Here is a 55,865-nt window from a genome sequence, read left to right as displayed (position 1 = left end):
CCAGGCCGTTCAGCGATTCTGCCAGCTCCAGCGCCAGACTTCCGAGCTTGACGGGCTCCTCGCCGCGCAGCTCGATCGCGGTCAGCTCGGTGGCGAACGGCAGCAGCTCCCCCACCGCCGGCGGCTGCCCCTTCTGCGGCACCAGCGCGGCCCGGATGTCGCCCGACGTGTACGTGAACTCGTCCTCCCCCTGCTCCAGCAGCGGCGCCAGGTCGTCGGCGGACGGGCGGACGGGCAGGATGACGGCGGCACCGCCCTCCTCGCCGTCGGCCGGATCGCTCACCTCGCCCCGGCACACCGCGAGCCCCTTGAGCCGGAAGGCCAGCCCCTCGGCCAGGTAGCGGTCGAAGAAGTCGAACGGCAGCGGCCCCTCGGCGGTGACCCGGCAGGCCCACGCCTTCTCCAGCACCCCGCCGGTCAGCTCGGCGTCAGCCTCGACCGGCGCGCACACCCGCACGTCGGCCCCCACGATGTCGTCGCCCTCGCGCCGCGCGCCGGGATCGGCCAGCCGGACGATCCGCAACAACTCGGCGGGGTCCGGTCTGGCGGGCAGGGCCGCCGTCGGGCCAGTACGCAGTTTCCGCTTCGCCAGCCAGCCCATGCCCGCCTCCGCCAATCAGCTTCGATAGGAGCTCGTCATCGTCGCGTAGACGATGATGTTGTCGTTGTAGTGACCGATGGTGCGATCGTAGGCGCCACCGCAGGTGATGAGGTGGAGCTGGGCGTTCTCCCGGCTCCCGTAGACGCGCTCGGTCGGGAACGTCTTCTTGCTCGCCTGCTCCACGCCGCCGACCGTGAACACGGCGGTCGTCCTGTCCTGGCGCTTGACCTCGATGGTGTCGCCGTGCTTGAGCTCGCCGAGGCGGCTGAACACGGCGCTGCGCGTCCGGGTGTCCTTGTGCCCGAGCAGCACCGCCGGGCCCTCCTGACCCGGCGTGGACATGTTCCGGTACCACCCGACCAGGTTGGGATTGTCCGACGGCGGCACCTCGATCGTCCCGTCCTTGGCCAGCCCCACCGACTTGATCGGCGCGTTGACGCCGAGCCGCTTGATCACGATCCGGATCGGCGTCGAGGGCAGCATCGGCGGCGCCGGCTTGATCTCCGGCAGCGGCGGCGGCTGGTCCGGCGGCGCCTGGAACAACGCCTGCTGCGGCTGCCCGGACGCCTGCGACTGCACGGCCACGGGCAGGGCGTCCCTGTCCATGCCGTACTCCTCGGGCGACTGCAGCACGATCAGCATGCCCGCCACGACCGTGACGACCCCGGCGATGGCCGCGCCGATCAGCACGGTCCTGAGCGCGGTGCTCCCCCGGTCCCGCGGTGGCGGGCCGCCGTACGGATACTGCCCGGCCACGCCGGTCAGCCCCTGCCCGCGGTACGCCGGCGCAGCACCAGCCCACCGGCCGCCGCGGCCGCGATCAGAACGGTGCCGGTGAGAACGAACAGCCGCCCGTCGGGCCCCGCCATACCCCCGGCCCCGGTGTCGGCCCCCGCCTTGGGCGTCTTGGACTTGTCGGGCGGGGTGACGGTCACGGTGGCGGTGCTGGTCTTGGTCGGCTTGGGGGTGGGGGTCGGCGTGGGGGTCGGCGTAGGCGTCGGCGTGGGGGTCGTTCCCGAGCCCGCGACCACCTGGAAGGTGTGGTTCTTGACGCCCGTCGTGGGAGCCACGCACTTGATCGCGCTGCCGGTGGTCGCCGTGGCCGAGGTGCCGAGGACCAGGTCGCCGGGGGTGAGCGTCACCGTGCCGGTCGTGGTGGGCTTCACCTTGAGGGTGACGCTGGGCAGCGTGGTGATGTCCTGCCCGACGACGACGTTGGTCAGCGCGCCCTCGGCCGCCGCCGGCTGGGTGACCCCCGCACCGGACGCCTTCACGTTGAGGAAGTACTTGCCGCCGCTCGTGGGGAAGCCGGTGGGGGCCTTCAGCGTGTCAAGGCTGCTGGTATCGATGGTGCTGGTCCACGAGATGCTGACTTCCTCGTTCGCCTTGGCGTTGGTGGGCAGGGTGCCGGGGGTGATCTTGATGTCCACGTCGGCCGGATAGGCCGGATCGTTGATCGTCGTGTCCACCAGGTCACACTTGTACTTGACCACCTCGGTCCCGGTGCCACCGCCGCCGGTCTGGACCGGGATCGAGATGCTGGCGGGAGCGGTCGACCCATAGGTGCAGGTCGTCGTGTCCTGGCCGATCTTGATGCTCAGCAGCGGCGTCGTCCCCGTCGCCGTGGCGACCGGCGTGAGAACGAGGTTTCCGCCCGTCGTCGCGGTCACGCTGACCGACGCCGACATCTTCGGCGGCGTGTACGACCCGCCCATCGCGACCGCCGTGGTCGTGCCCGTGCCGGTGCCCTTGAGCGCGGTGGGCGTCCCGCCGGTCACCGTGAGGTCGCCGCCGCCGGTGGTGACGGTCTCGTTGGCGGTCAGGGCCTTCGCCACCGGGATCGCCGGGAACGTCCAGTCGATCGTCGTCGACTTGGCCGGTTCAACCGACGCCGGAGGCGTGATCGTCACGATCACGGGACCGGTCTGGAGAGCGCCACCCGTGCAGTTGTAGGTGATCTTCAGGGGTTCAGCCACCGCGGCCTGGGCCGGCGAGGACAGACCGACCACCGAACCGGCGAGGACGGTGACTGTGCCCATCAATCCCAAGGCGGAGGTCTTGTGGGCGAGGCGGCGCCACGCCTGGGACGTAAGCACGGGTCCATCTCCGTTTCAGCGCAGTGTCAACAGTCGTGCCAGAATTCCAGCCGATGGTCACGGTTCGGTTGAGATCCTACGAACTGTCCCTGTCAACTTCCCGTAAAACCAAAAATTCGCCCCAAAAACCCCATCAGCCCTTCTTCTTCGACAACGTCGCGTACACCACGATGTTGTCCGTGTAGCTGTGCGCCTCCTTGTTGAAGACGCCGCCACACGTGATCAGCCGGAGCTGCGAGTCCTTGGTGTTCCCGTACACCCGGGACGTCGGGAACGCCGACTTGCTGACCTGCTCGATCCCGCTCACCGTGAACCGGGTGACCTTCCCGTCCGACCGGTACACGTAGATCTGATCGCCCTTGGCCAGTTCGCGCAGGCGATCGAAGACGGCGGGGCCCTTGCGGGTGCTGACGTGGCCGTTGATGATCGCGGGCCCGAGCTCGCCCGGCACCGGCGAGAAGCGGTACCAGCCGGTCTGGTTCGGCCGGGTCAGCGGCGGAGTGCCCAGGTTGCCCTTGATGTCCACGGTGACGCCGCCGATGGGGGCGTTCACCTTGATCTTGGGAATCTTGATCCGGCTGGGCTTCGCCTTGGCCTTGGCGGCCTTCGTCCTGGCCTTGGGGATCGGCGGCACGGTCGGAGCCGCGGCCAGCGGCGGCGGCGCGTCCGGTCGGGCCGGGGTCAGCGTCGCGCCCTTGCCGCCCGGTCCGACGGTCGCGGGCAGCACGAACGCGCCCGCGTTCTCGATCTGCACGGCGGTCGGCCGGTCGGCGGCGGCCAGCGTGCCGGAGCCGTCGTCCACCTTGGGCGCCACGGAGAGCAGGCCCACCATGATCGCGCCGACGCCGGCCAGCGAACCGGCGATCAGCAGCCCGGGCATCGCCCGCTGCATCGGAGTCTTCTGCTCGGCCATCACTTCGTTCCTCCCGCGTGCGCGGCCCGGCGGCGGCGCAGGACGAGCCCGCCGCCCGCGCTGCCCATGAGCAACATCGCCCCACTGGCCATCAGCCCGTACGGCCGGTCCGGCTCGTCGGGCGCCTCACCGGTGTCCACCCCGCCCTTGGGGATCTTGGCCACCTGCGCCCTGACGTACGCGGTCGCCGTCGGGCCGGTCGCGGTGGGCGTGGCCGTGCTCGTGCTCGTCCCCGTGACCGCCGGCACCACGACCACGTGCCCGAGCCCGTTGCTCGGCGTGGGCTGGGAGTGGTGACGCGTGGGGGTGCTGGTGGCGGTGGACGTGCCGGTCGGGGTCCGCGTCGGCGTGGGGCTCGTGGTGGGGGTCTTCGACGGGTCGGGGGTGGTGGGGGTCTGGCTGTTCGTCGGTCCCGACTTGTCCCGTACGGTCACCGTCACCGAGACCGGCCCGCCGACGAGCTTGCACTTCGCGCCGTGGTAGCCCGTCGGGATCTTGGCGGTGTTGGTGGACACCTTGAATGCGTCGAGCCAGGCAGGCTTGCTGGAGGCGTTCACGATCCGGATGGTGTGCTTGCCGTACTTCAGCTCCGGCGACTTCCAGATCGTGAAGCCGCCGTCGAGGTCGTCGTTGACGGGCAGGTCGTCGTCGGAGCGCGAGGGGTCCTCCGTGGCCACCTTGCTGCCGTCGATGTAGATGTCCACCGGGCCGGCGTCCTTGTCGTGCGGCCCGATGTACTCCACGCCGGTGCCCGTGAAGCTCAGCTCGGCCCAGGCGCCGAGGTCGTTGGTCTCGTGCAGGTCGTTGTGCACGTGGTTCTCGGAGCCCGGACGGTCGTCGATCGAGCTCCAGCCGGGGCCGTAGTTGACCTTCATGTCGGTCGGGTTGTCGCTCTCGTTGCCGTCGTTGGCGACGACCGTGCCGTCCGGCGGGGTGAAGTCGAGCTCGATGTCCTTCGGCGTGACCTTGATGGTCCCGACCTTGTCGATCAGTCCGGGGTCGTTCAGGGACTCGGGCAGCGACAGTTCGCCGTCGGGGCGAAGCTTGCCCTTCTGCTCGGCCGAGCCCTTCGGCTGCAGGATGCCCTGCCAGCTGCTGGTCAGCTCGACGTTGCCGGTGGCGTGCACGTTGGCGCCCGGGGCGAAGTAGCCGGGCGACTGGAGCCGTCCGTGGTCGGCGTAGTCGAGCTTCCAGGTGAAGTTGAGCGGGTCGCCGACCACCAGGTCGGTGGCGAAGGTGAGATGGGTGTTCAGACGTACCGGTGCGTGCCGCACGATGCTGTCGGCCCCGGAGGGAACGCATTCGTACTGCACGTCCAGGTCGGCCGGTGCGGCCGAGGCCGGGACGCCGGGCAACGCGACGACCCCGACGGCCGCCACCGATGCGATCGACGCGGCGAGCAACGACTTGCGCCACCGACTCACGGGACACTCCGATCATCACAAATAGACCGAGGGTAGATCTTAGAGTCGAAAACACCCGCAACGCAGGCGGTTTCCCCCAAGTTCCAGCACTTGTGATGAAGCCGTGTCCCCTGCCGTGTCCCCTGCCGTGTCCCCTGCCGTGTCCCCCGTCGCCTCACCCACCGCGAAAGCGGGTATACCTCCGGGTAACAGAATCGTATTCTGTCGTGCACGACACCTGCTTGGAGGCGAATCGATGCAGCGAGACCTCTTCGACGAGGAGCACCTGCTCTTCAGGGAAACCGTGCGCGAGTTCATGGCCCGCGAGGTCGTACCGCACCACGCCCAGTGGGAGAAGGACGGCATCGTGCCCCGCGAGGTCTGGAAGAAGGCCGGCGAGATCGGCATGTTCGGCTTCGGCGTCCCCGAGGAGTACGGCGGATCCGGCATCACCGACTTCCGCTACAACGCGGTGATCGTCGAGGAGATCATCAGGACCGGCGCCTCCGGCCTGGGCTTCTCGCTGCACAACGACGTCATGGCCCCGTACGTCGTCGAGCTCACCGACGACGAGCAGAAGCAGCGCTGGCTGCCCGGATTCGCCTCCGGCGAGCTCATCACCGCGATCGCGATGACCGAGCCGGGCGCCGGCAGCGACCTGCAGGGCATCAGGACCACCGCCGTCCGCGAGGGCGACCACTACGTGGTCAACGGCCAGAAGACGTTCATCACGAACGGCGTCAACGCCGACCTCGTGGTCGTGGTCGCCAAGACCGACCCCGAGGCGGGGGCCAGGGGCACGACGCTGATCGTGGTCGAGCGCGGCATGGAGGGCTTCAACCGCGGCCGGAACCTGGACAAGGTCGGCATGAAGGCCCAGGACACCGCCGAGCTGTTCTTCGAGAACGTGCGCGTGCCCGTCGCCAACCGCCTCGGCCCGAACGAGGGCGAGGGCTTCTTCCACCTGATGAACAACCTGCCCCAGGAACGCCTGTCGATCGCCGTGGCGGCGGTGGCCGCGGCCGAGACGGTGCTGGAGCAGACGATCGAGTACTGCAAGACCCGCCAGGCGTTCGGCCGCAACATCGGTTCGTTCCAGAACACCCGCTTCGTTCTGGCCGAGCTGGCCACCGAGACGGAGATCGCCCGCCACTACGTGGACAAGTGCATCCTGGCGCTCAACGCCCGGCAGCTCACCGTCGTGGACGCCGCCAAGGCCAAGTGGTGGACGACCGAGCTGCAGAACAAGGTCATCGACCGCTGCCTCCAGCTCCACGGCGGCTACGGCTACATGATGGAGTACCCGGTCGCCAAGGCGTGGCTGGACAGCCGCGTCCAGACCATCTACGGCGGCACCACCGAGATCATGAAGGAGATCATCGGCCGGTCCTTCGGATTCTGACGGCGGGCGCGCGCCCGGCCGGGCCGCGCCGCATACTGTCAGCATGGACGGCGGCCTGATCCTCCTCGTTTTCCTGGCATTACTGTTCGCCTGGGGGCTCAACCGCGTGCGCAGGGCGTTCCGGCTCGGCCCGGTCGGCTACGCGGGCGTGATGATCGTGTTCATCATCGCCATGCTGCTCGTCTGGGGCCAGACGATGCGCTGAGCGCCGGGAAGCTCACCCCGGCATCCCCTGCACGAACCTGGTCAGCAGCCGGGCGAACTCGGCCCGCTCGGCCGCCGACCAGTCGGCCGTGGCCGACGCGAAGGCCGCCTGCCGGGCCTGCCGGGCCTGCGTGAGCGCGGCGGCGCCCGCGTCCGTCAGCACGAGCCACGCCCGCCGCCCGTCGGCCTGGTCGGCCTCCCGCCGTACCAGCCCCGCCGTCACGGCGGCCGTCACGAGCCGGCTCGCCCGCGGCTGGTCGACGTTGAGCGCCTCGGCGACCGCCGACACGGTGAGCCGTCCGCCGGCGCCCTCGATCACGTCGAGCACTTCGTATTCGGGGCCCGCCGCGCCGTGCTGCCGGGCCAGCGCCCGCCTGCTCTGCCTGCGCCTGATCGCGACCATCGCGCGTTCGATCGCGGCAATTTCCTTGTCTTCGTACATATAGTTGCTATTGTACATGCATGGACAGACCTATCGGATATTGGGTGAAGCACCTCGACAACCTTCTGGAGAACGCGATGGGTCAGGCCCTGGCCACGTACGGCGCCTCACGCAGGGAGTGGCAGCTTCTTCACGCCACCGCCCAAGGGGAGAGCGCCACCGCGCTGGCGCCGTTCGAGGGGGTGGAGCAGGCCGTACAGAGCCTGACGTCGAGGGGATGGCTGGCGGACGGGCGGCTGACCGACGAGGGCCGGGCCGTGCACACGGCCGTCTCCGAGCGCGTCACCCGGTTCCGGCAGCAGGTCACGCAGGGTGTGAGCGCGCAGGAGTACCGGACCGCCGTCGACGTGCTGCGCCGCATGGCGGCCAACGCCGAGCGTTAGGAGGCCGCGCGGTCGGCCGCCAGCACGACCCGGGCGACCAGCTCCGGATCGTCGCTCATCGGCACGTGCCCGCAGCCCTTGAGCAGCCTGACCCGCTGCCCCGACCAGCGCGCCGCGCGTACGGCCTGGCGGCGCGGCAGCAACCGGTCGCGCTCACCCCAGGCGATCGTGATGGGCGACTTCGGCGGGGCGGGCGGCATCAGGCCGCCGAACGACTCCAGCGTCTCGTCGAAGCCCGCCGCCCCCGCCAGCGCCTGCGTGGCCGCGACCAGCCCGGCGGGGTCGAGCCGGCTCGGCCGGGCCACCAGCACCCCGCTGGACACCGCCCGCATGAACGGGTTGCCGGCCGCCCTGGCCGCCTGCTCCGGCGACATCGCGCGCGCCGAGCTCCGCAGGGCCTTCAGCGTCGTCTGGCAGTAGAGCAGTTCGGAGCGCGACCAGAAGCCGGCCGGCGACAACGCGGTCGCCGCGCGCACGACGCCGCGCGAGGCCAGTTCGAGCGCGATGTAGCCGCCGAGCGAGTTGCCCACCACGTGCGGCTCCCGGATGCCGAGCAGCGCGCAGAACGACTCGACCGCGTCCGCCAGCGACTCAGCGGTGTACGGGGTCCCCGTGGGCAGCCGCGGCGACACCCCGAAACCGGGCAGGTCGACGGCGATCACCGTGTGGTCGGCGGCCAGCCGGTCCATCACCGGCAACCACGCCTGCCAGTGGTGTCCGATGCCGTGGACGAGGATCAGCGGCTCGCCGCTGCCCCGGCGTTCGAAGGCCAGCTCCATGCGGCCCAGTGAACCACTCACCTGCTCCGGGTGGGAATCTCGAACCAGACCGCTTTGCCTTCCCTGGTGGGACGGGATCCCCAGCGCTTGGCCAGCTGGTCGACCAGGTAGAGGCCGCGGCCGCCTTCGTCGTTCTCCCCGGCGCTGCGGATGCGGGGCAGGCGGAGGTCCTGGTCGAACACCTCGACCCAGACCGACTCCTCGCCCCTGCGCAGCCGCAGCGTGAACTCCTTGTCGCCGACCGGCTCCTCCTCGAAGCCCGGCATGTCCCAGGACTCCTCGAACGGCAGCGGCGGCCCCTCGACGACCAGCTCCCGGCGCGGGGAGTTGGCGGTGGAGGCGTGCAGCACCACGTTGGTGACGACCTCGGAGACCAGCAGGCAGGCCAGCTCGGCGCGCTCCTCGGGCACGTTCCAGCCGGAGAAGGCCTCGGAAGCCATGCGGCGCGCCTCGCCGACCATGATCGGCTGGGCCGGGAAGGTGCGCTCCTCGACGTCGAGGTCGACGTCGCTGGAGCGGACGACCAGGATCGCCATGTCGTCGTCGATCTCGCCGGGCACCGCGATGGTGGCGGCGTCGGCGATGCGCTCGACGTCGGCGTCGGCCATCTTGGCGAGCTTCTCGCACAGCACGCCGAGCGTCTCCTCCTCGCTCGGCATCCTGCCGTCGCGGCCCGGACGCCGGTCGACCAGGCCGTCGGTGTACAGCAGCAGCGCCGCGCCCGGCGGGAGGGTGCGGGTCTCCTCCTTGTAGACCAGGTCGGCGTGCAGGCCCTTGGCGCGGACGCCGAGCGGCTGGCCGACCTCCTCGATGTCCATCTCCAGGCACTGGCCGTCGACCACCAGCAGCGGCGGCGCGTGCCCGGCGTTGGCGAAGGACAGCTGCCGGGACCAGGCGTCGTAGACGAGGTACTGGCAGGTGACGATGGGCGGGATGCTGACGTCGGCGCCGTTGTCGTCCTGCTCGGGGGTGGCGATGATGCGGGTCCACTCGTCGAGCCTGGCCAGGATGTCGGCGGGCGACTTGTCGTCTTGTGCGAAGGCCCGCAGCGCCGCCCTGAGCTGGCCCATGATGGCCGCGGCCTTGGCGCCCCTGCCCTCGACGTCGCCGATCACGATGCCGACCCGGCCGGCCGAGAGCGGGATCACGTCGTACCAGTCGCCGCCGACCTGGGTCTGGATGCCCTGACCGTGGGAGGCCAGCGGGGCCGCCGGGTAGTAGCGCACCGCGATGTCGAGGCCGTCGAGCTGGGGCAGCGCCCTGGGCAGCAGGTGCTTCTGGAACGACTCGGCGGTGTGGCGCTCCTCCTCGAACAGCAGCGCGTTGTCGATCGCGAGGGCCACGCGGGTGGCGATGGCGCCCACGAAGTCGCGGTCGAAGGCGTCGTAGTGGGGGCTGCGCCGGTCGGTCAGGTTGGACAGGCCGAGGTACATCAGGCCAAGCGTCTCGCCGCGCACCAGCAGGGGGGCGACGATGGCCGAGGTCATGCCGATCTCGCCGGCCAGGCGCGCGCTGCCCTCGTGCGGCGACGGGTAGCTGGTGGTGGAGAAGTCCTCGACGAGGATGGTCTCCTGGCGGCGCAGCGCGGTGTCGGCGTAGTGGCCGGAGGGGTAGCGGATCTCCGCGCCCACCGGCTTCCAGGTGCCCGCGGGCGGGGTCCAGCCCTGGACGTGCTCCGAGACCCGGCGGACCAGCCGGTCGCCCTCCATGAGCTCGATGAAGCAGTGGTCGGCGAACTGCGGCACGAGCATCTCGGCGACGCGCTTGAGCGTCTCCTCGACGTAGAGGGAGCCGGCCAGCCGCTCGCCGATGCGCTCCAGGAGCCCGAAACGGTCCTTCTCGCGTTCGTTGCTGCGCAGGGCCTCGCGGGCCAGGATGACGATGCCGGTGACCGACCCGGACGGGTGGCGCAGCGGCACGGCCTGGGCGCGGACGTAGACGATCGTGCCGTCGCCGCGCCTGACGTCGAACGTGCCCTCCCACACGCCGCCCTTGAGCACGTGCTTGGCCAGCTCGATCGCCAGCGGGTGGTCCTTCTCCATGATCCCGAGGGACAGGACGGACGCGTCACGCGCCGGCGCGTTGCCGGGACGGCCGAACAGCTGCTCGGCGAAGGGATTCCAGTAGAGGAGATTGCTGAAGCGGTCTGTCACGACCACTGCCATTTCGGCATGGTCCAAAACGGACCCGGCACCAAGGTGATCAGCCGTTTCTTGTGACAGATCCCCCCATCGCTTCATCCGGAGACCACTCCTTGGGGTGGCTTGTGCGCACAGCGGACCACGGGTGCTCCTGCAACTGTCTTGGCCAGGGGAGAGTGGAGGGCCTCCCGAGAGGGATTCAACCAAGTGGCTGCGCGCGCGTCAGCGCTTGGAGACAAAAACGTGCGCGGCAACGTCACGCGGAAGCTCCGCGGGAGTGTCGTTCGCGTCACCGTCACCTGTCACCCGCACACCGTCGTCGCTCGCCGCGAGCGTCACCTCGCGTCCGGGTTGTATCCCAACTTGCTTGAGTTTAAGCATCACAGCAGGATCGCTTTGCACTTGTTCGCTGATCCGGCGCACCACGACCGGAATGTCACGCGGCCCGGCGGCCTCGGACATCGAGGTCAGGACGTTGGCCGCGCCCTCGGTCACCTCCTGCGCCCCCAACTCGGCCAGCCCCGGGATGGGGTTTCCGTGCGGGCAGACCGTGGGGTTGTCGAGCAGCGTCACCAGCCGCGCCTCGACCGACTCGGACATGACGTGCTCCCACCGGCACGCCTCGATGTGCACCTCTTCCCAGGGAAGGCCGATGACCTGGGTGAGCAGGCATTCGGCCAGGCGGTGCTTGCGCATCACGCGGGTGGCCAGCGTGCGGCCCAGGTCGGTCATCGACAGGTGCCGGTCGCCCTCGACGCGGACGAGGCCGTCGCGCTCCATGCGGGCGACGGTCTGGCTCACGGTGGGGCCGCTCTGCTGGAGGCGCTCCGCGATGCGGGCGCGAAGGGGGACGATGCCCTCCTCTTCGAGCTCGTAAATCGTGCGGAGATACATCTCCGTCGTGTCGATCAGGCCGTGTGCGGTCAAGGCTCCTCCCAACTGAAATGCTACGCCGGTCGTGGCGGGGACTGAGCCCGTCCGCTACGGGCACAGAAGTCTTCAGGAACCCTATTGGGAGAACGACCGACGATGGTTAAGGACGGCAACAACGGAGCGGCCGAGTTCCTTCCCGCCCGGCGCGACCTCGGCTCCCTGCGGACGGCGGCCGCCCGCTGCGAGGGCTGCGACCTGTACGCGAAGGCCACCCAGACGGTGTTCGGCGAGGGCCCCGAGCAGGCCCGTTTCATGCTGGTGGGCGAGCAGCCGGGAGATCGCGAGGACCGCGAGGGGCATCCGTTCGTGGGGCCCTCTGGGCGCGTGCTGGACCGGGGCCTGGAGGAAGCCGGAATCGAACGGGACGCGGTTTATCTGACGAACGCCGTCAAACATTTCTCCTTCACTCCCAGGGGGAAGAGAAGGATTCATCAGAAACCGACGGTCGCCGAGATCGAGGCGTGCCGGCCGTGGCTCGGCGCGGAGCTGGAACTGGTGCGTCCCGACGTGGTCGTGGTGCTCGGCGCGACGGCGGCCAGGTCGCTGCTGGGGAAGACGTTCCGGCTGACCGAGCACAGAGGCGAGCCGGTGCCGCTCGGCGACGCGCTCGCGGTGGCCACGATCCACCCCTCGGCGGTGCTGCGCGCGCCCGACCGGGACGCGGCCTACGCGGGCTTCGTCTCCGACCTCAAGGCCGCGGCGCGGGTGTCGGAGCGGTAATTGCGGAACCCGGCCACCGACAGGCCGACGACGAGCACGGTGACCGCGCACGCCAGTCCCCCGCCCGCCCAGGCGCCGGTGAGCCCGAAGGCGGTCGCGGTCGCCCCGGCCCGCAGGTCGCCGAGGCGCGGGCCGCCCGCCACGACCACCATGAACACGCCCTGCATCCGCCCGCGCATCTCGTCGGGGGCGTAGAGCTGCAGGATCGACTGCCGCCACACCGACGAGATGACGTCGGCCACGCCGCCGACCGCCATGAACGCCACGACCAGCCACAACTCGCGCACCAGCCCCGCAGCGGCGACGGCGAGCCCCCACGTGGCGATGGCCAGCACGAGCGCGACGCCCTGCCGCGAGATCCGGCCCACCCAGCCGGAGAACAGCGCGCCGGCGACCGAGCCGATCGCCATGGCGGAGGTCACCCAGCCGAGCGCGGTCATCGAGCCGCCGAACCGATCGGCGGCGAGTTCGGGGTAGAGGGCGCGCGGCATGGCGAACACCATCGCGATGATGTCCACGACGAAGGACATCAGCAGCACCGGGCTCCTGGCGATGAAGCTGAGCCCCTCCCAGACCGCCCGGGCCCCCGGACGTGTCACCTCGCCCAGCGGGGGCAGGGCGGGCAGCCTGAGGGCCGCGTAGAGGCCGCCGCTGAACAGCAGGGCGTCCACCGCGTAGGCGGCGGCGTAGTTCGGGTGGTCGCCGCCGGTGGCCAGCAGCACGCCGCCGAGCATCGGGCCGACGACCGCGCCGAGGCTGTAGACCAGCGAGTTGAGCGCGTTGGCGGCCGGGACCAGCTCGGGGTCGAGGATGCGCGGGATCACCGAGCCCCTGGTCGGGCCGGTGATCGCGAACCCGGTCGCGTTGACCGCCGTCGCCGCGAAGATCAGGTAGACGTTGCCCAGCCCGAGCAGGGCCTGCGCCAGGATGACCAGGGTGGCCGCCCAGGTGATGAGCGAGCCGATGACGAGCAGCCTGCGCCGGTCGAAGGCGTCGGCCACGGCCCCGCCCCACAGCCCGAAGACCAGCAGCGGGACGAGGTTGGCCATGCCGAGCAGGCCCACCCACAGCGAGGAGTGGGTCAGGTCGTAGACCTGCTGGCCGACCGCCACGACGGTGACGGCGACGCCCACGTTCGAGACGGCCTGGCCGGACCAGATCCGCCGGTACGCGGGCACGGCCAGCGGCCTTGTGTCCACAAGATGACGTTTGACCAGTTCCCCGAATGCCACCTAAGGCAATTTATGGTGCAAGTCTCTCCAAAGCCCAACCGGGTCGGGTACGCCGGTAGCGCAGCCTGTCGTGCATCCGGTCGAGCTGTCCCTGCCAGAACTCCACCTCGGTCGGGGTCACCCGGAAGCCGCCCCAGAAGTCGGGCACCGGCGGATCCTCCGGCCAGCGGGCGGCCAGCTCCTCGTAGCGCTCGTCGAGCTCCTCGCGCGAGCGCACGACCGCCGACTGCCGCGAGGCCCAGGCCCCGATGCGGGAGCCGTACGGGCGGGAGTTGTAGTAGTCGGCCGACTCCTGGTGGGAGATGCGGGCGACGGTGCCCTCGATGCGGATCTGGCGGCGGATGGCGTGCCAGGGGAACAGCAGCGAGGCGCGTCCGTTCTCGGCCAGGTCGCGGCCTTTGCGGGACTCGTAGTTGGTGTAGAAGACGAAGCCGTTCTCGTCGTAGCCCTTGAGCAGGACCGTCCTGGCGCTCGGCCGGCCGCCCGCGGAGGCGGTGGCGAGGACCATGGCGTTGGGTTCGGGCAGGCCGGCGTCGAGCGCGTCCTGGAACCAGACGGTGAACTGCGCGACGGGGTCGGACGCGAGGTCGGTCTCGAGCAACGGCTCGCCCTCGTACGTTCGGCGTAGCGCCGCCAGCAGGGGCGGGCGCGGGGTGGCATCCACGAGACGGTATTCTTGCGCGCTCATGTGGCAGATCCCACGCTAGGGCGCGTTCGGCGGCCTGACGCAGGTCGCGGGACACGTGCCCACAGCAGGCTCCCTACCAGCGGGTTTGGCGTTTCGGCGGGTCCCGAGACCGACCATGACCTGGGAGGGGGTTAAATTGACCCGCCGGTATCTCGACATCAAGGCATTGCCGTTACATGGCAAGAAAGGGAGGCGGCCGAGCATGTCCGACTTCAAACCCGGCCTCGAAGGCGTCGTAGCTTTCGAGACCGAGATCGCGGAACCGGACAAAGAAGGGGGCGCCCTTCGATACCGGGGCGTCGACATCGAGGAGCTGGTCGGCCGTGTCCCGTTCGGGCACGTTTGGGGCCTGCTGGTCGACAACAAGTTCCAGCCGGGCCTGCCCCCGGCGGAGCCGTACCCCATCCCTGTCCACTCCGGTGACATCCGCGTAGACGTGCAGAGTGCGCTGGCCATGCTGGCTCCGGCCTATGGCTTCAAGCCCCTGCTCGACATCAGTGACGAGGAGGCCCGCGACCAGCTCGCGCGCGCCTCCGTGATGGCGCTCTCCTTCGTCGCGCAGTCCGCGCGCGGCCTCGGCCTGCCGATGGTGCCGCAGAGCCGGGTCGACGAGGCGAAGACCATCGTCGAACGCTTCATGATCCGCTGGCGCGGTGAGCCTGATCCCAAGCACGTCAAGGCCATCGACGCCTACTGGACCTCGGCCGCCGAGCACGGCATGAACGCGTCCACGTTCACCGCCCGCGTCATCGCCTCCACCGGCGCCGACGTGGCCGCGGCGCTCTCCGGCGCCGTGGGAGCGATGTCGGGCCCGCTGCACGGCGGCGCCCCCGCCCGCGTGCTCCACATGATCGAAGGCGTGGAGCAGCTGGGCGACGCCAAGAAGTACGTCCAGAGCGAGCTCGACAAGGGCAACCGGCTCATGGGCTTCGGCCACCGCGTCTACCGCGCGGAGGACCCGCGCGCCCGCGTGCTGCGCCGCACCGCCAAGGAGCTCGACGCGCCCCGCTACGAGGTCGCGGCGGCGCTGGAGCAGGCCGCCCTGGAGGAGCTGCACGCCCGCAAGCCCGACCGGGTGCTCGCCACGAACGTCGAGTACTGGGCGGCCGTGGTGCTGGACTTCGCCGAGGTGCCCTCGCACATGTTCACCTCGATGTTCACCTGCGCCCGCACGGCCGGCTGGGCCGCGCACATACTGGAGCAGAAGCTCACCGGCCGGCTGGTGCGCCCGAGCGCCAACTACATCGGCCCGGCTTCGCGCCCGCTGAGCGACGTGCCCGGCGCCTCCGAGGTCGTCGGCACGATCTGACACGTTTTTCACCCGTGTCATGAACGGCCCGCCCGCTCAAGGGGCGGGCCGTTCCGCGTCTCATTCGGCGGACCCGTGCGACGTCACCCGGACGGCCTCAGTAGGCTTGGCACGTGGCTGACATCGTGATTCCCGCTGACATCAAGCCCGCCGACGGCCGCTTCGGCTGCGGGCCCTCGAAGGTTCGCACCGAGCAACTGGCCGCGCTCGCCGCCTCCGGCGCGAGCCTCATGGGCACCTCCCACCGCCAGAAGCCGGTCAAGAACCTGGTCGGCCGCGTGCGCTCCGGGCTCGCCGACCTGTTCTCGCTGCCCGAGGGCTACCAGGTCGTGCTGGGCAACGGCGGCACCACCGCGTTCTGGGACATCGCGGCCTTCGGGCTGATCAGGGAGAGGTCCCAGCACCTGTCGTTCGGCGAGTTCTCCTCGAAGTTCGCCGCCGTCGCCAAGAAGGCGCCCTGGCTGGCCGACCCGAGCGTGATCAAGTCCGACGTCGGCACCCACCCCACCGCGGTGGCCGAGGACGGCGTCGACGTCTACGCGCTCACCCACAACGAGACCTCGACCGGCGTCGCCATGCCGATCTCCCGCGTGGGCGGCGACGACTCGCTGGTGCTGGTCGACGCCACCTCCGGCGCGGGCGGCCTGCCGGTCGACATCGCCGAGACCGACGTCTACTACTTCGCCCCGCAGAAGAGCTTCGCCTCCGACGGCGGCCTGTGGATCGCGATCATGTCGCCGCGCGCCCTGGCCAGGGTCGAGGAGATCGCCGCCTCCGGCCGGTACGTCCCCGAGTTCTTCAGCCTGCCGATCGCGATCGACAACTCCGGCAAGGACCAGACCTACAACACGCCCGCGGTGGCCACGCTGTTCCTGCTGGCCGACCAGCTCGACTGGATGAACGGCAACGGCGGCCTGGCCTGGACCACCGCCCGCACCGCCGAGTCCAGCCAGCGCCTGTACACCTGGGCCGAGAAGTCGTCCTACGCCACGCCGTTCGCCGCCCCGCAGTTCCGCTCGCAGGTGGTCGGCACGATCGACTTCAACGACGACGTCGACGCCGCCGAGGTGGCCAAGGTGCTGCGCGCCAACGGCATCGTCGACACCGAGCCCTACCGCAAGCTGGGCCGCAACCAGCTCCGCATCGCGATGTTCCCGGCCATCGAGCCGTCCGACGTCGAGGCTCTCACGGTCTGCGTCGACCACGTGGTCGAGCGCCTCTAGCCCAGCTCTAGCCCATCGCCCGCCGGCCCGTGCGGCGGGTCAGCTCGTCCAGGAGCGCCAGGGCGTCCGCCTCCTCGACGCTCTGCGCGAACCTCGTCAGCACCGGCAGCCTGTCGGTGCTGACGGCGAGGGCCTCCAGCATCAGGCGGCTGACGTGCTCGGCCCTCGAGCAGGCGGCGGCGTAGCGGAAGGCGTTGCGCGCGGGCGTGCGCACCAGCAGGCCCTTGCGCACCAGCCGCTCGGCGACGGTCTGCACGGTCGTGTACGCCAGGTCGCGGTCCTCGTTGAGGCTGCCCAGGAGCTCCCGCACGCGCATGGCCCTGCCGGCATCCCACAGCACGTTCATGATCGCGCGTTCCAGGGATCCCAGGTTCGCCAACTCACCAGTCCTCCGGCTCGATCAGTAGGAAACATTCTTGCCCGAACAGCCCCCGATCGGCCAGGGGCGAGCGCTGCCCCGCGGCCTCGGCTACCTCATGTTCGCCAGCCGCTGGCTGCAGGTCCCGCTCTACGTGGGCCTCATCGTGGCCCAGGCGGTGTACGTCTGGCAGTTCATGACCGAGCTGTGGCACCTGCTGAGCAGCGTCTTCCTGCACCCGGCGACCGGCGACGGCACGTCGGCCGAGGTCGTCGTCATGCTGACGGTCCTGGCGCTGATCGACGTCGTGATGATCTCCAACCTGCTGATCATGGTGATCATCGGCGGCTACGAGACGTTCGTCTCGCGCATCAACCTCAACGACCATCCCGACGAGCCGGAGTGGCTCTCCCACGTCAACGCCAACGTGCTGAAGGTCAAGCTGGCCACGGCCATCGTGGGCATCTCGTCGGTGCACCTGCTGCAGACGTTCATCCGAGCGCGTGACGTGCCCAACGACAAGATCATGTGGCAGACGATCATCCATCTGGCGTTCGTGGCCTCGGCGATCGGCCTGGCGCTCATCGACCGCATGCTCTCCAGCTCACCGGCCGAGCACACCAAGCCGCACCTGTAGGGCTCAGAAGCGGGCCGGCAGCTCTTTCCTGCGGCGCAGCACCCAGGCGGCCACCACGCCGCCCAGGAGCCCGAACAGGTGGCCCTGCCACGAGATGCCCTGTTGGTTGGGGAGCAGGCCCCACAGGATCGAGTAGTAGGCCACGCCCACGCCGATGCCGATCAGGATGTCCACCAGACGGCGGTCGAACAGGCCCCGGGCCAGCACGAAGCCGAAGTAGCCGAAGATCAGGCCGCTCGCCCCGATCGTGATCACGTCGGGGCTGGACACCCACGTGCCGAGGCCGCCGATCAGCACGATCAGCAACGTGGCCCACAGGAACTTGCGGATGTCGCGCACCGCCGCCAGGAAGCCCAGCACCAGCAGCGGCAGCGAGTTGGCCATCAGGTGGCCGAAGCCGCCGTGCAGGAACGGCGCGAACAGGATGCCCACCAGGCCGTCGGCGTCCCAGCCCGCGATGCCGTAGGAGTCGAGCGCGCCGTCCATCACGTAGTCGACGCCCTCCAGGACCCACATCACGGCGAGCATGGACCCGAGGATGACGATCGCCTTGATCGCGTTCGACAGGAAGGTGCCGGCGCCGCGCCTGGCCGACTCGAACCTCGAACCCGAATGGTCGCTCATGCGCTCTCCTGGTGGTCGTCTCCTCCCTTTACCGTACGCAGGAAAGGTCACGCACGCGCGTTGACGCGGCCCCTTCCGGAGGTGCGGAAGGGGCCGGCGTACGGGTGAGGGTTACTCGCCCTTCCACTGGGGGGCGCGCTTCTCGGCGAAGGCCGCCGCGCCCTCCATGGCGTCCTTGGAGCCGAACACCGGGTTGATGATCGCGCCCTGCTTCTTGAACATCTCCTCCAGGGGCCAGTCCTGGGACTCGATGATCACCTTCTTGGTCGCCGCGAGCGCCAGGGGAGCGTTGGCGGCGATCTTGCGGGCCAGCTCCAGCGCGCCCTCCAGGGCGGCCCCCGGCTCGGTGATCCGGTTGACCAGGCCCAGCTCGTACAGGCGGGAGGCGGGGTAGTGGTCGCCGGTCAGGGCGATCTCCATGGCCACGTGGTACGGGATCCGCCGCGGCAGCCGCATGATCCCGCCCGCGCCCGCCACCAGCCCGCGCTTCGGCTCGGGCAGCCCGAACGTGGACTCCGCCGAGGCCACGATGACGTCGCAGGACAGGGCCAGCTCGAAGCCGCCCGCCAGCGCGTACCCCTCGACCGCGGCCACCAGCGGCTTCTTGGGCGGCGCCTCGGCGATGCCGCCGAAGCCGCGCCCCTCGACCACCGGGAAGTCCCCGGACAGGAACCCCTTGAGGTCCATGCCCGCGCAGAACGTGCCCCCGGCGCCGGTCAGCACGTACGCCGAGATCTCGGGGCGGGCGTCGAAGGTGTCCAGCGCCTCGGCGATCCCCCGGGCCACCGCGCCGTTGATCGCGTTACGCGCCTTCGGCCGGTTGATGGTGATGACCGCGACGTTGCCGGACTCCTCGACGAGCACTTCGTCAGACACGGGACCTCACTTGGGCTGGAAGCGGATGCCGCCGTCGAAGCGCACGACCTCGGCGTTCATGTAGTCGTTCTGGACGAGCGAGTGCACCAGGTGGGCGAACTCGTCGGCCCGGCCCATGCGCTTGGGGAAGACCACGGGGGCCACGAGCTTGGCCTTGAACTCCTCGGCGTTGCCGGAGAAGCCGTAGATGGGGGTGTCGATGATGCCGGGGCAGATCGTGTTCACGCGTACGCCGATGGCCGCCAGGTCGCGCGCGGCGGGGACCGTCATGCCCACGATGCCGCCCTTGGAGGCGGAGTAGGCGAGCTGGCCCGTCTGGCCCTCCAGGGCGGCGACGGAGGCCGTGTTGATGACCACGCCGCGCTGGCCGTCGGCGTCGACCGGCTCGGTGGCGGCGATGGCGGCCGCGGCGATGCGCATGAGGTTGAAGGTGCCGATCAGGTTGACCTCGATCACCTTGCGGTACGTGGCCGGGTTGTGCGGCTTGCCCTCGCGGTTGACCGTGCGCTCGGCCCAGCCGATGCCCGCGCTGTTGACCACGACGCGCAGCGGCTTGCCCGTGGCCACGGCCGCGTCGACGGCCGCCTGCACCTGATCGTCGTCCGACACGTCCGTCCTGACGAAGACGCCGCCGAGCTCGTCGGCGACGGCCTTGCCGCGCTCCTCGTTGAGGTCGGCGATGACCACGGTGGCGCCCGCGCGGGCGAGCTCGCGGGCCGTCGCCTCACCGAGGCCGCTGGCACCGCCGGAGATGATTGCTGCAGATCCGTTGACGTCCATATCCCGGACCTTAACGCGCCAACCGAATGAAGTTCTACTCGGGGCGGGTTAAATCTCCCCCACGGCGCTGTCGACGTCGGAGTACACCTTGATCCGCCGGTCGAGCCCCGTGGTCCGCAGGATGCGCGCCACGGGCGCCTGGGGCGCGGCGAGCGACACCCCGCCGCCCTCTCCCGTGGCCAGCCGCCAGGCCTCGATCAGCACGGAAAGACCGCTGGAGTCCATGAACGACAGCTGCTGCAGGTCGAGCACGAGCCTGGCGCTGTCCTGCTTGATGGCGTCGCGGACCTCGTCGCGGAGGAACGGTGCGGTGAACAGGTCGAGCTCTCCCTCAACAGCCACCACCACGGCGTCACCCAGGGCGTGTCGCGCAAGCCGCAGCTTCATTTGGCCCCTCCTCGATGAGCCACTGTACTTCGACATCCCCGGATAGCGGGCATGCACAAACTACGAAGAGCCGGATACAGAAGGACTAGACCGGACTAATCATGCGCTAGACGCGGCGCTGAGGGTTCTTACCCGTCCGGCCGTCCGTCCCGCGACCTGGGGACCAGGTTGCCTCACCCGGCCGGGACGGCGAAGCCGTACGGGAGCTCCAGGCGGTGCTCGGCCAGCAGCTCGGCGTCGGCCAGCAGCTCGCGCGTGGGCCCGTCGGCGGCGATCACGCCTCCCGACAGGATCAGCGAGCGCTCGCACAACTCCAGCGCGTACGGCAGGTCGTGGGTGACCATGAGCACCGTCACGTCCAGCGAACGCAGGATCTCGGCCAGCTCCCTGCGCGCGGCCGGGTCGAGGTTGGAGGAGGGCTCGTCGAGCACCAGGATCTCCGGCCGCATCGCCAGCACCGTGGCCACCGCCACCCGGCGCCGCTGCCCGAACGACAGGTGGTGCGGCGGCCGGTCGGCGGCCTCCAGCATGCCGACCCGGTCGAGCGCGTCGTGGACCACCCGGTCGAGCTCGGCGCCCTTGAGACCGGCGTTGGCCGGGCCGAAGGCGACGTCGTCCCGGACCGTGGGCATGAAGAGCTGGTCGTCGGGGTCCTGGAAGACCAGGCCGACGCGCTGCCTGATCTCCTTGAGCGTGTCCTTGCGCACCGGGACGCCGCCCACGGCCACGCTGCCGTGCCCGGCGGTGAGGATGCCGTTGAGGTGCATGACGAGGGTCGTCTTGCCGGCGCCGTTGGGGCCGAGCAGCGCCACCCGCTCACCGCGGCCGATCGCCAGGTTCACGCCGAACAGCGCCTGAGTGCCGTCGGGGTAGGCGTAGGCCAGGTCACTGACCTCCAGAGAGTTCACCATGAGAGCCCCAGAACCGCGAGTGCCACGACGGGCAGGGCGAGCGCCGCCGCCCACTGCCCGATGGATGCCGAAATATCTTGAATTATCGGCATCCGTCCAGCGTAGCCGCGACTCAGCATCGCCAGATGCACCCGCTCGCCCCGCTCGTACGAACGGATGAACAGCGCCCCGGCCGAACGCGCGATCACCGGGATCTGCCGGAAGTTGCGCGCCTCGAACCCGCGCGACTCGCGGGCCACCCGCATCCGCCGCATCTCCTCCAGGATCACGTCCATGTACCTGAGCATGAACATGGCGATCTGCACCAGCAGGCTCGGCAGCCGCAGCCGCTGCGCCCCGACGAGGATGACCCGCGGCTCGGTGGTGGCCGCGAGCAGGATCGAGGCGATCACCCCGAGCGTGGCCTTGACCAGGATGTTCCAGGCCGCCCACAACCCCGGCACGCTCAGCGAGACCCCGAGCACCGTCGTGCGCTCGCCCATCCCGATCACCGGGATCAGGAACGCGAACAACACGAACGGCAGCTCGATCACCATCCGCCGCAGCACGTGCCCGACCGGCACCCGCGCGGCCAGCGCGACGCCCCCGAGCAGCGCCGCGTAGACCGCGAACGCCCAGAAGCGCTCCCGCGGCGTGGCCACCACGACGACGGCGAAGGCGAAGACGGCCAGCAGCTTGCACTGCGGCGGCAGCCGGTGGACGAGGGAGTCGGCCGGCAGGTAGAGATCGTGCCGATGCCCCGCGCCCACCGTCACTCACCGTCTCTCACAGATCAGACACTCACGTTCGTACGGCTGCGCGCGGCGAACGCCACGGCCCCGGCGATGAGCAGCACGAGCCCGACGCCGACGATCCCGGCCACGCCGACCGGGATGCCGCCCACCTCACCGTAGTCGGCCAGCGCCCACGACCCGAACGCGTGGTCGGCCGCCTGGCCGCTGAAGCCCTTGTTCTCGGCCACGGCCTCCAGCCCGTCGGGGTCGGAGGCGGCGAAGAAGGACACCACGCCGGCCAGCACCAGGGTCAGCCCGAGCCCGCCCAGCAGGAACGGCTTGAGCGCGCCCGGCCGGGCCGCCGGCGCCTGCTCGCCCACGGTCGTGGTGGCGCCTTCGGCCCCCTTGAGCACCAGCGGCCTGGCCAGCCCGCGGGCGCCGTACACCAGGTCGGGCCGTACGGCCAGCACGGCGGCGACGGTGGTGGCGGTGATCAGCGCCTCGCCGATGCCGATCAGCACGTGCACGCCGCCCATGGCCGCGGCCACGGCCGACACCTCGATGGGCGCGGTGCCGCCGATCCAGAACAGCAGGGAGAACACCAGCGCCGAGGCCGGCACCGAGATCAGTGCCCCGAGGAACGCCCCGAGCGTCACCCCGCCGCGGCCCCTGGCCATCGCGGTGACCAGCCGGAAGACGCCCCACCCGACCAGCACGGTGACGATGCCCATGATGGTGATGTTGACGCCCAGCGCGGTCAGCCCGCCGTCGGCGAAGAACACGGCCTGCACGAGCAGCACCACGGCCATGCAGAGCACGCCTGTGTAGGGCCCCACGAGTATCGCCGCCAGCGCGCCGCCCAGCAGGTGGCCGCTGGTGCCTGCCGCGACGGGGAAGTTCAGCATCTGGACCGCGAAGATGAAGGCCGCCACGAGCCCCGCCATGGGCGCGGTCCGGTCGTCCAGCTCACGGCGGGCGCCCCGCAGGCAGACCGCTACCCCGGCGGCCGCCACCGCTCCGGCGGAGACGGATGTAGCTGCGTTGAAGAAGCCATCGGGTACGTGCACGGCAACGCCTCCAGAAGGACGAACAAATCCTCCTCACTTTAGAGCATCGCCTTGCACCTGCACATAGGTGGCAATTACTGAAGGAGCTTCCTGAGGATCGTTCGCGGCGTCAGCCGGCGCACGACCGTGCTCAGCCGCCCCTTCCCCGAGGTCGCGTACGGCCGCACGCTGCGCAGCAACGCCGCGCCCCGCCACCTGCGCGGGCCGGCGACCGTGTCGGCGTCGGTCTCGATCCTGAACAGCGCGGGCGGTCCGCCGAGGTCGAGCTCCAGGTAGGCGTCCCAGGTGCCGGGCGGGAGCCGGCCCACCGCCGGCCTGGCCGCGAACCCGCCGCCGGGCAGCGCCGTCACCCGCTCGGCGCGCTCGCGGCCGGTACGCCGTTCGCGCCAGACGATCTGCCTGATCGCCGCGCACTCCGGGACCTGCCCGGCCACGCTGACCTCGCCGTGCACGACGAGCCGGTGGCCCAGCCCCCACCTGGTCCGCTCCAGCCGGACGGTGCCGGGCACGGCGACGACATGGCCGCCGACGTCGATGCTCAGATTGCCGTTGTCCCTGGTGAAGTACGGCAGGGTCACCACGCCGCCGATCAGGCGGGGCTGCGGCCGGGTGACGCCGTTGTCCCGGTCGGCGCCCAGCCGGCCGTGGCGCACCACTCCCTCCAGCTCGACCGCCACCCGCAGGTCCCAGACGCCGGAGGCGAGCACGGCGGCCTCCACCCGGGCGGTGAACTCCGCGCCCTGCCGCTCGGCCGGGACGACGAGCTCGCCGTGCGGGTCGTTGCGGGCCCGCAGCACCAGGGCCACGCCGTCGTCCTGGCTGATGCCGTCCAGCCCGGCCGTGCCGCTCACCACCAGACAGTCCCCCTCCCAGCGCAGCCCGGTCAGCCGCCGCCGCACGGTGGCGCTCTCGATGCGGGCCAGCCGGACCAGGCGGTCGACGTCGCCGAGCGCGGCCACGCGCTGTTTGTCGATGGTGTTGAGGCGGTCGTGCACGCCGGGGGTGAACCACTCGTCGCACAGCGCCGCGACCTCCTGGGCGATCTCCTTGCGGCGCACGTCGTCGCTCTCCAGGAACACCGTGCCGAGCTGACTGAAGGCGTCGAGCCTGAAGTGCCGGCGCAGCAGGTGGTCGCGCAGCGGGCCGGGCTCGACATGCCGGGCCATGAGCCGGATGGGCCGCCGGATCATGGTCAGCCAGGCGATCGGGTCGCGGCTGCCCGCCTGCTGCATGATGCTGCTGCCGTCGGACCTGGAGACCAGGTGGTAACAGTCGTAGTCGGCGACCACCGAGATCACGCCGGCGTGGCAGTAGGCGTGCACGGTGAACATGATGTCCTCGCCGACCAGCATGTCCTCGGCGAAGCGGATGCCGTGGCGCTCGACCATCTCGCGCCTGAACAGCTTGAAGCAGCTCAGGCTGTTGTAGACGTTGCTGTCGGCGAGGGTCAGGCGCTCGGCGTTCTGCTGGAACATCGAGGCGGGGGCCCGCCTGCCGTGGCCCACGATCTTGCCGAGCACGATGTCGGAGCCGTTCCTGTCGGCCATGGCGACCATGCGTTCCAGCGCCTCGGGGCCGAGGTGGTCGTCGGCGTCGCAGAAGAAGACGTACCGGCCGGTGGCGTGGGCGAGGCCGACGTTGCGCGGCCGGCCGGCGCCGCCCGACCCCTCGATGTGCACGACCTTGACGCTGGACTGGTGGTAGGTGGCGTAGAGGTCGAGGAGCTCGGCGCCGCCGTCGGTGGAGCCGTCGTCGACGACGATGATCTCCTTCTTCACCCGCTGCACGAGCGCCGAGGTGAGGCACCTGTCCAGATAGGGACGGCAGTTGTGCACCGGGATGACGACGCTGACGTCGACCGTCTCGTCGTTGTTGCCCGCCGCCATCGCCATCACTGCCGTCACCTCGGAGTCACGTTGCGCCGCCATGTCGTTTCAGTATGTGACGAACGCCCGTCGCCGCGGGGGCCGATCGGCCGTCTTGGAGTCACCTATTTGCCGACCTTGGCGATTCGTTGCATTCCTCAGATAGACCCCCCAGATGGCTCTAATCAGCGCATTCACCAGGGACCGAATGAGTTTCAGGGGAAAATCCTCGACCTGCCAGAGGAAGAAAACTCTCCGCCGGGATCAAGGACGTACTCCGTGGGCGTCTCAGGTCATCCTCCGGCGGGGTACACACGTCTACAGTTAGGCAACCTTGACCGGGGAGGTGGCGGTAATGGCATCGAATCTTCGCTGGCATCGGGCGGGCGGCACGGGCATGGGCAAGGCCGAGTTCGCTCGTTCATCGGCGCGCCTGACGGAGCTCTTCCAGTGCTCGGCGATGCTGCGACGTACGCGGATGCGGGCCGAGGAGATCGTCGACGAGGCCCGCACGCTGCTGGCCGAGGCCGAGGCCGAGGAGTTCGCCGACCCCGACCGCATCGAACGTCTGCGCGGCCAGCTGGAGGAGGCTCGGGCTTCCTACTCCAAGGTGCTGACCGCATATGTCACGATCTGCCGTAGAATCAACCAGGAGCGGCAGGAGATTCTGGCGATGCAGATGGACATCGAGTTGAACCGTGATTCTGGCCTGTCGGGAGTTGCCTGATGATTTGTCCGGGACAATTCCCGGAACCCTCGATGGAATGACTCCCCTTCCCTCCGGCCCGCGCCTCCCCTGAGAACGTTTCAGATAGATGTGAACCTATGTGACATCTGAGACGTCTTTTGTTCAGGGAGGCCCACCATGCGCGTCCTTGACGGTCTGGCATCGCCGGACCTGGAGGAGCTCAACCTGGAGCTGATCCTGGTCGCGGCGCTGCACGAAGAGGCGGAAAGGCTAGCCGCCGAATGAACGGGCTCCAGCTCCCCGGCCCCGCCGGGGAGCTGGAGCAGGGGGCCGCGGCGTAGGATCACGGATCATGCTGCGCTGCGCCGTCCTCGACGACTACCAGGGCGTGGCCCTCGGGCTGGCCGACTGGTCGCGGGTCCGGGCCACGAGCTTCCGGGCCCACTTCACCAGCCAGGACGAGCTGGTGGCGGCCCTGGCCGACTTCGAGATCGTGGTCGTCATGCGGGAGCGCACGCCGTTCGGGGCGGAGCTGTTCGAGCGGTTGCCCCGGCTGCGCCTGCTGATCACCACGGGCATGCGCAACGCCTCCGTCGACCTCGACGCCGCCCGCGCCCGCGGGGTCACCGTGTGCGGCACCGGCAGCGCCTCCACCCCGCCGGCCGAACTGACCTGGGCGCTCATCCTCGGCCTGGCCCGCCACCTGGTGCCCGAGGCCACGGCGATGCGCTCCGACGGCCCGTGGCAGAGCACCGTCGGCATGGACCTGCACGGCGGCACGCTCGGGCTGCTCGGCCTCGGCAAGATCGGGGCGCAGATGGCCCGCATCGGGCAGGCGTTCGGCATGGACGTCGTCGCCTGGAGCCAGAACCTGACCGCGGCGCGCGCCGGCGAGCTGGGCGTGCGGGCGGTCGCCAAGGAGGAGCTGTTCGCCGAGTCCGACGTCGTCTCCGTCCATCTCGTGCTGAGCGAGCGCAGCCGCGGGCTGGTCGGCGCGCGCGAGCTGGCGTTGATGCGGCCCAGCGCCTACCTGGTCAACACCTCGCGGGCGGCCATCGTCGACCAGGCCGCCCTGGCGTCGGCGCTGCGCGAGGGGCTGATCGCGGGGGCCGGGCTCGACGTGTTCGAGACCGAGCCGCTGCCCGCCGGGCACGAGCTGCGCAAACTGCCCAACGTGCTGGCCACCCCCCATCTCGGGTACGTCACCGGCGGCAACTACGAGACCTACTTCCGCGACGCCGTGCAGGACATCGACGCGTTCCTGGCCGGCGCGCCGATCCGCGTCCTGGCCTGACCCGGCTCACTCCGCTTTCGTCCTGGCCCGGAAGGCGGCGGTCTTGACGCGGTTCTGACAGGCCGTGGAGCAGAAGCGGCGGGTGCCGTTGCGGGAGACGTCCACGTAGACGCGGTCGCAGTGGGGGGCGGTGCAGACGCCGAGCCGGTCGCTGAACTCGCTGCCGAGCACGATCGCGAGCCCGGTCGAGCAGCTCGCCGCCCAGTCGCCCGCCACCGAGCCGCCAGGGCCGTGGAAGTGCAGGTGCCACGGCTCGCCGTCGTGGCGTTCGAGCATCGGCCTGGCCCTGCTCTCCTCCAGCAGCGCGTTCGTGGCCATGGCGGCGGTGTCGACGTCGCCGTCCGCCACCGCGCGGAACACCACGCGCAGCCGGGCCGCGACCTCGGCCAGCTCGGCGGCGTCGGCCGCGCCGATCCCGCGGTGGCCGGGATAGACGCTGCCCAGCGCGCCGGAGGCGGCCGCGGTGAGGTCGTCGGGGACGGCGAACTCGCGCCCGCGCTGCTCGCCTGGGGTCAGCGCGTTGACCAACGCCACGGCGACCCGGACGATCCCATCTGTGTGACTGTTGTAATCCACTTGACCAGTTACACCTTCGCGTTCTAAGTTGTGACTGCTCAAATCCTAGACGACAGTTACAGGGAGATCCGATGCTCACTCAGGAAGCCGCGCTGGCATGGATCGAGCGCTGGGATCGTCAGCAGGAGGGCTACCTGCCCGACCGGGAGGCCCGCTTCACCGCGCTGATCGACGCGGTCGAGGCGCTGGGCCGGCCGGATCCCGTGGTCATCGACCTGGGGTGCGGGCCGGGGTCGTTGTCCGCCCGGCTGCTCGAACGCCTGCCCTCGGCCACCGTGATCGCCGTCGACGCCGACCCGCTGCTGCTGGGGCTCGGCCGGGCCGCCTACCCGGGGCTGCGGTTCGTCTCGGCCGACCTGCGCACCGGCGGGTGGACCGAGGCGCTCGGCCTCGACCGTCCGGCCGACGCCGCCGTCAGCACCACCGCGCTGCACTGGATCTCGCCCGAGGAGCTTCAGGAGACGTACGCCGAGCTGGCCGGCGTCCTGCGCCCCGGCGGCATCCTGCTCAACGGCGACCACATGGACTCCTCCTCCCCCACCCTGGCCCGGTTGGAGCACGCGGTGCACCAGCGGGAGACCGACCGCGTCTTCGGCGACCGCCGGCCCGAGGACTGGCGCGCCTGGTGGAACGCCATCGCCGCCGACCCCGCCTTCGCCGACCTCAACCAGGAGCGCAGCACGGCCGGCGCATCCCATCACGGCTCGGAGTCCCACCTGGTCGAGCAGCACGTCAGCGCGCTGACCAAGGCCGGGTTCGGCGAGATCGGCACGTTGTGGCAGCGCGGGAACAACCGCCTGCTGTGCGCCGTGCGAAGCTGACCCGCGACGCCATCCGGCGGGCGCGGGCAGGCGAGACATGGTTTCCTGTAGGTCATGGACGAGTCGCAAGTCACCCGCTACCTGGACAGATTCGGAGCGTCCCGGCCGGTGCCGCCGGACGTCCACGGCCTGCGGGCCCTGCAGCTCGCGCACCTGCGGGCGGTGCCGTTCGAGAACCTGAGCATCCACCTCGGCGAGCCGATCTCGCTCGCGCCCGACGCCCTGTTCGACAAGCTCGTCACCCGCCGCCGCGGCGGCTTCTGTTACGAGCAGAACGGCCTGTTCGCCGCGCTGCTCACCGCGCTCGGCTACCGGGTGACCCTGCTCGCGGCGCGGGTGTTCGGCGGCGGCCGGCCGGGGCCGCTGTTCGACCACCTCGCGCTCCGCGTCGACCTCGACGAGCCGTGGCTGGTGGACGTCGGCTTCGGCGACTTCGCCGACGAACCACTGCGGCTCGACGAGCGCGCCGAGCAGAAGGACGGCGCGGGGATGTTCCAGATCGTGCCCGCCCCCGGGGAGCACGACGATCTGGACGTGTCGCACAACGGCGAGCCCGCCTACCGGCTCACCGAGCGGCCGTACGAGCTGGCCGACTTCGTGCCGACCTGCTGGTGGCAGGCGACCTCGCCGGACTCGCACTTCACCAGGTCGCCGGTGTGCTCGATCCGCACGGCCGAGGGGCGTACCACGATCAGCGGGCGCAAGCTGATCGTCACCCGACAGGGCGAGCGCGCCGAACGCATCCTGAACGAGAACGAGCTGCTTCCGGCCTACCGGGAGCACTTCGGCGTGACGCTCGACCGGGCGCCGGCGGCGGGGGCCTGACCCGGGCAACATCCGTGTCGGCTGAACTACGGTGGCCGACCATGGCCGAGTGGATGTCCGCCGAGATCTTCGCGCTGGAACCCTCGGCCACGATGCGGTCGGTACTGATCTCCCGCCTGGCCGAACGTCCTGACCTGCTCGAACGGGTCACCGTGCTCCCCTGCGACGCCCTGAGCCTCGACCTCGACGAGCCGGTCGAGGCCATCGTGATGATCAACGTGTTGTACGCCCTGGAACCCGGCTACCGCGGGCGGCTCTGGCCCGTCTTGGCCGACCATCTGGAGCCCGGCGGTCTTCTCGTCCTCACCTGGCGCGACGGCGGCCCGCCGAAGCCCCGTCCCATGCGGCGACTGGACTCCCGCCGGGTGGGCCGCCACACATACACGGTCTCGTCCGAGATCGTCGAGTCGGACGGCGAACGCGCCACGTGCCGTTACCTCTACCGGATCGCGCAGGGCGACGAGGTGCTCAGCGAGGAGGAACTCGTCGGGCACGCCTACCGTCCCGCCTGGGAGACCCTCCGGGACGAACTCGTGCGCGCGGGTTACGTCCGGACCGCCGCCCCCGACGGCCTCCTGGCCTGGCGACGCGCCTGATCGAGGTCAATATTCGAGCTTCCGGCGAACGTCCGGTTTCTCGGAAATCGTCGGCACACGATTGTTACGAGATATCACCCATACGTCCAACACCGTTCTCTTACTCTTTTCCCTGCTATATCCACAAAAAAAGAAGGACACTGATGAAACTCCTCTTCGCGGGGCTCGCCACCACGGCGGCGGTCGTGTGCGCGGCAGCCGTACCCGCTCAGGCCGCATCCCCGGCAACCGCGCAGGCCGCTCCGGCGGACGCGGTGAAAGTCCTGAAAGCCCAACTACTACCGGGCAAGAGCGTGAAGATCGCCCAATTAAGCAGCATCACCGTTGATTTCTCCGTCGACGACCAGGCCATGCAGGTGCAGGTGAACACCCGCACCGACGGCACGCTGGCGTTCGGCAAGGGCAAGGTGGCGGCCGCCGACCTGCGCGTCCGCATGTCGTCCCGCCAGGGGGCCGAACCTCCCTACCGGGTCGTCGCCGAAGGCAGGAACGCCTACGTGACCAACCCCGGCATCGCCAAGGCGTTGCCCGCCGGACGCTCCTGGATCGGCTCGCGGACCAGCGAGCGCGAGAACCCCATCCTCGACACGGGCGTCACCCCTGCGGACCTGAAGTTCATGCTGGACAACTCCTCCGAGGTGGCCACCGGCGAATACCAGGGCACCGCCACCCTCGCCGCCTACCGGCACGACAAGTCGGCCGGCGAAGGCAGCGTCGAGTTCCACCTGTACTTCGACAAGAACAACCTGCTCACCCGCGCGGTCGTCGATTCGACCTCCTCCTCGGACGGCGACGCCTACCGCCAGATGGCCTTCCACACCGACACCAAGTACTCCGGCTGGGGGGCCAAGGCGAAGATCAACGTGCCGGTGGCCGGCAAGGTCGTCAGCGAGAAGAAGCTCACCCCGAAGACCCGCAGGGCCGTCATCAAGGCCGGCTACCCGCAGACCGGCCCCTTCTGACCCCTTCACCGGGCCCGGCGCCACCGGCCTGCCGCCCGCAGGCCGAGGTGGCGGGCAGGCGGGGCTGCCGCCCGCAGCCCCGCCCGCAGGCGATACACGGTCATGAATGCGGCCGCCGTCCTCCAGCAGGGATGCTGACCACCTCTGGACTTTTCCGCACGACGCACGCAGGCGGCCGCCTACCGACGACGCGAGCTGTTCCTGTCGGTGCCGCGTGCCAGCATGACGGCATGTCCTTGCAGCCCCTTGATCTCTCCTGGCTCTGCGGCGAATACGCCGAGGAGTGCTACAGCTTCATCTACGTGCGCGCCACACCCGAAGAGGTGGTCGCGCGCCTCGGCGGCCGCTGGGAGGACTTCACACCGGGCCCCTTCCCCGATGACCCCGACTACTTCTCGAACCCGGGAGACCCTGTCGGCGTCGCCTCCATCGGCGACTGGACGTTCATCTTCGACCCCGACTGGCTCGGCACCGGCGAAGACCTGATCATCGAGCTGTCCAAGGGCACCCGCCTCGTCTCCCAGGCCGCACTCGGCGTCAAGGACCTCGACTACTTCTACTGGTGCGAGGACGGCGAGATCAGATTCGGCTGGGGCGGCGACGACGGCTTCCTGACGGAGACGCCCGCCGAACTCGTGGACACGATGGAGGAGATCGACAGGCTCTACCCGTCGCGTCCCCGGCTCTACAGAGGCCCGTCCTTCCTGCTCGTCGAGCACCTGACCGGCATCAGGGCGACGGAACACCTGCTGAAGAGCTCCACGTTCAGATGGGGCGTCATCCCACCCGCGACCAAGCCCTGACGTCGGCAAGCCCGACACGCGTCGAGGCCTCCAGACGGCTCTTCGAGCACATCGCCCGAGGAGATCCTCGCCGCCCACCTCTACGGCGGCTGCACGGACACCCGATTCCTTTGGATACTGCCGGCCATGGTCATCATCGAAGTCGTCCTGGAGACCCACGACGCGGTGGACTTCACGGCCTGGCCGATCACCGAGCCGTCGAACGACCGCCTTCTGGCTCTCTCCGGCCGGATGTCCATCGCCGACGTCGGGACGGCCATGGCCGTGATCTTCAGCTACAGCGGCCTCCCGATCACGCACGCCGCCGAGTTGACCGAGGCGCAGCTGCGACAACACCTCGCCGAAACGGGCGGCCTGATCGCTCCGGGCGGTCTGCGCTTCCGCGACACCACCACCGACGTCGACGTCCCGCCCGGTTGCTGTTTCGGCCTGGAGAACTGGCGGGACTGGTGGGAGGTGGCCCGCGGGCGCGAACCCTGGCTCGGACACGACCCCACGCCGTACATCACCCATGTGGGACACGTCATCCAGCTCCGGCAGCACGTCGATGACCCCCCGTCCATCGAGATCACCCGCGACCAGCTCGCCGGCCTGCTCACCACGGCCCAACAGCACTTCTCCGGGTTCCTCGACCTCGCCCGGCAATGGGCGACGATCACGACCCCGGGGCCGGCCGACCGGCTCGTCGCAGCCCTCGACCAGCACTTCGCGATCACTTGAGCCTTCTCACCCTCGGCCGGCTCCCCCAAGGCCGGATGTTGTGCCACCATGATCGCCTCGCATACGGCAAGGGAGACTGTTTGGTCCTCTTCTCCTGTACGTCGTGCGGCGCCGTGCTGACCGCGCGGGTCGCGCGGGTGGCGCTCCCCGACCACTCCGGCCAGAAGTACGGCCATGACCTGCTCCCCGGTCTTCCGGAGCCGGGAACATACGTGGTGGACCCTGGACATGGCCGACCATGGGCTCCCTTGATGCCCGAACCGGAAGATCACGGCGTCCGGCAACTGACGTGCCACATCACGGGCCCTCCGGACAGGATCGGGATCGCGCCGGGCGACGTCCGCGGTACCGTCTTCATCCCGGACCGGTTGGGCGGCTGCTGTTGCGGCTGGGACGGCCAGTACGGTCCCAACCTGGCCTGCGCCAGGTGCGGCTGCCCGGTGGCGACCCGCGTCGACGACTGCGGGTTCTGGCAGGTGGTGTGGCTGGAACCGGACGCCGTGCGCCCCGTCGCCGTCGCCGGCCCCGTCCAGCGGGTGATGGACTGGACGGAACTGCCGAGCACGCCGCCCGTTGATCCGCTTGGTTTTGGAGCCCCCAGTGGGAGGCCGCAATCGCGGTGGCCCTGGCACACCTGGTGGCGGTTTCGGGCGGCAGGCGGGTGTCCGTCCCTGAGGGGCTCGTCGCGGAGACGTTTCGCCGGACGATCGACAGCCTGCTCCCTCCCGGGCCGCCGGAACGACACCTCGTCCTGGCCGGCCCCGGCCTGTCCACGCCGATCACTGACATGGCCCTGGTCCCGAAGCACCCGCAGACCGGTGAGGCATGGCCGTGTGACGCGGGCGCGGTGGTGCCGCTCGCTGCGGACGTGTGGACGTACCTGGCCTTCAACGACGATCGGCGGCTCATGCCCGCGGCGTGCGGGATGCCTGCCGCCGTCCGCCGCGACGACCCGCCCGCGCTGCTGCCGCACAGGCTGTTCCATCCCGATGGCCGCGTGTTCTGCAACACGCTGGAGCGGCTGGCGGCGGTTCGGCCACCGTGGCTGCGCCGCCTTCACGCCTCGATCAAGGACCGCCCGTACCTGGCCCCGTTCGCGTAGACCTCCCCGCATCAGCGCGGGGCCCGGTCCCGCTGGCGGAACCTGACCAGAGCCTCGCAGTAGCATCGCCCCCGAACGCACGGTCGTCCAGTCCCTCGCAGGCGGTCACCGCCAGGGCCAGGATCCGGCCAACTGTCAATGATCACTCGTCCACCGGATCCTGAGGATTGTGACTGGCAGATGAGAGACGCTCCCGACCATGCTGGATACGGCGAGGACGAGCGCTCCGCAATTCACGAACGGTGGCTGGCGGAGCGTCATCGGCGTACCGAGGATCCCCATTTTCAAGAAGAGTGGTACACCGAGCAGTGCGGTGCCTGCCGATTCTGGTTCCCGCTGGCCGGCGCCCTCGGCAATGACTACGGTGCGTGCGCGAATGCGGCGTCCCCCTTCGACGGCCGGATCCGTTTCGAGCATGACGGATGCGACGCCTTCCAGGAGTCGGGATCCTGGTCCGTCCCGGAAGACCACGAGACGTGTCGACGGCGGCGGCTGTACCTCGACGCGCTGGACAATACGGATGAGCGCGGCTTGTCACTGCTGCGCGACGCGCTGGCCGAAGAGCCTGACCGGGAGCTGGCACTGGCCGTGATCCTGCGCGCGCTGGAAGCGGTGACCACTGACGAGCGGCGCAAGTGGATCGATCTGGCCCCTGCCGGACAGGACCGGGAGCGTGCCGAGGCCCGCGCGAAAGATCTGGAACTCCTGACGAGCGGGCCGGCCGGTCAACCCGGCGAGTGGTCGGAGTGGCTGCAGCTCAGACTCGCCGCGACCACCTCCGATCCGGCGACGCTCGAAACCCTCGCCCGGGCGGGGCGCACGAGACGCGTCAGGCGCCTGGCCACAGAGCGCAAAAGGGCGATGCACGACCCCGGCCCGCTGCCCGTCACCTGACGACGAATGGCCAAGACTTGTGCGACCACCTGCTCCTCGACATCGTCATAAGCACCAACTCCGACAATCGATTCCTTCGTGGCGCGAGGGAAGCGGGCCTGGTCACGAGGTCGAGGTGAAGTGCTCCACCAGACGAACGACATCGCGGCCGTCGCCCAGGCCCGCCCGGTTCGTCCCGTGTCGACGGCAAGCGGGATGATCAAAATGTGCCTAAGCCGCCCATGAGCTCGTGGCGTGCGACTGGAGAGCCATGCCACGTAGGCGCTCATTCAAGATCCGTACCTGAGATCGGCGTGCGGGACCCGCAGAGCTGTGATCCATCAGCTTCCCGGGCTTGGCGGTCGTCCCGTGGCCGCAGTCATGGCCCGCAAGCACGCTCGCATGTGGCCAGGCCGCGGTGGCGGCCTTGGCGACCTGGTCACTGTTCACCGGTCCGCGCCGAACCTGATCGCCAGGAACCTCCGCGCCCCCGACACTCACAACCGCCGGCCGACAAGGTCCAGGCGGAGTTCCTGGCGTCGTGGAAGAACGCCGCCGGCCAGCCGTTCGGGGATGGCTGTGATCGGCGCCTGAAGACCGTCGCGACCGATGTCTCTTTCGACCCGTCAACTGCCGGAGCCCTTCAACTTGTCGATGATCACCTCGCCGAGGATCTGGCGATGGAGTCGGCACGACGTTGTTTCCGTGCTGCGCAGGGACCCGTTCTCGAAGTACTTGTTGGACGTGTACGCGCCTCCGCAGATGTCGAAATATAGACATTCATCTGCACAGGCTGCGACCCCGTGGGAAATTTCCTTAGAAATACGGTCGAGGGCCGGGCCCGGCAGGAGGGAGTCCAGCGATCCCGGCGCGTTGATGTTGGCGATCACGAAGTCATCGAATTCTTCGCTCTTCCCGCCGGCAAGCTCAGGACTCGAGGTCGACATGTCGCCATTTTTCTGAATAGTGATGATCGCCAGGGGCTCGGTCTCGTACGACATGTGCCGATAGCTGGGATCAGAGATCTTACTCTTTATTATGGCCAGGTAGTCAGAGATTTCCCTTATTTCTATGGCGGCTGGACTCTCGCGCCATCGATCGAAGATGCGATCCACGAAGGCCCGATACTCTGCGGCGATCGTATCAGCCTCCCCCTTCCCACCGCTCAAAGATGAAACCGTGTTGCCGTTCTCCACCTCCTCCACGTTGAAGCCGACGCTCTGGAATCCGTTATCGACGAAGAAATCGAATATCTCGTCCGGATGCCGGAGGCTGGTCCGGGTGAGCACGCAGAGCGCTCCCAGCCGAATCCCCCGCTCCTTGAGTTTCCGGTAACCTCTCATCACCGCACGGTGAGAACCCTTCCCCGACCAGTTGACCCTGTGGGAATCATGCAGAAACTGCGGCCCGTCCACACTGATGCCGACGGACATGTCATGCTCTGCGAAGAGGTCGCACCAGCGCTCATCGACCAGTGTTCCGTTGGTCTGAACTGATTTCTCCACGTTGAGACCGTGAATGTTGTGCAGCGAGATCAGGCGCATGGCTTCTTCGAAGTGCTCCACGCCGGCGGTCAACGGCTCGCCCGCATGCCAGATGAACTGGACGTCCGGGTGGGTGAGCGGGCTGTGCAGCACTTTCTTGATCGACGCCTCCAGCGTGGCGCGGGACATCATGAAGCCGTCACGCCGTTGCGGGACATAGCAGTAGCTGCAATTCAGGTTACACAAGGACGTGGGTTGCAGGATGACCTGTCGTATGACCGCTCTCAACGAATGCACACCGCCTTTGACGCGTCTTGTGCTTCTGGATCCAGAAGCACAAGATCCGACCCCTACCCATTCACCTACCGAGCATTTCTGAAGGAATCCCTGAACGAGTATCCCTTGTTGAAGGACCTGGCCACTTCGGGGCCGTCGGTCTCGACGGTTAGTTCGGTGAGGGTTTCCGGGTCGATCCCCTTGAGCTTTTCCAGGAGCTCAATGCAGGCTTCGACCGACTTCTCGTTCCCGGTCACGATGATCCCTTCACTTCCCGTGGCGCTCCAGAAACAACGTGTACATTGATACCCCGCGCAGATGCAGCACAACGGGCGACGCGGAAGATACATCATCAATTTCTCGCAACGCCGACCTCCAATGGACCGAACGCGGGTTTCAGTCATCGGCGCGCCGGAAATGGCCTGCGACGTCCAGCGTGAACAGCCCGGAACTGGCCGGAAGATTCCGGCTGGAGGTCACGAGGTTCCCATGTCATGGCCGAACGTTCACGGCACGGCGTCTCCAGAATGGCGATGTCGCCCATCGCTGTTCGGCGGCGTAGTACTTCGCGCGCTCAGTCAGATAGTGCCGGGCCAACTGGCCGACGGCTGAAAGATACGAATCGACGGCGTGCGGGTCCCCGTCCATGGCGCCTGCGATCGCCATGGCGGCCCGATGTCCCGTGGAGATCGCCGTGATGATGCCCTGAGAGGACAGGGGATCGGCTGAGATCGCCGCATCGCCGGCCGCGAGCCAATGTTCGCCTCCGGGAGGATGGAGCAGCGAACTGCCGGCGGCGAAGATTTCCGGGCCGACCAGCGGCTGATACTGGAATTGCTGATGCAACCGCCGTATGTGTTCGGTCTGCCTCAGTCGTGTCAGCCAGTGCTCCAGATCTCGGACGGCCCTGACGCCAGGAAGGTCGCCGTCCGTCAGGTAGACGAAGATCCGGCGCCCTTGCGGGAGCAGCGCGGTGTACCACCAGCCCTCGGGTTGCGCCTCCACCATTGTCGTCGCATCGGCGTCCCCTGGAATTCCGGGGGTGTGGAGCACCGAGATGGCGACGAGCTTGTCCTCGTGGATCCGGCGCGCGCCCAGACGCTGGGCGACTACCGCGGCACGGCCGCTGCAATCAAGTAGCGCATCCGCGTGGATCACCATTTCCTTCGTGGTGTCCCTGAGCCTCAAGACCCCGCCCGCGCCGGCCGACTCCCATTTGACGTGCGTGGCGCAGGCCAGCACAGCTCCGCTGTCCCGTGCGGCATCGACGAACATCGCATCGAATGCGCGACGATTCAAATGCCAGCCGTGGCCATAGGGGCTGAAGATGAAGTCGGTATCGGTGAGTTCGGCAGCGCCCCACGCCGAACGGTTGCCGTACGACGGGAGATGGCCGCCGGCCAGAAATCGCTCCCAGAGGCCCAACGTCTCCAGGAGTGGCTGCGCGGCGGGCGGCAGACCCTCACCGATGCTGATCGCCCGCTTCCGATGACGCCCGACCAGCAACACGCGGGCGTCCTGACGAGCCAGGTGCAGTGCCGCAGTCGCTCCGGCCGGGCCGGAGCCGACCACGGCGACATCCACACGCAGGGATTTGGGCACGAGAACCTACCGGTGCTGACGCGCCTTCGCGATCGTCTTCCCTTTCATTAGTGGCACGCTCCACCGCCCGGTCCGTAGTGGCGGCGTTCCATCCCTCGCAGTTGTTCCACCGTCAGAGGTGTGGAGTTCAGCGTGCGCTCCTGGACCACGGCGGCATGAGGTTCCACGGGATCCTCCGCCGATACGGGAGCGGCAGCGCGGACGTTGATCCTCGACACGGGGACCGCCTTCTTGCGAGAAATGCGCTCGTCCTGTTCCGGCAAGGGACAGCCGGCGGCGATCCAATCGATGATCACCTCACGAGCCGACCGATCACCGAGCTCCGGTATGACCTGGATCAGGAAAGCAGACATACGCCGTGGTTGTGCCAGCAGTTCCTGCACGAATCGGCTCTCATCCACGTTCCCGGGAATGATCCATCCGTTGTCAGGATCAGCCAGAGCGGCCATCAGCCGTCCGGGCTGATCGATCTGAAACCACCAGCTCACCGGCTTCGTCACGTGCTGTTCTTCGCCTTGGGCGGGATCGACATAGGTACCGGTCAGCTCGAAACCCGCGTGGTCGGGGACCGCCATGGCGCGCGGGCTGAGTTCACGCAGGAGAACGCGCATCGCGCCGGCGGGATCCAGGGCGGTTCCGAGAGGCGCCGGAGGCAGCGAGTTGATGTACTGGGCCAGAAGTTCCTTGTCCTCGAGGCTGAAGACCTTCAGCATCGGGCCGCCGAACCCCATCATCGAGAAGATGCGGCTGTTCTTCGCGTCGCCCGGTGTGATCAGGTCCGACTGCACAAGCTGCTGAAGGAACGCGTCGGGCTCGTCGAACCAGTCGTTGATCAGGTTGGGCCCAAGGCGTCTCGTACCGTGATTCAGCTGTGCAAAATGCCGCTTCTGCCCGAACATGTCCCAGACGCGATCTTCCAGCGACGGGGGGTTGGTGAAGAAATACCACCAATCCCCGCCGCCTACGAACTTGAATGCCAGATACCCGTTCCAGACGCGGCGCCAGTGTTCCTGCATCTCCCGCTCCCCGCTCTCCTCCCGAACGTGGTCGAGATAGCGGATGACCGCATCGCGGGCCTTGGCTCCGTGGCCGTTGACCGGGTTGTCGATGGCCACATGCAGCTTGTAGAAGAGCGAGTCGTAACCGTGATAGTCGTACAGCTTCACCATGGCCGGCAGGAATATGGCTTCCCATTCCAGGTGCAGGGTCATGCCCAGCAGTTCGGGGGCGTATGTCTCCGGGAACTGGGCGATCGCCGACTGATAGACCGGGCTGATGTAGGACGAGTCCCATATGCTTGGGTCGTCAGCGTACGCGCGGCTGGCGATCGGCGGTGGGTGGATTCCGGCGCTGTGCAGCAGGTCGGTATAGACGTTGGCGTGGTTCTGTGCCGGGTCGCCGTTGCCGATCTCGTCCGACCAGATCTCGAACAGATACCCTTGCACCTCGCCGCTGGGCCCGGCCTGCGCGATCCTCTCCAGCCACGAGCCGTCGAGCTGGTTGAAGGGAGCGAGCTGCCGAATACGCTCGATCACCTGGTCCGCCGTCCTGAAGAGCGGCTCCCCCTCACCCGTGGCGGGGTTGTAGGCCTCGGCCGCTCGGCGTTCCCGCTCGTAGATCTTCTCGAGACGGGCCCGGAAGGTCACCTCGTCATAGGCGAAGAAACCGTACGTCTCCAGCTCGTTGTACTTGTTCAGGTCCTCCCACGCCAGCCGCAGGTACTCGTCGGCGAGTTCCCGAGCCTTGGGCAGGAAATCCGCGTGCTGTTCCAGGTTCAGGAGACAGTAGAAGTAGTCTCGGAAAGGCCGGAGCTCGTAGCGCCCTCGCTCTCCTTCCACGTACACCGTCTCACCGAAGGCGTTGCGTGGGACCACGAAACCGAGACGGCTCCAATTGGGCATTCCTTCGTGGTTCTCGGCCACCAGGTCGTTCTTTCCGCGGTGACGTGCCCGTCGACGCCACTCCATGTCGAAAAGGCTCTCCCAGACGAGCCTGCCCGCCGTCTCACCTGCCAGCCGGTCGGCGTAGTCGTCGAGCGTTTCCGTCGGCTCTGGATCGGCTATCCGAGTCTGTTCCCGGAGGAACATCCGGATCGATCCGTAGACGGTGCGGCGCATCATCTCCGGGTCCGTGATCGCAGGACCGCCGAAGTACTGGGTCAGAGTCCAGTCCGGGCTCTTCTCCGGGAGGCTGAAGGGGGCGTCGGAGTCACGAGTGAGGCCCGAACGGTCCAGAAATTCCTGCAGGCGGCGTAGGTAGGCGCCTTCGAACTCGCCCTCGGCCGGGCTCGGCACCACCGCCAGGTAGGCACGGACGAAGTTCGCCAGCTGTCGCCGCCACAGCATCTGATAGGCCGCGGCGTTCGTGATGGAGGCCCAGTCAGGCGCCGCCGGATCCAGCGGCGGCCAGGACGACAGCCCCGGACGGGACGGCAGCTGCAAGCCGATTCCTCGTGCCCACGGTTTGCGATCGATGAGCAGGCTCGTGAGGTCTCCTCGCCCCGCCTCGGTGGGGAACTCCTTGAGAATTCGCTCGTAGTCTTCAGCAGGAACGACGTCGTCTGGCCGGATCGAGGGCCACCAATGGTCGCGACACTCGTAGAAGTCGGCCTGCCATGGCAGCGCCATCCAGCGGGTGATGTCACCCGCTGCGAAATCGTCGCTGAAGCGGAACGCCTCCCTGTAGGTCTGCGCGAAACGAATGACAGAGGTGAACTCGAGGCCGGGGAAGAATCCTCCGCCCTGGCACGCTTCAAGGCTCGCGCGAGTCACCGCGGCGGGTCGCTGCGCCATGGGTACGGCATCGAGGGACGGCGGCGGCGCCAAGGGCAGCGGCGTGGACCCGTCCCAATCGTTGACGAAGTCTCCTTCCTTCCAGCGGGCGAGTTTCCTGTATTGCGTGACGGTCAGTGAGAGCCAGGTGCGCGGTGCGTAATGGTTGGTCTCGGCATCATAAATGGGATGCGTCAGGTCTCCCTCGTCACCGGAGAGGGGCGGCATGAACGACAGATTGGCCTGGTTGATCGCCTCCTGGCTGGAAGGATGAAGCTCATCGGCCGTCGGTTGCCTGGTATCCAGACCGGGATGATGCAACAGGGGAGTCCGCAGGCGCGCGAAGATGCGGCGGTGCGGCGATCGTACCGCCTTGGCCAGCTCCGGGTCAGCCAGAACCTGTAGCGCCCCCAGGTCGACGAAGTCGCCTGGCTTCGCCGCCGAGTGGCCCCGGCGCGCCCGGTCACTGACCCATTGGTACATGCTCAGCCGGCGAAGAATCGGATAGACGTCACGGACGAACATCACCGGATCGTCCCCCGCCGGCCGGGGCCCCAGCTCCGCCTCTGACCAGGCGAGGTCATGCTCGACCGCGGCCTCGGTCATGACGTCATAGCCTGTCACGACGTTCTGGGTGTGCGGCGAGAAGTGCGGAGGGGCGGCGATCACCCAGGCACGCCCACGAACCGGCAGTTCCTCACCGGTGTTCAGCTTCACCGTCGCAGTGACCGGGCCGTCAGCGGTGTCGTCATACCAGCGATCGTTGTTCGCATAATGCGCCAGAGGATTGTCCGGAAGGACACTGGCTGACCGGCCCCTGCCTCCCAGGACCAGGAGGCGGCCGGAATCATCAGTGCGCAGCTCGCCCAGGCAGACCTTCTCCGGCCACGTGAGGAATCTCCCGTCCAGCGGCTCCGATCGTCGCCCTCGCCCGCTCACCCTGGCGGACACCGGTCCTATGACGAGTTCCTTCCTGTCATCCCCATGCACGTCCTCATTGCGCCGGCGAGCTTGCCCAAGGTCGCCTTTGAGAATCTGATCCACCCGCTCTGCGCCGGAGAACTGCCACCACTCCGCCTTCTTGTTGGCCAGTTCGACCTGCCAGATGATATCGGCGACCTCCGGGTGGTCGGCATCAAGCTCGGCGACGACCTGCCCCAGGTCGTCGAAGGCGTAGACGCGGAAGCGAGCGGCCTGGCGCTTGACGCGGCCCTGCGCGTCCTTATAGGAACCCCCGTTGGGCGGCACCAGTCCAGGCACCTCCGGCCCCACGAAATACTCATCGGGGCTGTTTCCCAGCCGCGCGATCCCGATGGGCGGGAAAATTTTGCAATAGGCCATCCTGCCGTTTTGCGGGCCCGCAGCATCTTCCGTCATCGGCTCTTCCTTCAAGCTGAGTCCCGCAATAAAGTTCCGGACAGCGCGAAGCATGCGACCGCCCACCCTGGTCGCATGATGGTGCACCTGGGACCGTGGCCAAGATGCCCGATGGGATACCGTCTCAACCCAACCGCGTCACATATCTGTAGGAAATCGATCGCCCTTTTAAGGATCGGATACGGTGGCGGCATATCGGTCCGTTGTCGCCATCAGCTTCGTCTGTGGCGCCGCGTTCACCAACACGGCGACATCGTCGGTGACGCGATGTTCGAGGCGCCCGACGGGTCATGCAGCCGGACGGCTGAGCGCTCGACCGACACTCGTTCGGCGATGTGGCGTTCACCGCTGGGCCGAAGTCTGTCTCGAGCAGAGGCCCGCGGGTGTTGCCCGCGGGCCTCGCGCGCGTGAGGATCAGCCGCCGACGGACCAGGAGTACTTGTTGGCGTAGCCGTCGTCCTCCAGGATGATGTACTCGTCGGGGTTGTTGCCATAGGGCTTCATGGCGTTCGTCGTGCTGTAGGAGACGAACTTGACCGTGCGCCACCTGTTGCTGCCGGCGTCGTTCTGGGGCTCGGCCCTCCACAGGAACTCGTCGCCGCTGCTGCACGACTTGGTGACGACGCCCTGATAGGAGCCGTGCACGACGCCGCCTGGCACGCCGCACTTCTTGGACCTGCCGTTCCGCATCCGGAACCAGACGTAGCCCTCCTTCTCCTGGGGCGCCTCGAAGAACCAGCGGTTGCCGAGGTCCACGGGACCGCTGGTCCACGCCTGGAAGAGCATGTTGTCGACCTTGTGCCCGGACCAGTCCTGGTGTATGAGGTAACCGCCGGTGGCCACGTTGGCCACCGCCGGAGTGCTCGCCCCACTTGTCCTTGTCGTCCTCAAGGTTCCGGTCGCGATCAGGGTTGTTCGGCGCGAAGGCACCGCCGCCCTGGGGCACGGGGCCGATGTGCACCTGCATGGCGTCCTTGCCCTGCCGGCCGCGGTGCGACAACTTCCAGTAGAGCTTCTGGCCGGGCGTGGTGGGCAGGTCCTGGTAGAGCATGGACGCGGAGTTGGCGTTCAGCTCCACGAACTGGGTGCCCTCGGCGGAGGGGACGTGGTAGGTCGCGGAGTTCGACGGCCAGAACTCGATCTCGCCTTTCCTGTCGGTGGTGCTCCAGCCTGGGACCTGGTCCTGCTTGAGGAAGGTCACGTTGTTACGGTCGGGCACCTGCGGCAGCTCGAAACCGCCGTTGGTGAGCACGACACGTGCGCCGCAGCCACCCGGCACGGGATCCTGGGGCCTCGCCATGGAAGGGATTCCTTTTGAGGGGGAACACGCCGTTCATCACGACGCCCTTCCATTGCATACTCAATGCAATCAGTCGACTGCTCTCCGTGTAGCAAGCATGGACTTTTCCCAGGTCATCACATTCTCTCCACCCCGCCAGGCATGCCTGGGTGGTGGTTTGTCAACGCCTGCCCGCTGATCCGGTACCGCTCAGGGCCCGCTCGATCCGCGGCAGCCTTGCGCAGCAGCGCTGCTGCGACGCGGTCGAGGTCTTCATGAGGCCCGGCCTTCCCCGGACCGGCTGAGATGCGGGCACAGCGGCCGTCACATGCGCGAAGTGGTAACGGATGGTTACTTGTGCGGCACGTGTCTGCGGACACTGACCGAAGATGGCGATCCCCGGGGTGTTGCGGCGCCTGAGGCCGTGTGATCAGAGTTGGTGTTCGACCCGGTGCCGGAGGTATTCGTCGGGAGGTTCTCGGCGCTGTCGAATTTCAGGGAGACCTGCGTCCAATACCAGGCGCGGGCGGAACCCGCCTTCTCGGCGTCAGTTCCGCTGCTCAGCAGATCGAGCAGCGCAGTCTGCACCTCGGCGAGGTGTGGACGAAAGGACGGACCTTCGTCGCCGGTCCGACCCAGAAGAGCCGTGAACGAGCCCGGCTCAGCCACCTCGGACTCCAACTCACCATGACTCATTTCAGCCACCCCTGATCACCATCCACCGGCTGCCGACGAACCACCCCTCGCACGCCTTCTAAGGAGTTCGGCGCGAGGTCGTTGCTGTACGGCGCTGCTGTACGGAGATCACAAAAGGCCCCCCGGAATTATCCCGGAGGGCCTTTGAACTGCAGAGCCGACGAGGGGAATCGAACCCCTGACCTTCTGTTTACAAGACAGATGCTCTGCCGATTGAGCTACGTCGGCACGGCCTACCAGTGTAGACGCTAGCGGCGCCTGTGACGAGCGACCTCGTACAGGGCCACGCCGGCGGCGACCCCGGCGTTGAGGGATTCCGCGGCGGCCTGCATGGGGATGCGGACGACGACGTCGCACTGCTCTCGCACCAGCCGGCCGAGGCCCTTCCCCTCGGAGCCCACCACGACCACGAGCGGCTCAGCGAGGAGGTCGGCGTCGCCGATGTCGATCTTGCCGGCGCCGTCGAGGCCGACGATGAAGAGGCCGGCTTCGCGGTATTCGCGGAGGGCGGCCGTCAGGTTGGAGGCGCGGGCGACGCGCAGCGTGGCGAGCGTGCCGGCCGAGGTCTTCCACGCGCCACCGGTAACCCCGGCCGAGCGGCGGGACGGGATGAGCAGGCCATGCGCCCCGAAAGCGGTGGCCGAACGGGCGATGGCGCCCAGGTTGCGCGGGTCGGTGACCGAGTCGAGCGCCACGATCAGCGGGACCTCGGCCGCGTCCTGGGCCAGTTCGACCAGCTCGGACGGGTGCGCATAGTCGTAGGCGGGGATCTGGAGCGCGATGCCCTGGTGGACGACGCCCTCCGTCATCCGGTCGAGTTTGTCACGGGTGACTTCGAGCAGCGCGATCCCACGCTCCGCCGCGATCTTGATGGAGTCGCGTACGCGGTCGTCGTTCTCGACGCGCTGGGCTACGTAGAGGGCGTTGGCGGGCACCCCGGCCTGCAGCGCCTCCAGCACCGGGTTACGGCCGCCGATGTATTCGGGGGCGTCCTCGGAACGCTTCTGCCGGGCCGGGCCGCTGCCCGGACGGCGCGTCTCGCCGCCGCGGTCCTCCCTGGTGATGCGCTCGGACCTGGCCTTGTCCTTGTACCAGTGGCGCATCTCGGCAGGCGGCGTCGCGCCCCTGCCCTCGAGCGACCGGCGCTTCTGGCCCCCGGTGCCCTTGGAGGGGCCCTTCTTCTTCGCGGGCCTGCCCGATGCCCTACCGCCTGCTGCCATGCCATCAAGGGTATCGGCCCGCCGACCCACCCGATCCCGCCGGGAAGGCCCCACCCGATCCCGACGTCCGCATACGACCGGCCGCGGCACACCCGGCGAGCCGCCTGCCCTCAGAACGCACGCACCGCCTCACCGAACGTCTTGCGCCAACACATCACCCATCGGGCCGCACATCACGACGATCGCAGGCCCGCCCGCCCCTCTCCCAGCGAACCCTCCCCGAACAGCGCAAAAGGCGTCCACCTCTGAACCGGCCCCAGGCAACTCCTAGAGCCCCCATGGCCGGTTATCGTCCTGGGCCATGACTGAGTCCGCCTACCTCCACGCCACCCGAACGGCCTACGACACCGTCGCCCCCGAATACGCCGAACTGCTCAGGAACGAACTCGACACCAAGCCCCTGGACCGGGCCATGCTGGCCGCGTTCGCCGAGCTCGTGCGGGGCCCGGATGCCGGAGAGGTGGCCGACCTGGGCTGCGGTCCGGGCCGCGTCACCGCCCACCTCCACGCGCTCGGGGTGAACGCCTTCGGCATCGACCTGTCGCCAGGGATGATCGACGTCGCCCGCCGGAGCCACCCCGGCCTCCGCTTCGACGTCGGCTCGATGACCGCGCTGGACCTGGCGGACGCGTCCCTGGCCGGCGCCGTCGCGTGGTACTCCACCGTCCACACCCCGCCGGACCTCCTGCCGACGGTGTGCGCCGAGATCCACCGGGTGCTGGCGCCGGGCGGCCACCTGCTGATCGCGTTCAAGGTCGGCGACGAACGCCGCCACCTCAGCCAGGGCTACGGCCACAAGCTGTCGCTGGACGTCTATTGGACTCCCCCGGAGCACATCGCCGACCTCCTCGCCAAGGCCGGCCTGTCCCTGGACGCCCAGCTCATCCGCGAGCCTGACGAGAGCGAAAGACCCCGCTCAGGCCGGCAGGCCTTCTTCCTGGCCCACAGACCAACCGACGAGCCAACCGCCAAGCCGGAAATCGCAAGCACCAGTTCTTAGCCACAGCCCAGAAGACCGAACCCCCACTGACGGAGGATGTCAGCGACCACCGAATAACGTGCCGCCCACCCCAGCACTTCCCCGACCGGAACGTCCCCCCGAAGGAGCACCCGCATGATCTTGGAGATCCGCACCTACCGCCTCAAACCCGGCACCCGCGCAGACTTCCTCCGGGTCATGCACGAAGAAGCCCTCCCCCTCCTGGCGAAGGCCGGCATCGACGTGGTGAGCAGCGGCGCCTCCCTCGTGGACGAGGACGGCCACGAGGAGGCGTACCTCATCCGCGCGTTCCCTTCGAAAGAGACCCGCGACGAGCAGGAGGACGCCTTCTACAGCAGCCCGGAATGGCACCAGGGCCCGCGTGAGGGCATCGTCTCGCGCATCGACGGCTACCACACGATCGTGATCGATGCCACCGACGCCGCCGTCGCGGCCCTCCGCGGCTGACAGCGGACGCGGGAGGCGCCCGCCGCAGCCGACGACGGACGCGGGGCGCCCGCCGTGGCCGACGACGGACGCGGAAGGCGCCCGCCATCAGTTCAGGAGCGGCGGAAGGTCAGCGGGAAAGCTCCCAGCGGGCGCCGTGCGGCGTGTCCTCGACCGTGATGCCCGCCGCGGCGAGCTGGTCGCGGATCGCGTCGGCCGCCGCGTAGTCCTTACGGGCGCGCGCGGCCTTGCGCTGCTCCAGGGCCACCGCCACGAGCGCGTCGACCACCGGCGACAGGTCGGAACCGCCCCCGCGCCACTGCGGCGAGCGAGGGTCGAGGCCGAGCACGTCGAGCATGTTCTGGGTCTCGGCGAGCAGCCGCGCGATGGCCTCCTTGTCGCCCCGGGACAGCGCCACGTTGCCCTCGCGCACCACCTCGTGCACCACGGCGAGCGCCTGCGGCGTGCCGAGGTCGTCGTCGAGCGCGTCGGCGAACGCCTGCGGAAGGGGCGCGTCGGCGTCGACGTCGTGGATCACCTCGGCGGCGCGGGTGACGAAGCCCTCGATGCGCTGGTAGGCCGCCGCCGCCTCCAGCAGCGCCTCCTCGGAGTACTCGATCGAGGAACGGTAGTGGGGCGCGGCCAGGTAGTAGCGCAGCTCCACCGGACGCACCTTCTGCACCATCTCGGGGATCAGCAGCGAGTTGCCGAGCGACTTGCTCATCTTCTCGGCGCCGATCTTGAGCATGCCGTTGTGCATCCAGTAGCGGGCGAAGCCGTCGCCGGCGGCCTGCGACTGGGCGATCTCGTTCTCGTGGTGGGGGAAGATCAGGTCGATGCCGCCGCCGTGGATGTCGAACGTCGGCCCTAGGTATTTGGTGGCCATCGCCGAGCACTCCAGGTGCCAGCCGGGACGCCCGAGCCCCCACGGCGTGGGCCAGGTCGGCTCGCCCGGCTTGGCGCCCTTCCACAGCGCGAAGTCGCGCGCGTCGCGCTTGAGCGACTCGTCGTCGGTGTCGGCCGCGGCCCGCATGTTCTCCAGCTTCTGGTTGGAGAGCTTGCCGTAGTGGTCGGCGTAGGACTGGACGCTGAAGTAGACGTCGCCGCCCGAGGCGTAGGCGTGGCCGCGCTCGATCAGCCGCTCCATCAGCGTGATCATCTCGGGCACGTGGCCGGTCGCCCGCGGCTCGACGGTGGGCGGCAGGCAGCCGAGCGTGTCGTAGGCCCAGGTGAAGGCCCGCTGGTTGCGCTCGGCGATCACGAACCAGGGCACGTCCTCCGCGGCCGACACCCTGATGATCTTGTCATCGATGTCGGTGACGTTGCGGCAGAACGTCACGTCGTAACCGGAACGCGTGAGCCAGCGCCTGAGCACGTCGAAGTTCACGCCTGAGCGGATGTGCCCGATGTGCGGAGGAGCCTGCACGGTCGCCCCACACAGGTAAATCGACGCCCGGCCGGCTTCGACCGGAACGAATTCACGGGTGGCGCGCGTGCTGGTGTCGTAGATGTGCAGGCTCACAAAGGCAAGGCTAACGCCTCGGAGGCTCTTGTAGGCCGATTACTTAGCCTCGCACCGTGACCTTGTCAGGACGGATCCGGATGATCAGGCGCTCGGTGCCCGGCTTGTCCTCCCAAGGCTCGCCTGTGTACTTCTGGGCCAGCTCCTGGATCAACGCGCCCCCGGGGTCCTCCTCGATCGTCACCCGGCCGCGCACCTCCACGTAGCGGTCGGGGCTCTTCGGGTCGATGACCAGCAAACTCGTCCGCGGGTCGCGCTCGAAGTTGCGCGGCTTCACCCGCCCCCGGACGGTCGAGAACAGGACGTCGTCGCCGTCCGTGCGCACCCACACCACGGTGGACTGCGGCCCGCCGTCGGGGTTGAGGCTGGTCACCGTCGCATGATTCGGGGCATCCAGGAGTTCGCGCGCTTCTTCCGGCAGCTCGGGCATGTGTCTCCCTCGATCGGTCGTGATCCCCATTCTTCTGTAGTCTCGAAGGCGCCATGGACGTGACTCCCCCCTCTACGCTCCGTCGCCTGGGCATCGCCCTGGCCGGGCTCGCGGTGGCCGCTCTGACCGGAGCCGCCTGCGCGCTGTCCTTCGACGATCTGCGCGCGCTGGCCGTCACCGGCGAGGCGCGGCAGGACCTCGCCTTCCTCTATCCGGCCGCCTTCGACGCGCTGCTCGTGGTCGCGCTGCTCGGCGTGCTGCTGCTGCGCCCAGCCCGGCCGCTGGTGCGGGCGCAGGCCGCCACCGTGCTGGTCCTGCTCATCGTGGCCGCCGCGGCGGCCGACGTGGCGACCGCGCTGCGGTTCACCTTCGACGCGCGCCAGGTGGCCGTGGGCGTGGCTCTGGCGCCCTGGGTCATGCTGGCCGTGGCCCTGTGGCTCTGGCTGCTGCTGATCAAGCACGTCCAGGCTCACCGGGCCGCGGCGCGCGAGGAGGAGGACGACGACGACTTCGTGCCCTTCCATCCGGGCCGCGCGGCCGACACGCCGCCGCCGCTGGTGACCGAGGCGCCCCCGCCCGTGCTGGAGTCCACGCCGCTGGTGGGGCCCACGGCCGCGCCGGAGACGCCCCCGGTCCCGACGCAGGTGTCCGAGTGGCAGGCCGTCCCGCAGGAGCCGGAACCCGAGCCCGTACGAGCCCCTGAGCCCGAACCGGAACCGGAGCCCGAACCGGAACCCCAGCACGAGCCGCAGCCCGAGCCCGAGCCCGAGCACAAGCCGGAGCCGGAACCTGAACCGGAGCCCGCGCCCGAGCCGTTGAGGCGGCCGGTCCGGTGGGGCGACCGGGTCAAGCCGACCGACGTCCTGGTCCACCCCCGATCCGACACCCGGGCCACCGACACCCGCGACGTCGACACCCAGCCCGTCCCCGTCATCGAGGACGACCGCCGAAGCCGCCCCGCCACCGACGAGCCTCGAACGCCCCAGAGCGACTCTGAGGACACCGCGCCACACCCGGTGATCCACGAGGACACCCAGGCCCCGTCCGGCCGCCTGCGCAGCACTCCGCGCCCGCCGGACCCCGAGGAATAGCGGCCACAACCCCCAGGAAACGCAAAAAAACGAGAGGCCCGTCCGGGATGACCCCGGACGGGCCGTTTCGTGTGCGTCTATCTCGTCTACACCCCTGGCGCCGCTAGACCCTGGAGCCGCGGCGTAGGCCCGCGACCAGGCCGACACCGACGATCGCCAGGACGACCTGCATCACGAGCTCGATCCAGTCGATGCCGGGGGTCGTCTCGACGCCGAGCACCTGGGCGATGAGGGTGCCCAGCAGGGCGGCGACGATGCCGACGACGATGGTGAGGATCCACCCGATGGCCTGCCTGCCGGGCAGCAGCAGGCGACCGATTGCGCCAATGACGGCGCCAATCACGATGGCGCCAAGGATGGACTGAATGGTCATGACACGAAACCTCCCCGTGAGAGTGAGCCGTTCACTCTCACGGGGAGCTTCGCTACCCGATCGCCGACGATTATGCGCCGGCTTTACGAACGAGCAGGTCAGGTCGTGGTTCGACCGGTGCGGCCACCGCGTCCGCCCCAGCCCATCCGCGTCACGAGGAGCACGCCGACCACAGCCAGGACGAGCTGGAGTATGTGTTCGAGCCAGTCGATGCCCTTGGTGTCGGCCCAGCCGAACGCCTGTGCGATCAGGGTGCCGATCAGGGCGGCCACGATGCCCACGATGAGCGTCAGGCCAATGGACATGTTCTGCCTGCCAGGCACTATCAGCCGGGCCAGCGCACCGACGATGGCGCCGATGACTACTGCGGAAACGATCGCGCCGATCATGTGTAGCTCCCCCCGAGACGTTCACATGTCTTAGATGGGGACATACCCGACACCTGGGGAAACTACCCACTGAGGAAGGCGGCGGTCCGTACCGCGCCAGTGACGAACCGCCGCCCCCACAGTTGGCGGGTTCGGCGACGACCCGCCGGGACACCCTCACGCATCCCACACATAAGACGCTGAATGCCTAGGAAAGGTTGACCACGAGGGCCGTGGCGATCGCGGCGATCCCCTCGCCGCGCCCGGTGAGCCCGAGCCCGTCGGTGGTGGTGGCCGAGACGCTCACCGGCGCCCCCACGGCGCCGCCGAGCGCCAGCTCGGCCTCGGCACGCCGAGGAGCCATCTTGGGACGGTTGCCGATCACCTGGACGGCCACGTTGCCGATCTCGAAGCCCGCCGCGCGCACCTGGCGGGCGGTCTCAACCAGCAGGGTGACCCCGGAAGCACCGGCCCAGCGGGGATCGGACGTGCCGAACAGCCCGCCCAGGTCGCCCAGGCCGGCCGCGGACAGCAGCGCGTCGCAGGCGGCATGCGCGGCGACGTCGCCGTCGGAGTGGCCGTCGAGCCCGAGCTCCGCTGGCCAGCGAAGGCCGGCGAGGCTGAGCTCACGCCCCGAGTCCACCGAAGCGAACGGGTGGACGTCGACTCCGACGCCCACCCGTGGAAGATTCGTGTTCAGGAGTTGAGAACCTCGTCGAGCAGGGCCTCAGCCTTGTCCTCATTGGTCTTCTCGGCGAGCGCGAGCTCGCTGACGAGGATCTGACGAGCCTTCGCGAGCATGCGCTTCTCGCCCGCTGACAGGCCGCGCTCGCGGTCGCGACGCCACAGGTCGCGAACCACCTCCGCAACCTTGTTCACATCGCCGGAGGCGAGCTTCTCCAGATTGGCCTTGTAACGGCGCGACCAGTTGGTCGGCTCTTCCGTGTGCGGCATCCGAAGAACATCGAAAACCCGCTCAAGGCCTTCCTGGCCGACGACGTCGCGCACACCGACGAGTTCCGCGTTTTCTGCTGGCACCTGGACGGTAAGGTCGCCCTTGTCGACCTTGAGCACCAGGTAGGTCTTTTCCTCACCCTTGATGGATCGCTTCGTGATTGCTTCGATCCGAGCAGCCCCATGGTGGGGGTAGACGACAGTGTCGCCGACCTGGAAAGTCATGTGACAAGTACCCCTTCCGCTGTACTCCAGGGTACCACGCATCCACAGGCTCCCGGAACAGTGAAATCCTCATAACTGCAGGTCAAAGCCGCATATTGGGGCTTGACAAGTCCTCGACCGTATGAATCGCATTTCCGGACATAGCGAATGACCTGCGGGGGTGCGGATATGACCATGGATTCAGGTGGATATGGTAGGCGCTGCCCAACACCCCATGCGCCATACCGCGCAAGAGCAAGGAGAACCCGCACGTGACCAGCCGTCGCTGGATTGTCGTAGCCGCCGCGTTCTTGGCAGCCCCCGTGCTCGCGGGCTGCGGGGCAGGATTCGACGCCAACACCAACAAGCCGTACGCCCCGAACGAGGCGGTCGCACTCATCGACCAGGGTGCTTATGGCACGCGCGGCATTCACATCCCGCAGGCGTTCATCCTCGGCCCCGACTCCGGCGCCCAGCTCCCGTGGCGCGGTTCAGCCCCGATCTACCTGAACATCCTCAACACCGCGGGCGCCGCCGACACGCTCCAGGCCGTCTCCGCGGGCTCGGTCGGGTCCGTGAAGGTCGCCACGCCGATCCAGCTTCCCCCCAACCAGCTCGTCAACACCGGCAAGCCGCAGCCCCAGCTGATGCTGGAGAGCATCTCCACGAGCCTCAGGGGCGGCGAGAGCGTGCGTCTGGACCTCCAGTTCGCCAACGCCGGGACAGTGACCCTGAACGTCCCTGTGGTCACGCGCAGCCGTGAGTTCAAGGACTACCCGGCCGCCCCCAACGCCACCCCGGTCGCGACGCCCTCGGCGTCGCCCACGCCGACGGCCACCGAAGAGGCCCACTGACGGCATGAGAGAACCCTTGTTCTGGTACGAACCCACGTACCAGAACAAGGGTCGTTCACTCCTCGACGGCGTCGAACTTGTAGCCCAGGCCGCGCACGGTGAGGATGCAGCGCGGGTTGGACGGGTCCGCCTCGATCTTGGCCCGCAGGCGCTTGACGTGGACGTCGAGCGTCTTGGTGTCGCCCACGTAGTCGGCGCCCCAGACGCGGTCGATGAGCTGGCCGCGGGTGAGCACCCGGCCGGCGTTGCGCAGCAGCACCTCCAGCAGCTCGAACTCCTTCAGCGGCAGCTGCACCTGCGCGCCGCGCACCGCGACGACGTGGCGGTCGACGTCCATGCGCACCGGGCCGACGGCCAGGACGGCCGTCTCCAGCTCCTCCACCACGTCGCCCTGACGGCGCAGCACCGCGCGGATGCGGGCCACCAGCTCCCGCGAGGAGAACGGCTTGGTCACGTAGTCGTCGGCGCCCAGCTCCAGGCCCACGACCTTGTCGATCTCGCTGTCCTTGGCGGTCAGCATGATGACCGGCACCTTCGAGCGCTGCCGCAGCGAGCGGCACACCTCGGTGCCCGGCAGGCCGGGCAGCATCAGGTCGAGCAGCACGAGGTCCGCGCCGTTGCGGTCGAACGTGTCGAGCGCCTCGGGCCCGGTCGCCGCGACCGACACCTCGAAGCCCTCCTTGCGCAGCATGTAGGACAAGGCGTCGGAGAAGGACTCCTCATCCTCAACCACTAGAACTCTGGTCATTTTGCGGTCTCCAGGGGAATCGAGGGTGGTACTGCCACCGCCGTGCCGCCGAAGGCGGGCAGACGGAGGGTGAAGGTGGAGCCGGAGCCTTCCTTGCTCCAGACGGACACCTCGCCCGCGTGGGCCGCGGCGACGTGCTTGACGATGGCCAGCCCGAGCCCGGTGCCGCCGGTCGCCCGCGACCTGGCTGCGTCGACGCGGAAGAAGCGCTCGAAGATGCGCTCCAGAGACTCCTCGGGGATGCCGATGCCCTGGTCGCTGACGCTGATCTCGACGGAGTCGCCGGCCGGGCGGACGCTGACCACGACCCGCGTGTGCTCGGGGCTGTAGGCGACGGCGTTGTCGATGAGGTTGCGCAGGGCGGTGACGAGCAGCTCGTCGTCGCCCCAGATGCGCAGGCCCTCGGTGCCGCCGGTGACCAGCGTGATGTCCTTGGCCACCGCCTTGGTGTTGCAGTGGTCGATGGCGTCGTGGACGGCCTCGTCGATGGCGACCTGGCCCGGCGTGGGGATGGGCTCGGCGCCCTGGATCCTGCTCAGCGTGATCAGGTCCTGGACCAGGTAGGTGAGCCGGGCGGCCTCGTGCTGCATGCGCCCGGCGAAGCGGGTGACCGCCTCGGGGTCGTCGGCGGCGTCCTGGATGGTCTCGGCCAGCAGGCTCAGCGCGCCCACGGGGGTCTTCAGCTCGTGGCTGACGTTGGCGACGAAGTCGCGGCGCACGGCCTCCACCCTGCGCCGCTCGGTCTGGTCCTCGGCCAGCACCAGCACCTGGCCGTAGGAGCCGAGGGGGGCGACGCGGACGGCGAAGTTCGTCGTCTCCTGACCGAACTTGTGGCCGGCGACGTCGATCTCGCTCTCGCGGATCTCGCCGTCGCGGCGTACCTGTCTTGCCAGTGCGAGCAGCTCCGCGGCCATCAGCCTGTCGCCCTTGACCAGCCCGAACGCGCGCGCGGCCGAGCTGGCGCGCAGCACGCGGTCGTGCGCGTCGAGCACGACGGCGGACGAGGGGAGCACGGCGAGCACGGAGGCCACGCCCTGCGGCAGCGCCGCTCCGGTCTCGACGCCGTCGGCTGATTCGGTCCTCTTCGGAGCCTCGATCTGGTTCCGGTAGAACAGGACCGCCAGGGCTCCCACGACGAACCCGGCCAGGGCCGCGAAGCTCATGGCCATCTCACTCATGCCTCCGATGGTAGGTGGCGAAGTCCAAGGGACAGACCTCTCACCTGCGGATGAACAGCCCTTTCCTGGAAAGTTCATCTCGCAGTAGAGGTTCGTTCATCGAGTGGCACGTACGGTGACGACATGCGCGACGCGTACCATGAAGAACTTGATCTCCTGACGGGCAAGCTGGTCGAGATGACGAGGCTGGTCCGCTCGGCCATCTCCCGTGCCACCACGGCCCTCCTCGACGCCGACCTCCAGCTCGCCGAGAGCGTCATCTCCCGTGACCAGGAGGTGAACGCCCTCTTCGCCGACATCGAGTCGTCGATCTTCGAGCTGATGGCCAGGCAGCAGCCGGTCGCGGTGGACCTGCGGATGGTCATCACTGCGCTGCGCATGGGCACCGACCTCGAACGTATGGGCGACCTGGCCGTCCATGTGGCCAAGGTGGCCCGGCTGCGGCACCCCGACTCGGCGATTCCGCCCGAGACTCGCTCGACCATCGTGGAAATGGGGCAGATCGCCGAGAACCTGGTCACCAAGGCCGGGAGCTGCGTGGCCTCCAGGGATGTGGAGTCGGCCCTCGAGCTGGAGGAGGACGACGACGCGATGGACCGGCTGCACCGCCGGCTGTTCCGCAACATCCTGGCCAAGGACTGGCAGCACGGCGTGGAGCCGGCGATCGACATCACGCTGATCGGCCGGTACTACGAGCGGTACGCCGACCACGCGGTACGGGTGGCGAGGGACGTCGTCTACCTGGTCACCGGCTCCCGTCCCAGCTGACGGCCTCCCCGGGAGGCAGGCTCTTCATCCGGACGCAGCGGGCGGCACCTGTCGGGGGGCCGCCCGCTTCGCACGTCCCCCGGCATGGGGGCCAGACAATCCGGCATGGGGGCAAGACAATCCGGCGGGACGAACAGCGGCGAACAGCGACAGACGCCTGCCAAGCGCCCTGTCTCCTGGCCAAAAGCGGATGCGGCGACGTCTCCGCATGTGGCAGGCTCCGCCGGTGAATCGTGAACAGATCTCCCGACTCGCCCACGCTGACCATCCGATCGCGGCTCCGCTCGACGACGACTCGGTGCGCCGCCTTCTCGACCGCGCCCTCCCCCAGGGCGACTCGCGCGTGCTCGACCTCGGCTGCGGCGGCGGGGAGTGGCTGCTGCGCGCGCTGGGCACGCACCCCAAGCTGCAGGCGGAGGGCGTGGACATCGCCGAGGGCTCGCTGGCGCACGCCCGCGACAGCGCGGAGGCGCTCGGCGTCCACGACCGGCTCGTCCTCCATCGTGCGGACGCCGCCGAGTTCACCTCACCGCACGCGTTCGACCTGGTGATCAGCGTCGGGGCGACGCACGCGTTCGGCGGCCTGCTCCCCACGCTCGCGGCGGCGCGCGAGCACCTGGCTCCCGGCGGACGCGTCCTGGTGGGAGACGGTTTCTGGGCCCAGGAGCCGTCCGCCGAGGCGGTGGAGATGCTGGGCGAGCTCACCGGCCTGCCGGCCCTGATGGACCGGGTCACCGCCGACGGCTGGACGCCGGTGCACGGCCACATCAGCAGGCGTCAGGAGCTCGACGACTACGAATGGGCCTGGACGGGCTCGCTGGCGTCCTGGGCTCTGGACAACCCCGACCATCCGGACAGGTGCGAGGCCCTCACGACGGCCGACACCCACCGCGCCGAATGGCTGCGCGTCTACCGGGACGTCTTCGGGTTCGTCACCCTCGTCCTGCGCCCGACGTCCGACTGACGGGCCGTGCTCAGGCCCGGTCACGTCAGGAGGCCGCCTGCCGGCTCCTGCACACGTGCCGCCGTGCCAGCTCGGCCCAGACCGCGGCGGCACGGGCGTACGGGCCCCTGGCGGTCTCCTCGTGGTCCCCTCGCTCGGTGACCCGCCGCACGAAGAACTGCGCGGCCTCGAAGCACAGGACGTACTCCTCGCAACAGGACGCTTCGACCACGCGTACGAGCCCGCGCGACACGCAGGGCTCCCACGTCGGCACGTCAGACCGTCCCGCCCGGAACGCGGGCTTCCCCGGCGGACGGAAGGGGGCAGGAGCGCTCAGCTCTGGCAGAGGTGCTC

Annotated in this window: 60 protein-coding genes and 1 tRNA gene (1 of these 61 running past the window's edge); 23 read left to right on the top strand and 38 right to left on the bottom strand. The window is 68.9% G+C overall.

The features are described 5' to 3' along the window. The 5 genes from AB0J71_RS11855 to AB0J71_RS11835 all read right to left on the bottom strand — a co-directional run. Positions 1-601: the 5' portion of a hypothetical protein gene (locus AB0J71_RS11855; protein WP_364413965.1), read on the bottom strand. 59 nt of this gene lie to the left of the window's left edge; the window shows 601 of its 660 coding nt (coding positions 1-601); the start codon lies at positions 599-601; the stop codon falls past the left edge of the window. 15 nt (positions 602-616) lie between these two features. Then, on the bottom strand, positions 617-1,357 hold the full coding sequence (locus AB0J71_RS11850; RefSeq protein WP_364413963.1) for a class F sortase: 741 nt from the start codon (positions 1,355-1,357) through the stop codon (positions 617-619). A gap of 5 nt (positions 1,358-1,362) precedes the next feature. Next, positions 1,363-2,640: a hypothetical protein gene (locus AB0J71_RS11845; RefSeq protein WP_364413961.1), complete on the bottom strand. Its 1,278-nt coding sequence runs from the start codon at positions 2,638-2,640 to the stop codon at positions 1,363-1,365. A gap of 190 nt (positions 2,641-2,830) precedes the next feature. Further along, positions 2,831-3,610 carry a class F sortase gene (locus tag AB0J71_RS11840; RefSeq protein ID WP_352322264.1) on the bottom strand — a complete coding sequence of 260 codons (780 nt, stop codon included), beginning with the start codon at positions 3,608-3,610 and terminating at the stop codon, positions 2,831-2,833. Beyond that, on the bottom strand, positions 3,610-5,034 hold the full coding sequence (locus tag AB0J71_RS11835; protein WP_364413959.1) for a hypothetical protein: 1,425 nt from the start codon (positions 5,032-5,034) through the stop codon (positions 3,610-3,612). The genes AB0J71_RS11840 and AB0J71_RS11835 overlap by 1 nt, the downstream gene beginning before the upstream one ends. Before the next feature lie 235 nt (positions 5,035-5,269). Here AB0J71_RS11835 and AB0J71_RS11830 point away from each other — a divergent pair, with 235 nt between their 5' ends. After that, the gene (locus tag AB0J71_RS11830) at positions 5,270-6,415 is read left to right on the top strand and encodes an acyl-CoA dehydrogenase family protein (protein WP_352322268.1); all 1,146 of its coding nucleotides are present in this window, start codon (positions 5,270-5,272) and stop codon (positions 6,413-6,415) included. 43 nt (positions 6,416-6,458) lie between these two features. Further along, positions 6,459-6,620, top strand: a complete 162-nt coding sequence (locus tag AB0J71_RS11825) for a hypothetical protein (RefSeq protein WP_352322270.1) — start codon at positions 6,459-6,461, stop codon at positions 6,618-6,620. A gap of 12 nt (positions 6,621-6,632) precedes the next feature. Here the strand turns inward: AB0J71_RS11825 and AB0J71_RS11820 are convergent, their stop codons facing one another. Continuing rightward, complete coding sequence (locus AB0J71_RS11820) at positions 6,633-7,061, bottom strand: MarR family winged helix-turn-helix transcriptional regulator (RefSeq protein WP_352322271.1); 429 nt, start codon at positions 7,059-7,061, stop codon at positions 6,633-6,635. A gap of 20 nt (positions 7,062-7,081) precedes the next feature. Here AB0J71_RS11820 and AB0J71_RS11815 point away from each other — a divergent pair, with 20 nt between their 5' ends. Beyond that, positions 7,082-7,444, top strand: a complete 363-nt coding sequence (locus AB0J71_RS11815) for a MarR family transcriptional regulator (RefSeq protein WP_364413957.1) — start codon at positions 7,082-7,084, stop codon at positions 7,442-7,444. Here AB0J71_RS11815 and AB0J71_RS11810 read toward each other — a convergent pair. The 3 genes from AB0J71_RS11810 to AB0J71_RS11800 form a co-directional block, all read right to left on the bottom strand. Beyond that, positions 7,441-8,244, bottom strand: a complete 804-nt coding sequence (locus AB0J71_RS11810) for an alpha/beta fold hydrolase (protein WP_352322274.1) — start codon at positions 8,242-8,244, stop codon at positions 7,441-7,443. The two genes, AB0J71_RS11815 and AB0J71_RS11810, sit on opposite strands and share 4 nt — an antisense overlap. Continuing rightward, a complete protein-coding gene (locus AB0J71_RS11805; protein ID WP_364413955.1) occupies positions 8,241-10,463 on the bottom strand; it encodes a SpoIIE family protein phosphatase in 2,223 nt (740 codons plus the stop codon). Before AB0J71_RS11805 ends, AB0J71_RS11810 begins: the two co-directional genes overlap by 4 nt. A gap of 123 nt (positions 10,464-10,586) precedes the next feature. Then, the gene (locus AB0J71_RS11800) at positions 10,587-11,291 is read right to left on the bottom strand and encodes a metal-dependent transcriptional regulator (protein ID WP_352322278.1); all 705 of its coding nucleotides are present in this window, start codon (positions 11,289-11,291) and stop codon (positions 10,587-10,589) included. Positions 11,292-11,393: 102 nt separating this feature from the next. Here AB0J71_RS11800 and AB0J71_RS11795 point away from each other — a divergent pair, with 102 nt between their 5' ends. Next, entirely contained in the window at positions 11,394-12,017 is a 624-nt protein-coding gene (locus tag AB0J71_RS11795; RefSeq protein ID WP_352322279.1) for a UdgX family uracil-DNA binding protein, read from the top strand. On the opposite strand, the gene AB0J71_RS11790 is transcribed toward AB0J71_RS11795, so the two are convergent. Both AB0J71_RS11790 and pdxH read right to left on the bottom strand, forming a co-directional pair. Beyond that, positions 11,963-13,249, bottom strand: coding sequence for an MFS transporter (locus AB0J71_RS11790; protein ID WP_352322281.1), 1,287 nt, complete (start codon positions 13,247-13,249; stop codon positions 11,963-11,965). The genes AB0J71_RS11795 and AB0J71_RS11790 overlap by 55 nt on opposite strands. Before the next feature lie 10 nt (positions 13,250-13,259). Next, positions 13,260-13,937, bottom strand: coding sequence for a pyridoxamine 5'-phosphate oxidase (gene pdxH / locus AB0J71_RS11785; RefSeq protein ID WP_352322283.1), 678 nt, complete (start codon positions 13,935-13,937; stop codon positions 13,260-13,262). 202 nt (positions 13,938-14,139) lie between these two features. Between pdxH and AB0J71_RS11780 the strand changes: the two genes are divergently transcribed. Together AB0J71_RS11780 and serC are read left to right on the top strand one after the other, a co-directional pair. Beyond that, on the top strand, positions 14,140-15,246 hold the full coding sequence (locus AB0J71_RS11780) for a citrate synthase 2 (protein WP_352322285.1): 1,107 nt from the start codon (positions 14,140-14,142) through the stop codon (positions 15,244-15,246). 113 nt (positions 15,247-15,359) lie between these two features. Next, positions 15,360-16,469 carry a phosphoserine transaminase gene (serC, locus tag AB0J71_RS11775; RefSeq protein ID WP_364413953.1) on the top strand — a complete coding sequence of 370 codons (1,110 nt, stop codon included), beginning with the start codon at positions 15,360-15,362 and terminating at the stop codon, positions 16,467-16,469. 7 nt (positions 16,470-16,476) lie between these two features. On the opposite strand, the gene AB0J71_RS11770 is transcribed toward serC, so the two are convergent. Further along, on the bottom strand, positions 16,477-16,848 hold the full coding sequence (locus AB0J71_RS11770) for a BlaI/MecI/CopY family transcriptional regulator (RefSeq protein WP_352322288.1): 372 nt from the start codon (positions 16,846-16,848) through the stop codon (positions 16,477-16,479). Between the two features lie 37 nt (positions 16,849-16,885). Between AB0J71_RS11770 and AB0J71_RS11765 the strand changes: the two genes are divergently transcribed. After that, entirely contained in the window at positions 16,886-17,464 is a 579-nt protein-coding gene (locus AB0J71_RS11765; RefSeq protein WP_352322290.1) for a TIGR00645 family protein, read from the top strand. A gap of 3 nt (positions 17,465-17,467) precedes the next feature. On the opposite strand, the gene AB0J71_RS11760 is transcribed toward AB0J71_RS11765, so the two are convergent. The 8 genes from AB0J71_RS11760 to AB0J71_RS11725 all read right to left on the bottom strand — a co-directional run bounded on the left by AB0J71_RS11760 (position 17,468) and on the right by AB0J71_RS11725 (position 24,750). Then, complete coding sequence (locus AB0J71_RS11760; protein ID WP_352322292.1) at positions 17,468-18,088, bottom strand: rhomboid family intramembrane serine protease; 621 nt, start codon at positions 18,086-18,088, stop codon at positions 17,468-17,470. A 111-nt stretch (positions 18,089-18,199) separates the two neighbouring features. Further along, complete coding sequence (locus tag AB0J71_RS11755; RefSeq protein ID WP_364413951.1) at positions 18,200-18,964, bottom strand: crotonase/enoyl-CoA hydratase family protein; 765 nt, start codon at positions 18,962-18,964, stop codon at positions 18,200-18,202. Positions 18,965-18,970: 6 nt separating this feature from the next. After that, a complete protein-coding gene (locus AB0J71_RS11750) occupies positions 18,971-19,744 on the bottom strand; it encodes an SDR family NAD(P)-dependent oxidoreductase (protein WP_352322296.1) in 774 nt (257 codons plus the stop codon). A 48-nt stretch (positions 19,745-19,792) separates the two neighbouring features. Then, complete coding sequence (locus AB0J71_RS11745) at positions 19,793-20,131, bottom strand: STAS domain-containing protein (RefSeq protein ID WP_101785558.1); 339 nt, start codon at positions 20,129-20,131, stop codon at positions 19,793-19,795. A 173-nt stretch (positions 20,132-20,304) separates the two neighbouring features. Beyond that, positions 20,305-21,042 (bottom strand): ABC transporter ATP-binding protein, encoded by a 738-nt coding sequence (locus AB0J71_RS11740; RefSeq protein WP_364413949.1) that lies wholly within the window; start codon positions 21,040-21,042, stop codon positions 20,305-20,307. Then, positions 21,036-21,791: a cobalt ECF transporter T component CbiQ gene (gene cbiQ / locus AB0J71_RS11735; protein WP_352322300.1), complete on the bottom strand. Its 756-nt coding sequence runs from the start codon at positions 21,789-21,791 to the stop codon at positions 21,036-21,038. Before cbiQ ends, AB0J71_RS11740 begins: the two co-directional genes overlap by 7 nt. Positions 21,792-21,814: 23 nt before the next feature. After that, on the bottom strand, positions 21,815-22,822 hold the full coding sequence (locus tag AB0J71_RS11730) for an energy-coupling factor ABC transporter permease (protein ID WP_352322302.1): 1,008 nt from the start codon (positions 22,820-22,822) through the stop codon (positions 21,815-21,817). Positions 22,823-22,896: 74 nt separating this feature from the next. Further along, entirely contained in the window at positions 22,897-24,750 is a 1,854-nt protein-coding gene (locus AB0J71_RS11725; RefSeq protein WP_364413947.1) for a glycosyltransferase family 2 protein, read from the bottom strand. A 271-nt stretch (positions 24,751-25,021) separates the two neighbouring features. Between AB0J71_RS11725 and AB0J71_RS11720 the strand changes: the two genes are divergently transcribed. Together AB0J71_RS11720 and AB0J71_RS11715 are read left to right on the top strand one after the other, a co-directional pair. Continuing rightward, complete coding sequence (locus AB0J71_RS11720; protein WP_352322306.1) at positions 25,022-25,414, top strand: hypothetical protein; 393 nt, start codon at positions 25,022-25,024, stop codon at positions 25,412-25,414. A 313-nt stretch (positions 25,415-25,727) separates the two neighbouring features. Next, positions 25,728-26,669 (top strand): D-2-hydroxyacid dehydrogenase family protein, encoded by a 942-nt coding sequence (locus AB0J71_RS11715; RefSeq protein WP_352322308.1) that lies wholly within the window; start codon positions 25,728-25,730, stop codon positions 26,667-26,669. Between the two features lie 6 nt (positions 26,670-26,675). On the opposite strand, the gene AB0J71_RS11710 is transcribed toward AB0J71_RS11715, so the two are convergent. Next, positions 26,676-27,245, bottom strand: a complete 570-nt coding sequence (locus tag AB0J71_RS11710; protein WP_352322310.1) for a CGNR zinc finger domain-containing protein — start codon at positions 27,243-27,245, stop codon at positions 26,676-26,678. Between the two features lie 71 nt (positions 27,246-27,316). Here AB0J71_RS11710 and AB0J71_RS11705 point away from each other — a divergent pair, with 71 nt between their 5' ends. From AB0J71_RS11705 to AB0J71_RS11670, 8 genes are all read left to right on the top strand, one after another. Continuing rightward, a complete protein-coding gene (locus tag AB0J71_RS11705; RefSeq protein WP_364413945.1) occupies positions 27,317-28,066 on the top strand; it encodes a class I SAM-dependent methyltransferase in 750 nt (249 codons plus the stop codon). Between the two features lie 54 nt (positions 28,067-28,120). Continuing rightward, a complete protein-coding gene (locus AB0J71_RS11700; RefSeq protein ID WP_364413943.1) occupies positions 28,121-28,891 on the top strand; it encodes an arylamine N-acetyltransferase in 771 nt (256 codons plus the stop codon). Between the two features lie 41 nt (positions 28,892-28,932). Further along, positions 28,933-29,487: a class I SAM-dependent methyltransferase gene (locus AB0J71_RS11695; protein WP_364413941.1), complete on the top strand. Its 555-nt coding sequence runs from the start codon at positions 28,933-28,935 to the stop codon at positions 29,485-29,487. A gap of 143 nt (positions 29,488-29,630) precedes the next feature. Then, on the top strand, positions 29,631-30,449 hold the full coding sequence (locus AB0J71_RS11690; RefSeq protein ID WP_364413939.1) for a hypothetical protein: 819 nt from the start codon (positions 29,631-29,633) through the stop codon (positions 30,447-30,449). A gap of 230 nt (positions 30,450-30,679) precedes the next feature. Next, a complete protein-coding gene (locus AB0J71_RS11685) occupies positions 30,680-31,252 on the top strand; it encodes a DUF6461 domain-containing protein (protein WP_352322319.1) in 573 nt (190 codons plus the stop codon). A gap of 126 nt (positions 31,253-31,378) precedes the next feature. Beyond that, positions 31,379-31,972: a hypothetical protein gene (locus AB0J71_RS11680; protein WP_364413937.1), complete on the top strand. Its 594-nt coding sequence runs from the start codon at positions 31,379-31,381 to the stop codon at positions 31,970-31,972. Between the two features lie 619 nt (positions 31,973-32,591). Beyond that, entirely contained in the window at positions 32,592-33,074 is a 483-nt protein-coding gene (locus AB0J71_RS11675; RefSeq protein ID WP_352322325.1) for a hypothetical protein, read from the top strand. Between the two features lie 180 nt (positions 33,075-33,254). Beyond that, on the top strand, positions 33,255-33,968 hold the full coding sequence (locus AB0J71_RS11670) for a DUF3027 domain-containing protein (RefSeq protein WP_364413935.1): 714 nt from the start codon (positions 33,255-33,257) through the stop codon (positions 33,966-33,968). Between the two features lie 605 nt (positions 33,969-34,573). On the opposite strand, the gene grrM is transcribed toward AB0J71_RS11670, so the two are convergent. The 8 genes from grrM to rlmB all read right to left on the bottom strand — a co-directional run bounded on the left by grrM (position 34,574) and on the right by rlmB (position 44,652). Continuing rightward, positions 34,574-35,728, bottom strand: coding sequence for a cyclophane-forming radical SAM/SPASM peptide maturase GrrM/OscB (gene grrM, locus AB0J71_RS11665; protein ID WP_364413933.1), 1,155 nt, complete (start codon positions 35,726-35,728; stop codon positions 34,574-34,576). 65 nt (positions 35,729-35,793) lie between these two features. Further along, a complete protein-coding gene (locus AB0J71_RS11660) occupies positions 35,794-35,964 on the bottom strand; it encodes a hypothetical protein (protein ID WP_364413931.1) in 171 nt (56 codons plus the stop codon). A gap of 235 nt (positions 35,965-36,199) precedes the next feature. Further along, complete coding sequence (locus tag AB0J71_RS11655; protein ID WP_364413929.1) at positions 36,200-37,309, bottom strand: FAD-dependent monooxygenase; 1,110 nt, start codon at positions 37,307-37,309, stop codon at positions 36,200-36,202. Between the two features lie 47 nt (positions 37,310-37,356). Next, a complete protein-coding gene (locus AB0J71_RS11650; RefSeq protein ID WP_364413927.1) occupies positions 37,357-41,472 on the bottom strand; it encodes a LodA/GoxA family CTQ-dependent oxidase in 4,116 nt (1,371 codons plus the stop codon). Between the two features lie 399 nt (positions 41,473-41,871). Beyond that, on the bottom strand, positions 41,872-42,309 hold the full coding sequence (locus AB0J71_RS11645) for a hypothetical protein (RefSeq protein WP_364413925.1): 438 nt from the start codon (positions 42,307-42,309) through the stop codon (positions 41,872-41,874). A 778-nt stretch (positions 42,310-43,087) separates the two neighbouring features. After that, complete coding sequence (locus AB0J71_RS11640; RefSeq protein ID WP_364413923.1) at positions 43,088-43,441, bottom strand: hypothetical protein; 354 nt, start codon at positions 43,439-43,441, stop codon at positions 43,088-43,090. Positions 43,442-43,587: 146 nt separating this feature from the next. After that, a tRNA-Thr gene (locus tag AB0J71_RS11635) sits at positions 43,588-43,660 on the bottom strand. Positions 43,661-43,680: 20 nt separating this feature from the next. Next, positions 43,681-44,652 carry a 23S rRNA (guanosine(2251)-2'-O)-methyltransferase RlmB gene (gene rlmB, locus AB0J71_RS11630; RefSeq protein ID WP_364413921.1) on the bottom strand — a complete coding sequence of 324 codons (972 nt, stop codon included), beginning with the start codon at positions 44,650-44,652 and terminating at the stop codon, positions 43,681-43,683. 301 nt (positions 44,653-44,953) lie between these two features. On the opposite strand from rlmB, the gene AB0J71_RS11625 reads away from it, so the two are divergent. Further along, positions 44,954-45,652 (top strand): class I SAM-dependent methyltransferase, encoded by a 699-nt coding sequence (locus AB0J71_RS11625; protein WP_364413919.1) that lies wholly within the window; start codon positions 44,954-44,956, stop codon positions 45,650-45,652. Between the two features lie 114 nt (positions 45,653-45,766). Further along, positions 45,767-46,099: an NIPSNAP family protein gene (locus AB0J71_RS11620; RefSeq protein WP_364413917.1), complete on the top strand. Its 333-nt coding sequence runs from the start codon at positions 45,767-45,769 to the stop codon at positions 46,097-46,099. Positions 46,100-46,208: 109 nt separating this feature from the next. Here AB0J71_RS11620 and cysS read toward each other — a convergent pair whose 3' ends face one another. Next, positions 46,209-47,600: a cysteine--tRNA ligase gene (gene cysS / locus AB0J71_RS11615; RefSeq protein ID WP_364413915.1), complete on the bottom strand. Its 1,392-nt coding sequence runs from the start codon at positions 47,598-47,600 to the stop codon at positions 46,209-46,211. 43 nt (positions 47,601-47,643) lie between these two features. After that, on the bottom strand, positions 47,644-48,030 hold the full coding sequence (locus AB0J71_RS11610; RefSeq protein WP_364413913.1) for a PPOX class F420-dependent oxidoreductase: 387 nt from the start codon (positions 48,028-48,030) through the stop codon (positions 47,644-47,646). Positions 48,031-48,089: 59 nt separating this feature from the next. Between AB0J71_RS11610 and AB0J71_RS11605 the strand changes: the two genes are divergently transcribed. Beyond that, entirely contained in the window at positions 48,090-49,121 is a 1,032-nt protein-coding gene (locus tag AB0J71_RS11605) for a hypothetical protein (protein WP_364413911.1), read from the top strand. A 103-nt stretch (positions 49,122-49,224) separates the two neighbouring features. On the opposite strand, the gene AB0J71_RS11600 is transcribed toward AB0J71_RS11605, so the two are convergent. From AB0J71_RS11600 to AB0J71_RS11585, 4 genes are all read right to left on the bottom strand, one after another. Next, positions 49,225-49,494 carry a GlsB/YeaQ/YmgE family stress response membrane protein gene (locus AB0J71_RS11600; protein ID WP_352322341.1) on the bottom strand — a complete coding sequence of 90 codons (270 nt, stop codon included), beginning with the start codon at positions 49,492-49,494 and terminating at the stop codon, positions 49,225-49,227. Between the two features lie 98 nt (positions 49,495-49,592). Next, positions 49,593-49,883, bottom strand: coding sequence for a GlsB/YeaQ/YmgE family stress response membrane protein (locus tag AB0J71_RS11595; RefSeq protein WP_352322343.1), 291 nt, complete (start codon positions 49,881-49,883; stop codon positions 49,593-49,595). Positions 49,884-50,070: 187 nt separating this feature from the next. Continuing rightward, positions 50,071-50,541, bottom strand: a complete 471-nt coding sequence (gene ispF / locus AB0J71_RS11590) for a 2-C-methyl-D-erythritol 2,4-cyclodiphosphate synthase (protein WP_352322345.1) — start codon at positions 50,539-50,541, stop codon at positions 50,071-50,073. Between the two features lie 17 nt (positions 50,542-50,558). Further along, complete coding sequence (locus AB0J71_RS11585; RefSeq protein WP_043624891.1) at positions 50,559-51,041, bottom strand: CarD family transcriptional regulator; 483 nt, start codon at positions 51,039-51,041, stop codon at positions 50,559-50,561. 251 nt (positions 51,042-51,292) lie between these two features. Here AB0J71_RS11585 and AB0J71_RS11580 point away from each other — a divergent pair, with 251 nt between their 5' ends. Beyond that, positions 51,293-51,874, top strand: a complete 582-nt coding sequence (locus AB0J71_RS11580; protein ID WP_352322347.1) for a copper chaperone PCu(A)C — start codon at positions 51,293-51,295, stop codon at positions 51,872-51,874. 55 nt (positions 51,875-51,929) lie between these two features. Here the strand turns inward: AB0J71_RS11580 and AB0J71_RS11575 are convergent, their stop codons facing one another. Together AB0J71_RS11575 and AB0J71_RS11570 are read right to left on the bottom strand one after the other, a co-directional pair. Next, complete coding sequence (locus tag AB0J71_RS11575; RefSeq protein WP_352319693.1) at positions 51,930-52,622, bottom strand: response regulator transcription factor; 693 nt, start codon at positions 52,620-52,622, stop codon at positions 51,930-51,932. Beyond that, complete coding sequence (locus AB0J71_RS11570) at positions 52,619-53,800, bottom strand: ATP-binding protein (protein WP_364413909.1); 1,182 nt, start codon at positions 53,798-53,800, stop codon at positions 52,619-52,621. Before AB0J71_RS11570 ends, AB0J71_RS11575 begins: the two co-directional genes overlap by 4 nt. Before the next feature lie 123 nt (positions 53,801-53,923). On the opposite strand from AB0J71_RS11570, the gene phoU reads away from it, so the two are divergent. Together phoU and AB0J71_RS11560 are read left to right on the top strand one after the other, a co-directional pair. Then, complete coding sequence (phoU, locus tag AB0J71_RS11565) at positions 53,924-54,568, top strand: phosphate signaling complex protein PhoU (protein WP_352319696.1); 645 nt, start codon at positions 53,924-53,926, stop codon at positions 54,566-54,568. A gap of 226 nt (positions 54,569-54,794) precedes the next feature. Continuing rightward, positions 54,795-55,532 (top strand): class I SAM-dependent methyltransferase, encoded by a 738-nt coding sequence (locus AB0J71_RS11560; RefSeq protein ID WP_364413907.1) that lies wholly within the window; start codon positions 54,795-54,797, stop codon positions 55,530-55,532. Between the two features lie 25 nt (positions 55,533-55,557). On the opposite strand, the gene AB0J71_RS11555 is transcribed toward AB0J71_RS11560, so the two are convergent. After that, on the bottom strand, positions 55,558-55,764 hold the full coding sequence (locus AB0J71_RS11555; RefSeq protein ID WP_352319699.1) for a hypothetical protein: 207 nt from the start codon (positions 55,762-55,764) through the stop codon (positions 55,558-55,560). Between the last annotated feature and the right edge of the window lie 101 nt (positions 55,765-55,865).

This window comes from Nonomuraea sp. NPDC049637 (genome assembly GCF_040675235.1).
In the GTDB taxonomy this organism is placed as follows: Bacteria; Actinomycetota; Actinomycetes; order Streptosporangiales; family Streptosporangiaceae; genus Nonomuraea.
The sequence above is the reverse complement of the archived record's forward strand: the minus strand, read 5'-3'. Positions and strand labels throughout refer to the sequence as shown.

Excerpts from the sequence above, each read along its gene's own strand:
- AB0J71_RS11670 (WP_364413935.1), top strand. The coding sequence starts at position 33,255 with ATGAGAGACGCTCCCGACCATGCTGGATACGGCGAGGACGAGCGCTCC.
- AB0J71_RS11780 (WP_352322285.1), top strand. The coding sequence starts at position 14,140 with ATGTCCGACTTCAAACCCGGCCTCGAAGGCGTCGTAGCTTTCGAGACC.
- AB0J71_RS11825 (WP_352322270.1), top strand. The coding sequence starts at position 6,459 with ATGGACGGCGGCCTGATCCTCCTCGTTTTCCTGGCATTACTGTTCGCC.
- AB0J71_RS11840 (WP_352322264.1), bottom strand. The coding sequence starts at position 3,610 with ATGGCCGAGCAGAAGACTCCGATGCAGCGGGCGATGCCCGGGCTGCTG.
- AB0J71_RS11845 (WP_364413961.1), bottom strand. The coding sequence starts at position 2,640 with ATGGGCACAGTCACCGTCCTCGCCGGTTCGGTGGTCGGTCTGTCCTCG.
- AB0J71_RS11715 (WP_352322308.1), top strand. The coding sequence starts at position 25,728 with ATGCTGCGCTGCGCCGTCCTCGACGACTACCAGGGCGTGGCCCTCGGG.
- AB0J71_RS11600 (WP_352322341.1), bottom strand. The coding sequence starts at position 49,494 with ATGACCATTCAGTCCATCCTTGGCGCCATCGTGATTGGCGCCGTCATT.
- AB0J71_RS11725 (WP_364413947.1), bottom strand. The coding sequence starts at position 24,750 with ATGGCGGCGCAACGTGACTCCGAGGTGACGGCAGTGATGGCGATGGCG.
- AB0J71_RS11575 (WP_352319693.1), bottom strand. The coding sequence starts at position 52,622 with ATGACCAGAGTTCTAGTGGTTGAGGATGAGGAGTCCTTCTCCGACGCC.
- AB0J71_RS11620 (WP_364413917.1), top strand. The coding sequence starts at position 45,767 with ATGATCTTGGAGATCCGCACCTACCGCCTCAAACCCGGCACCCGCGCA.
- AB0J71_RS11745 (WP_101785558.1), bottom strand. The coding sequence starts at position 20,131 with ATGAAGCTGCGGCTTGCGCGACACGCCCTGGGTGACGCCGTGGTGGTG.
- AB0J71_RS11820 (WP_352322271.1), bottom strand. The coding sequence starts at position 7,061 with ATGTACGAAGACAAGGAAATTGCCGCGATCGAACGCGCGATGGTCGCG.
- AB0J71_RS11610 (WP_364413913.1), bottom strand. The coding sequence starts at position 48,030 with ATGCCCGAGCTGCCGGAAGAAGCGCGCGAACTCCTGGATGCCCCGAAT.
- AB0J71_RS11625 (WP_364413919.1), top strand. The coding sequence starts at position 44,954 with ATGACTGAGTCCGCCTACCTCCACGCCACCCGAACGGCCTACGACACC.
- AB0J71_RS11690 (WP_364413939.1), top strand. The coding sequence starts at position 29,631 with ATGAAACTCCTCTTCGCGGGGCTCGCCACCACGGCGGCGGTCGTGTGC.
- pdxH (WP_352322283.1), bottom strand. The coding sequence starts at position 13,937 with ATGAGCGCGCAAGAATACCGTCTCGTGGATGCCACCCCGCGCCCGCCC.
- AB0J71_RS11680 (WP_364413937.1), top strand. The coding sequence starts at position 31,379 with ATGGTCATCATCGAAGTCGTCCTGGAGACCCACGACGCGGTGGACTTC.
- AB0J71_RS11570 (WP_364413909.1), bottom strand. The coding sequence starts at position 53,800 with ATGAGTGAGATGGCCATGAGCTTCGCGGCCCTGGCCGGGTTCGTCGTG.
- AB0J71_RS11705 (WP_364413945.1), top strand. The coding sequence starts at position 27,317 with ATGCTCACTCAGGAAGCCGCGCTGGCATGGATCGAGCGCTGGGATCGT.
- AB0J71_RS11700 (WP_364413943.1), top strand. The coding sequence starts at position 28,121 with ATGGACGAGTCGCAAGTCACCCGCTACCTGGACAGATTCGGAGCGTCC.
- AB0J71_RS11685 (WP_352322319.1), top strand. The coding sequence starts at position 30,680 with ATGTCCTTGCAGCCCCTTGATCTCTCCTGGCTCTGCGGCGAATACGCC.
- AB0J71_RS11830 (WP_352322268.1), top strand. The coding sequence starts at position 5,270 with ATGCAGCGAGACCTCTTCGACGAGGAGCACCTGCTCTTCAGGGAAACC.
- AB0J71_RS11740 (WP_364413949.1), bottom strand. The coding sequence starts at position 21,042 with ATGGTGAACTCTCTGGAGGTCAGTGACCTGGCCTACGCCTACCCCGAC.
- AB0J71_RS11805 (WP_364413955.1), bottom strand. The coding sequence starts at position 10,463 with ATGAAGCGATGGGGGGATCTGTCACAAGAAACGGCTGATCACCTTGGT.
- rlmB (WP_364413921.1), bottom strand. The coding sequence starts at position 44,652 with ATGGCAGCAGGCGGTAGGGCATCGGGCAGGCCCGCGAAGAAGAAGGGC.
- AB0J71_RS11585 (WP_043624891.1), bottom strand. The coding sequence starts at position 51,041 with ATGACTTTCCAGGTCGGCGACACTGTCGTCTACCCCCACCATGGGGCT.
- AB0J71_RS11750 (WP_352322296.1), bottom strand. The coding sequence starts at position 19,744 with ATGGACGTCAACGGATCTGCAGCAATCATCTCCGGCGGTGCCAGCGGC.
- AB0J71_RS11760 (WP_352322292.1), bottom strand. The coding sequence starts at position 18,088 with ATGAGCGACCATTCGGGTTCGAGGTTCGAGTCGGCCAGGCGCGGCGCC.
- AB0J71_RS11795 (WP_352322279.1), top strand. The coding sequence starts at position 11,394 with ATGGTTAAGGACGGCAACAACGGAGCGGCCGAGTTCCTTCCCGCCCGG.
- AB0J71_RS11595 (WP_352322343.1), bottom strand. The coding sequence starts at position 49,883 with ATGATCGGCGCGATCGTTTCCGCAGTAGTCATCGGCGCCATCGTCGGT.
- phoU (WP_352319696.1), top strand. The coding sequence starts at position 53,924 with ATGCGCGACGCGTACCATGAAGAACTTGATCTCCTGACGGGCAAGCTG.
- AB0J71_RS11695 (WP_364413941.1), top strand. The coding sequence starts at position 28,933 with ATGGCCGAGTGGATGTCCGCCGAGATCTTCGCGCTGGAACCCTCGGCC.
- AB0J71_RS11815 (WP_364413957.1), top strand. The coding sequence starts at position 7,082 with ATGGACAGACCTATCGGATATTGGGTGAAGCACCTCGACAACCTTCTG.